Origin of the sequence: Sphingobium sp. MI1205 (assembly GCF_001563285.1) — a bacterium.
Classification (GTDB): Bacteria; Pseudomonadota; Alphaproteobacteria; order Sphingomonadales; family Sphingomonadaceae; genus Sphingobium.
This window is the reverse complement of sequence record NZ_CP005188.1, coordinates 2,856,242-2,912,540: the sequence shown is the minus strand read 5'-3', so window position 1 is coordinate 2,912,540 and position 56,299 is coordinate 2,856,242. Positions and strand designations below refer to the sequence as shown.

Sequence of the window (56,299 nt, the reverse complement as noted above, 5' to 3'; positions counted from 1 at the left end):
ACGCTGACATAAACTCCCGTCATGCCAGCGAAGGCTGGCATCTCAGGCGATGGCATGCACCGGTAAGGCTTGGCACGTATTTCCAGCCTATCTAGCCATGGCATGAGACCCCAGCCTTCGCTGGGGTGACAGTAGTGGGGATGGCCGTTTCCTAGCGATACACTGTGTCCGGCCCGATCGGTCGCTAGTGGTCGCTTCGCGCCATTCTGTGGCCCATGCACGAGAAAAACGGGCGGAGCCTGTCGCCAGACCCCGCCCGATTGCGTAGCCCTCGAGGGCTACGATTATTTTGGCGCCAGCACCATCAGCATCTGCCGGCCTTCCATGCGGGGGTAGGCTTCGACTTTCGCGATCTCGCCGACATTTTCGGCCACGCGCTGGAGAAGTTGCATGCCCAGCTGCTGGTGGGACAATTCGCGACCGCGGAAGCGCAGGGTGATCTTCACCTTGTCGCCATCGCCGATGAAGTCATGGACCTTCTTCATCTTCGTATCATAATCATGATCGTCGATGTTCGGACGCATCTTGATCTCTTTGAGTTCCTGCGTCTTCTGGGTCTTGCGGGCGATATTCGCCTTTTTCTGGGCTTCGTACTTGAACTTGCCGATGTCCAGGAATTTGCAAACCGGCGGATCAGCCGTTGGCGACACTTCGACCAGGTCCAGCCCGATCTCGTAAGCGCGCTCCATGGCTTCCTGCGTAAACATCACGCCCAGATTTTCGCCTTCGTCGTCGATCACGCGCACCTTGGGCACGGTGATGAACTCATTATAACGGGGACCGGACTTAGGCGGCGGCGCCATCGGGCGGCGCATCATTGGGGGACGTATAGCGGCTTCTCCTATGGTAATTACGAAAACGGCTCTGGCGGCCTTTAGCGCAAAGCCGAAAGGGGCGGCAAGTCCGCATCTGCGGAATTACCGGCCCCATGTGGCATCACTGCCTCATGGCATATCGGGCGCGCGGGCCTCTTTTGCAAGTCGCTCGATCACCTCATCAATCGAAAGGATGTTCTGCCCCTCCTTGCCCAATTCGCGCAGCGCGACCGTGCCCTCGTCAGCCTCGCGGCGTCCAACGACCAGCAAATTGGGCACTTTGGCAAGGCTATGCTCGCGCACCTTATAGTTGATCTTCTCGTTGCGCAGGTCGGTTTCCGCCCGGATTCCCGCTGCCCGCAACTTGTCGGCAACCGCCTGCGCATAGTCGTCCGCATCGGACACGATGGTCGCCACCACTGCCTGAACCGGGGCGAGCCACAGCGGGAACTTGCCTGCATAATGTTCGATCAGGATGCCGATGAAGCGCTCGTAGGAGCCGAAAATCGCTCTGTGAAGCATCACGGGCCGGTGGCGTTCGCCATCTTCGGCCACATAGGATGCGTCGAGTCGTTCCGGCAGAACGCGGTCGGACTGGATTGTGCCCACCTGCCATGTCCGCCCGATCGCGTCGGTCAGATGCCACTCCAGCTTGGGCGCGTAGAAGGCGCCTTCACCCGGCAGTTCTTCCCAACCATATTCGGGCGTATTGAGCCCAGCCGCCGCGACTGCGTTGCGCAGTTCTTCCTCGGCCATGTCCCACATTTCTTCCGTGCCGAACCGTTTTTCGGGACGCAGGGCCAGCTTGATCGAATAGGTGAAGCCGAAATCCTTGTAGATGCGGTCGGCCAGCGCACAGAAAGCGCGCACTTCCTCGACAATCTGGTCTTCGCGGCAGAAGATATGCGCGTCGTCCTGGGTGAACTGGCGCACACGCATCAGCCCGTGCAGCGCGCCATGCGGCTCGTTGCGATGGCAGCATCCATTTTCGTAGAAGCGCAGGGGCAGGTCGCGATAGCTCTTGATCCCCTGGCGGAAGATCAAGACATGCGCGGGGCAGTTCATGGGCTTGAGCGCCATCCAGTCGGCGTCATTCGACACCAGCGGCCCTTCATCCGCGACGTTCGGCACCTCATCGGGGATGACGAACATATTTTCGCGATATTTGCCCCAATGGCCGGACTGCTCCCACTGGCGCGCGTCCATCACCTGCGGGGTTTTGACCTCGCGATAGCCTGCTGCGTCGATCGCGCGACGCATATAGGCTTCCAGCTCGCGCCAGATCAGATAGCCCTTGGGATGCCAGAAGACCGACCCATGCGCTTCCTGCTGAAGGTGGAACAGGTCCATCTCCGCGCCCAGCTTGCGATGGTCGCGCTTGCCCGCTTCCTCCAGCTTGTGGAGATGCGCCTCAAGCTGCTTCTTGTTCAGCCAGCCGGTGCCATAAACGCGGCTGAGCATCGCATTCTTCTGATCGCCGCGCCAATAGGCGCCCGACACGCGGGTGAGCTTGAACGCGGCGGGATCCAGCCTGCCAGTCGAAGCAAGGTGCGGACCCCGGCACATGTCCAGCCACTCATCGCCCGACCAGTAAACTGTCAGTTCCTCGCCTTCGGGAAGCTCGGCCGCCCATTCGGCCTTGAACGTCTCGCCCTCGGCTTTCCAGCGCGCGATCAGGTCTTCGCGCTTCCACACCTCGCGGCGCAGCGGCTTGTTGGCGGCGATGATCTCGCGCATCTTCGCCTCGATCGCGGGCAGATCCTCCTCGGTGAAAGGCCGGTCCTTCGGCGCGAAATCATAGTAGAAGCCGTCGTCCGTCGAGGGGCCAAAAGTGATCTGCGTGCCGGGAAACAGCGCCTGCACCGCTTCGGCCAGCACATGGGCAAAATCATGCCGCGCCAGTTCCAGTGCGTCCGTCTCGTCCCGTGATGTCACCAGCGCCAGATGCGAATCCTGCTCCAGCGGACGCATGATGTCGCGCAGTTCGCCGTCCACCCGTGCGGCGATGGCCGCCTTCGCCAGGCCCGGCCCGATCGCTGCCGCAATATCCGCCGGGGTAGTGCCGGGCGCGACTTCACGCACGGAACCATCGGGCAGGGTGATCTTGAGCATGACGGACAAGGGTGGGATCTTTCTGTGAGTTTGGAGCGAGGGCAGCGCAAAAAGTCGCGCTTTCCCCATAAATGGGCCGCCCGGCCTGTCAATAGAAGGGCTGATGCCGAGCAGGCCAGCGATGACATGCAAAGCTGCGTCTCCCTTCGCCTTGTCAGGCGAAGATCAGCCGCGCCTCGTCGTTGGTGTCCTGGAGGAATGAGATAGGGCCGCTTACCGTAACGCCCTGAGGAAGGTCCTGCTCGGCAAGCCCGTGCAACGCCATTCCGCTCTGGCAGGCGAGGATGGCCACGTCCAACGCCTGCGCTTCCGCGATAAGCTGGCCGAGCGTCGGCAAACCCGCCGAGCGATGTGTTGCATCTCTGGGGGCTCCGGCGGAAGGGGCGAGTAACGCCACACCATCCAGTTGCAGAAAAAGGCTCGCGGTCCCGCCCAGCGCCGCCTGTGCACTCGCCAGCACCAGCGCGCCGCGCAGCCGCTCCGCATCGGCCGTCGCGACGATGATCCTCAGTTCGCGCATAGCTCAGCGGCGCAGGCCTTGCAGCCGGGGTCCTTGGCGACGCTCACCGTGCGGAAGCGCATGGAAAGCAGGTCGGCGAGTAGCAGCTTGCCCGCCATATCAGCGCCGAAGGGAACGAGCGCGCGGATGACTTCCAGCGCCGCCAGGCTACCCATCGCCCCGGTCAGGGCCCCGATCACACCTGTCTCCGCGCAGTTGCGCTCCGGCGCGTCCTGCGGGTCGCCTACCAGGCAACGATAGCAGGGCTGGTCGCTTTCCCAGCCGCGATAGGTGGCCAGTTGTCCTTCGAAGGATCCCACCGCCGCCGACACCAGTGGGATGCGCAGCCTTTGCGCGCAGTCGGCCACTGCGAGCCGCGTGGCGAAACTGTCGCACCCGTCCAACACGACATCGGCGTCGCGCAGCATCAGCGCAGCATTGTCTGAACCGATACGCGCGTTGATCGGGATCAGCTTCACATCGGGATTGAGCCGTGCCACCGCGGTCATGGCGCGTTCGGCTTTGGCTGCGCCGATGTCACTCGTGCCGAACATAATTTGCCGCTGCAAATTGGTTAGGGCGACATGATCGTCATCGATAACGCGGATCGTGCCCACGCCCGCCGCCGCGAGATAAAGGATCGCCGGGCTGCCGATCCCGCCCGCGCCGATTACCGCGACGTCCGCTGACAGCAGCCGCGCCTGACCGGCGCCGCCTATCTCCTTGAGGACGATGTGCCGCGCATAGCGCTCAAGCTGCTCGTCGGAGAGTGTCAGCGGCGCAGGGTTCATGAGGATGCCACTCCGGTCGAACCGAAACCTCCTGAACCCCGTAACGTCTCATCCAGTTCCTCGACCTCGGCAAAGCGGGCCATCTGGACGGGAGCCGCCACCAGCTGCGCGATCCGGTCCCCCCGCGCGATGACGAAGGGTTCGTTGCCCAGATTGATGAGGATGACCTTCAATTCCCCCCGGTAATCCGCATCGATCGTGCCGGGCGTGTTGGGCAGGCTGATCCCATGCTTCAGCGCGAGGCCCGATCGCGGTCGTACCTGCACCTCATAGCCGTCTGGAATGGCCATGGCGAAGCCGGTCGCTACCGCATGGCGGCCGCCCGGAACGATGATCACATCTTCCGCCGAAACCACATCCATCCCCGCAGCATGCGCGGTCGCATAGGCGGGCAAGGGCAGCCCCTCGCCATGGGGAAGGCGTTTCAGGCGGATTTCAATCGGATGCAGGGGAGAGGGCATGAGCGACCTTTTCGATGATGCGGTGGGCGACGCCGTCCTTGGGCAGATGCTCCCAGCTTTCGACGCCATTCGCCGTGACGATGTGCACGCTGTTGCTGTCGCCGCCCATTACGTCACCCGATACGTCATTGGCGATGATCCAGTCAGCGCCCTTGCGCGCCAGCTTTGCCTGCGCATGTTCGGCGACCTTTTCGGTCTCGGCGGCGAAACCGATCAGCAGGGCAGGGCGCTGGCCATGTTTTCCAAGCGTCGCCAGAATGTCGGGATTTTCCACCAGCGGCAAAGGCGCAGGCTTGCCTGACCCATCCTTTTTCAGCTTTTGTCCCGAAGCATCTGCGGTTCGCCAGTCCGCGACCGCCGCGACCATGATGGCGGCATCGGCAGGCAGCGCCGCTTCTACCGCCGCCATCATCTCCCGCGCAGTTTCCACATCCACGCGGTCGACTGCCGCCGGGGTCGGCAGGTGCACCGGCCCGGCGACCAGAGTCACGCGCGCGCCCGCCCGCGCCGCCGCCGCTGCAATGGCGAAGCCTTGCTTGCCGGAAGATCGGTTGGCGATGTAGCGGACCGGATCGATCGGCTCATGCGTGGGACCGGCGGTGACGAGGATGTGACGGCCCTTCAGGGGCAGTTCCGCTGTCTCGAAATCGGGCTGTCCGGCCAGTGGGTCCTGTGCGCCCGGACGCGCCAGCATCCGCTCCACTTCCGCGGCGATCGCCTCGGGCTCGGGCAGGCGGCCTTGGCCATATTCGCCGCAGGCCATCTCGCCGCTGTCCGGCTCCATGACATGAATGCCGTCGGCACGCAGGCGCTCCAGGTTCCGCTGCGTCGCCCGATGGTGCCACATGCGCACGTTCATGGCTGGCACGGCCAGCACCGGCTTGTCGGTCGCCAGCAGCAGCGTTGTCGCCAGATCATCGGCGATGCCGTTCGCCATCTTCGCCAGGATGTTCGCCGTAGCAGGCGCGACCACCACAAGATCCGCCTGGCGGCTCAGCTGGATATGCCCGATCTCCCGCTCTTCCTTGAGGTCGAACATGTCGCCGTAGACATGATCTTCGGTCAGCACGCCAAGGGACAAGGGCGTTACGAAATTGGCTGCGCTTTCAGTGAGCACGGCGCGCACCGCAATGCCGCGCTTCTTGAGCAGCCGCACCAGTTCGAGCGATTTATAGGCAGCGATGCCGCCGGAGACGATCAGGAGGATGCGGCGCTCAGTCATAGCTGTAGATGTAGCAGGGCCGTAACGATCGCTCCAGCCACCGCAGCAAAGCCTGCAACAGCGGCGTAGCGCCAGCCACCGCCAACGCGGATCAGCTTCACCTCGGTCAACGGCGGCGGCGGCGGTGCGCCGCCCTTCTCGGGGAACGCTTCTTCGATCCGCCGGATCAGCCCCGGCAATCGCTGGAGTGTGCGCCAGTTTTCGATCAGCGCATCAGCCGCCTTGGCCTCCGGGCCGAGTTCCGAGCGCAGCCATTCCTTTACATAGGGGCCGCTCGTTTCCCACAGGTTGATGTCAGGGTCGAGCGCGGTCGCGACCCCCTCCACCATGACCATCGTCTTTTGCAGCAGCAGCAAATGCGGCTGGGTCTGCATGTCGAAATCGCGGGTGATGGCGAACAGTCCGTCCAGCATGCCGCCGACCGACAGCTCGCGCACCGGCTTGCCCCGCATGGGCTCGCCCACGGCGCGTAGCGCGGTCGCGAACTCCTCTACATTATGATGGCCGGGCACATATTGAGCCTCGAAATGGATTTCGGCCACGCGCCTGTAGTTGCCGGTGATAAGGCCATAGAGGATTTCCGCCAGCCACATCCGCGCGCGCCGGTCGATCCGGCCCATGATGCCGAAATCGATCGCGACGATATCGCCATTGGCGGTGACGAACAGGTTACCCTGATGCATGTCGGCATGGAAGAAGCCCTCGGCAATCGCCTGGCGCAGGAAGGCGTTGACCAGCCGGGCTGCGATATCCTTGATGTCATGGCCTGCGGCGATGAGCGCGTCGCGATCGGAAATCTTGATCCCGTCGATCCACTCCATCGTCATGACCTTGCCGGTCGTGCGATCCCAATCGATCTCGGGCACGCGGTAGCCCGGCAGAGCCTCCATCGCTTCCGCCAGTTCAGAGGCGGATGCGGCTTCGCGCCGCAGGTCCAGCTCGCGCGCCGTCCAGCGCTTCAAATTGGCGATTACCAGCCGCGGCCGCAACCGCGCGGCCTCACTCCCCAGCATCTCGATATGCGCGGCCGCCCATTCATAGGTCTGGATGTCGCGGTTGAACTGATCGGTCACGCCGGGACGAATCACTTTAACCGCGACGTCGCGGCCTTCCCTGGTGATGGCTCGATGCACCTGCGCAATGGAGGCAGCGCCGACGGGGATTTCATCGAAACGGCTGTACATGCTTTCCAGCGGCCGCCCGAAACTCTGCTCGATCTGTGCCCGCACCGTCGCGAAGGGGACTGGTGGCAGGGCATCTTGCAAACGCAGCAGATCGTTCGCCGCCTGATCCCCCACCAGATCCGGCCGCGTCGCCAGCGTTTGCCCCAGCTTGATCGCTGCTGGACCAATCGCCTGAAACGCATCGGCATAGCGGGGCTGGCTGGGCACGCGCGCGCCCACCCGCGCCACCCGCACCAGCCGCCGGACCGGCGCCGGCGTCAACGGGTCGCGCTCGATACCCGTCAGCGCGCCATGCCGCGCGAGCGTCCGGCCCCATTTCAGCAGCCGCCAGATATGCGTCAGATGGGAAGCCATCCTAGTTCAGCCCCTCCCGTCCGGGGGAGTGATCGGGATCGGCGCGGTTGCCTGTGCGCGCCACGCTCACACTTTCCAGCCAGAGTGAATCGCGACCAATCCGCCCAGGATGGGTTCGACCTTGGTCTGTGCAAATCCGGCTTCGCGGATCATCTGTTCGAACTCCGGCATTGGCGGGAACCGCCTGATCGATTCGATCAGGTAACGATAGCTTTCTTCATCATTGGCCAGCAGCTTGCCGAGCTTTGGCACCAGCCGATGCGAATAGACGTCATAGATGTCCGAAAAACCCGGCCAGGTGGTCGTGGAAAATTCCAGGCAGAAAAACCGCCCACCAAATTTCAGTACGCGATGCGCCTCGCGTAGCGCTTCGTCGATCCGCGTCACATTGCGAATGCCGAAGGCGATGGTGTAGGCGTCGAAGCTGCGGTCCTTGAAACTCAGCTCCTCGGCATTCTGTTCGGACCAGATCAGTCCTTCCAGCCCTTTTTTCTTTGCCCGTTCGACGCCAACGGCCAGCATTTCGGGATTGATGTCCGCAACGGTGATCGCCGCGCCATGCTTTGCCAGACGGAAGGCGATGTCACCGGTGCCGCCCGCCATGTCCAGGATCGCTTCATCCTTGCGTGGTTTGACACGGCTGACAAACTGGTCCTTCCACAGCCGGTGCGCGCCTACCGACATGGCGTCGTTCATCAGGTCGTATTTGGACGCGACATTGGAAAAGACGGCGCGAACCATCCCCTGCTTTTCAGAAGCATCCACATCGCGATAGCCGAAAGAAGCAGTGTCGTTCATGGCCGAGCCTCCTAGAGCATTTGCATGTCCCGAGGAAACACCCCAGATCGGCGAAAATGTTCAGCCAGGCTTTCCAATTATCCATTCCTTCGTTTCGAGTCTGGCCAGGAGCCAATATGGCGAGCCCAATCCATGCCCCAGGATGATCTGAATGCCTGAATTGCCGGAAGTCGAAACCACGGTCGCGGGGCTGCGTTCAGTCCTGGAAGGCGCGGTTCTCACGCGCGTGGAAGCCCGCCGCGCCGACCTGCGCTTTCCCATACCGGTCGATCTGCGCCAGCGGTTGACGGGTGCGACTGTCACCTCCCTTTCCCGCCGGGCCAAATATGGGCTTATCGACACCGATCGCGGTGACACGCTGATCTTTCATCTTGGCATGTCCGGCCGCTGGCGGATCGATCCGGCGGAGATTGGCGCGCACGATCACCTGCTGATCGAAACGGACGGCGGGCGTCTGCTCTCGCTCAACGATCCGCGTCGTTTCGGCTCGCTTGATCTGGTGCGCAGCGACGCATGGCAGGATCATGGCCCCTTCACGCGCATGGGCCCTGAACCACTGGGCCAGGATTTTTCCGCCGCCTATCTGGCAGCCGCACTCCACGGCAAGGCAAGCTCGATCAAGGCGGCGCTGCTCGATCAGCGCGTGGTCGCGGGCCTTGGCAATATCTATGTCTGCGAAGCGTTGAACATGGCCGGAATTTCGCCGGTGCGGGAAGCCGGGCGGATCGGCCGCAGCCGTCTTGCGCTACTGGTTGAATCGATTCGGGAAGTTTTGACGGCGGCTATCGCGGCGGGAGGGTCAACCCTGCGCGACTATGCGCGGCCCGATGGAGAGCTTGGCTATTTTTCCAAGCAGTGGCGGGTCTATGGCAGGGAAGGGGAAAGCTGCGCATGCGGCGCGCTGATCCGGCGTCGCGTGGATGGAGGCAGGTCCACCTTCTACTGCCCCAAATGCCAGAAATAGCGCGCGCGCGACCGTTGACGCTCGGGCTTATCCCCTGTAAGGGCCGCACCTTCACGAGGACTGGAAGGCGATTCCTACCGGTCCTTTTCACGAGATTTGACGAGACCGAGGACTTTAAATGGCCAATACGCCGCAAGCCAAGAAGCGCATCCGCCGCAACGAACGCCGTGCCGAAATCAACGGCGCCCGCATCAGCCGGATCCGCACCCTGGTGAAGAAGGTCGAAAGCGCTCTCGCCGCTGGCGACAAGGCGGCTGCGGCTGCGGCTCTCCAGACGGTCCAGCCGGAACTGGCGCGTGGCGTTGCGCGCGGCGTCGTGCACAAGAATACTGCGGCTCGCAAGTTTGGCCGTCTGACGAAGCGGGTCAGCGCGCTCGCCTGAGCCGCTCCACTCGATCGTCAATAAAGGTTTGAAGGCCCGTCCCGCTCTGCGGGGCGGGTTTTTTCATATTTCCGTCACGCAGCCGTAACGGCCATTGGCGGTTTTCCGCGATTCTCCGGCGATTCGGGGTAAGGAGAGCGGATCGGCAATTGTTACAACTATCTGAATTTAAAAGATAATATTGCCGTATCCCCATTTCCCCCGGTTTTCCGCGTCAACGTCTTTATTTCACATTTTTGACCGGGCATGCCCTTGATCCGGCGAAGATTGCCTGTCTATTTTCAACTCTCTGATCGCCACTCGAATCGAGTCTCGGTGATCGTCATTGGGTTGTTCGGCACAGTTACACTGGGAAAGCTTTCGCTTTTCCAAGCGGTTATCTGCGTCTGATAGCTCCTGTCCGTCAGGGGCACAGTTGATGGGGGTCGACTGTTTATGAAGGGTTTAACCGCAGTGTCAGGCAGTTCGAGCGTTCAGGCGTCGCATGACCATGCGCGCCTCGACACCGCGTGGGATGCTATTCGTACCGGACTTCGCCGCGACATCGGGCCGCGCATGTTCGACCAATGGCTCAAGGCTGGGCAACTGGGCGACTATTGTGCCGAATCGCAGACGCTCGATCTTTTGTTTGCGTCTGATTTCACGGCCAATTTCGTGTCCGGGCATTTCGGCGATCGTCTGCGCATGGCGTGGCGCTGTGCCGGTGTCGGTGTCCGCGAAGTGCGGCTGCGTCGTGCCCCCAATGCCGTGGGCCCGCGTCTACTCGAAGTCGCCCCGGCCTTGGAAGCCGTGTCTGCCGACCCCATCCTTCCCGAAGGCGTCACCGCCTGCAATTTCCAGCCGCGCCACAGCTTCGCCGATTTCGTCACCGGCGACTCCAACCATCTCGCCTTTTCCGCGGCGGAAGCGATGGCCGGCGAAGCCCAGCCGCGTTACAGCCCGCTGTTCATTCATGGCAGCACCGGGCAGGGCAAGACGCACCTGCTTCATGCCATTGCTCAGCACTTTTCCGCCCATTCCCCCAACGCGCCCGTGCTATACATGTCGGCCGAACGGTTCATGATGGAATTTGTGAACGCGATGCGCGCGAACGAAACCATGATGTTCAAGGCGCGCCTGCGCGCGGCGCGGCTACTGCTGATCGATGATATCCAGTTCATCGCCGGCAAGGGTTCGACGCAGGAGGAATTTCTCCACACGATCAACGATCTCATCGATTCAGGCGCGCGCATCGTCGTCACCGCCGACCGTGCACCGCAACAGCTTGATTCGATCGACGCCAGGATTCTCTCGCGTCTTGCGGGCGGTCTGGTGGCGGACATCCGCCCGGCGGACCTTGACCTGCGCCTCGCCATATTGGAGGCCAAGCGCGCCATTGCCGGTGATCCGCCCGTTCCTGACGCCGTCATCGATTTCCTCGCCCGTTCCATCCGCTCGAACATTCGGGAACTGGAGGGCGCTTTCAATAAGTTGATCGCTTACGGTCAGTTGACCGGGCGCTCAGTCGATCTGGAATTTGCCCAAACCATGCTTGCCGATGCCGTGCGCGCAAATGCGCGCCGCATCACCGTGGATGAGATCCAGAAGGTCTGCGCTGCCCATTACAAGATCGACGCGTCCGAAATGCGATCCAAGCGCCGGGCCCGCGCAGTAGCCCGGCCGCGTCAGGTCGCCATGTACCTCGCCAAGAAGATGACGCCGCGTTCCTTGCCGGAAATCGGGCGCATCTTCGGCGGCCGCGATCACAGCACGGTGATCCACGCGGTCCGCACGATCGAGGAACTGCGCCAGACCAATGCGGACATTGACGCCGACATCCGCGCCTTGCTGCGCCAGCTGGAAAACTGACGCTGACAAAAGGGCCGTCGGGGGTTTAGGGTGAAAGCCATGATCCGGCATGTCGCCCTGCTGCTCGCCGCTCTCCTTACTCTCGCCCCTGCGGCTGCGCAGCCGCCTTCCGCGCCGCCTTCAGAGGATGTGCGTGTCGCACTGGATACGGGCGCGGGACGGATCGTGGTGGCGGTTCATGCGGCGAAGGCGCCCGTCACGGCACGCAACTTCCTGCGCTATGTCGATCAAAAGAGGCTGGACGGCGCCGGCTTCTATCGCGGCGTCGGTTCGGCCGATTACGGCTTCGTCCAGGGTGGCACGCAAAATGCTCCGGCGCGTGTCCTGCCCCCGATCGTTCATGAACCGACCACGCAGACCGGCCTCACGCATGACGATGGCGCGCTCTCCATGGCCCGCTACGCGCCGGGAAGCGCGACCGGTGACTTCTTCATCGTGCTTGGCAAGATGCCCGGCATGGACGCGCACCCCGAGGCTGCGGGTGATAATCAGGGTTTTGCCGTGTTCGCCCATGTGGTGGAGGGCATGGATGTCCTGCGCGCCATTTTGGCCGCGCCCAAGTCTCCCACTGCCGGGGAGGGCGTGATGAAGGGACAAATGCTGGAAAAGCCCGTGCCTATTCTGACAGCCCGCCGCCTTCCCTGATCCAGGCCAAATAAAAGCCCGGCGATAAAGACCGCCGGGCCAATGGGGCATGACTGCTGCCCCGTCCTGTCAGCGATGGATCAGCCCTTCTTTTCGGGTGGCAGGGTGATCTTCACATCTTCGCCATTCTGTCCGGGAAAGCCAGTGAACATGGCGTCGATCAGGTTTGGCACCAGATAAGTCAGCCGGTTCGACAATGACTGGGCGCTGGCCTTGCCTTCGAACAGCCGCCGGTTGTCGGCAGCCCGATCGATCTTCATGCTGAGATCGCTGGTGTACACGGTATAGCTGCTGACGTCGCTATAGCCCGGACCGAACAGCCAGGGATCATAGAAGCCATAGCCCCACGGACGGCCCCAGCGACCGTGCCAGCCCCAGCCGCCATAGAAATAAGGATTGGCGGCTCCAAACCCTGTGGAGCGAACCTTCTCCCGCCCATTATCCACATTGTAGGCGACGCGCACGATAAGGTCTGCCCCGGCCGGGTCCGCCGCAGGGACATAGCCGGTCTGCGCCAGCCGCTGCCCCACCATCTGCGCATATTGGGAGAATTCCAGACCACCGGCCAGACGCGGATCGTCAGCGACGATGGTGAAGCTTTGCCCGGCAGGTGCGGGCAATTGCTGGAAGCGGGCGACGTCCGCCTTGAATGGCGTCGCGCAGCCAGACAGGGCCACAAGAGCCAGAGCTGGCGCCGCGATCAGGCCGATCTTCTTGAAAGAGTTCATTGTTCTGCGTCCTGTAGGTGGTAAGCCTGTCGCAACCTTGCGCTCCGCCGTAGCAGAACGCAACTGAACATCATTTGAACGCTCAATCGGGGCAGGCGAGCGCAAATCACGTCCGGCTATCCCTAGGACGGCGCGGCCATCACCTTTCCGTCAGGCGATTGCCCGACCGTGCAGCTTCAACGCATCAGGCCCATGGCATCATAGGCCGCCCGCAACGTCGGTTCGGCCGCTGCGGAAGCCTTTGCCGCACCCTTTTCCAAAATGGCGTCGAGCGCGGCATCATCGGTGCGCAGTTCCATGAAGCGGGTGCGCATCGGCCGCATCACTTCCACCAGCAATTCGCCCAGCGCAGGCTTGAACGCGCCAAAGCCCTTGCCCGCAAACTCCGCGCATACTGCGTCGGGGGTGGTCCCCGCCAGCGTTGCGTAGATGCCGACCAGATTGTTCGCCTCCGGGCGTCCGGCCAGGCCGACGGCCGTTTCCGGCAGCGGTTCGGGATCGGTTTTGGCCTTACGGACCTTCTGCATGATCGCGTCATCATCGTCGGTAAGGTTGATGCGGCTCATGTCGGAAGGGTCGGACTTCGACATTTTCGCCGTGCCATCGCGGAGCGACATGATGCGAGCGGATTCCTTTGGGATGGTCGGATCTGGCACGGTGAACAGATCGACCCCGAAATCGGTATTGAACTTGGTGGCGATGTCGCGCGCCAGTTCCAGATGCTGTTTCTGATCCTCACCCACCGGCACATGGGTGGCATTGTAGACGAGGATGTCGGCGGCTTGCAGCACCGGGTAGACGAACAGGCCAACCGATGCGCCTTCACGGTCCTTGCCGGCCTTGTCCTTGAACTGCGTCATGCGGTTCAGCCAGCCGATGCGGGCGGTGCCGCTGAGCAACCAGCATAGCTCCGCATGGGCGGGGACGCGCGCCTGGTTGAACAGGACGGACCGGTCCGGGTCGATCCCTGCGGCGACCAATGCGGCGGCCATGTCGCGCACGTTGCGGATGCGCTGCTCGCGGTTTTCATGCACGGTGATCGAATGCATGTCCGCCAGGAAGAAGAAGCACTGGCTATCTGCATCCATCTCGTCCTGCATCCGCACCCAGTTGCGGATCGCGCCCAGATAATTGCCCAGGTGCAGATTGCCGGTCGGCTGGATGCCGGAAAGGACGCGCATTTTTCTATCCGTTCTCTTGGGTTGTGGTCGAACCCCGTCGGCGCATCAGCGCCTTCAGGTCGGACAGCCGGTAGGCGCCCGTGATGAAGCAGGCCACCCCGTAAAGGGCGATCCCCGCGCCGACAAGCATGGCGAGCGCGATATAACGCTGGATCATCGCACCGCCCAGCCATGGCTCAAGCAGGCCTTCCCCGGCAATAAGGGCGCCGCCCATCGCCAGCGCCGCCAGCGCAAGGCGGGGCAGCCGCCTGCGCAGCTGCGCATCGGCGGCGAAATGGCCCCGCTTGACCAGCGTGGAATAGAGCATCGCCACATTGATGGTGGCGGCAAGTGCGGTCGCTAGCGGCGGGGCGACATGTCCCAGTCCCTCACGAGCGAGCAGGGGGATCAACGTCACATTGCCGATGATGTTGATGAGGACCGACAGCATCGCGTAGCGCACCGGCGTTTTCGTGTCGCCACGGGCATAATAGCCCGGCGTCAGCACCTTCACGAGGACATAGGCCGGCAGCCCGATGGAAAAGGCCGACAAGGCCCAGCCGCATCGGCGCGCATCCTCCACCGTGAAGAGGCCATATTGGAACAGGCCGCGCACGATCGGTTCGGCCACCGTGATGAAGGCGATGGTTGCGGGAAGGGTGAGGAACAGCGCCAGTTCGATGCCCCGGTTCTGCGTTTCCATCGCCACCTGCTCCTGCCCCGTCGATAGCAAGCGCGAGATGGTGGGCAACAGGATCGTGCCGAGGCCGATGCCGATCAGCCCCAGGGGCAGCTGGTTCAGCCGGTCGGCATAATAGATATAGGTGATTGAGCCTGACGCGAGCAGCCAGCCGGAGAGCGCAGTCGAGACCAGCAGGTTGATCTGCGCCGCGCCAGCGCCCGCCGCTGCGGGCACGATCAGCCGCAGCAACTCGCGCACATCGGTGTCGAACCGCGGCCGCTTGAGCTTCATGGATACCCCCGCGCGGCGGCATGCCCATATCAGCCAGAGCAGTTGCAGCGCGCCGCCGACCGTGACCGAAATCGCCTGCACGCGCGCGGTTTCATATTCATCCGCGCCGTGGAACAGCCACAGCCCGGCGATCATCGCCAGGTTGAGCAGGATCGGCGCTGCCGCATTCACCCAGAATTTGTCGAGCGAATTCAGTATGCCGCCCAGCAGCGACGCCAGGCTGATCAGCGCCAGATAGGGCAGGGTGATGCGGGACAGCAGCACGGCGAAGGCGAATTGGTCAGGCGTCGGGTTCTGGCGTGAAAAGCCGCCCGACAGCAGCCATGTGATCGGCCATGCGGCAGCGATCAGGACGATGGTGAAAAGAATGAGGACCGGCAGAAGGACCGCCAGCGCACGCTCGGCGAAATGATAGCCTTCGGCGATGCCGCCCGGACCCGCCGCCTTGCGGTTGAACATCGGGATGAAGGCGGCGGAAAACGCCCCCTCGGCAAAAAGGGCGCGGAACATGTTGGGCAGCCGGAACGCCACGCCGTTGAAAGCGTCGGACGCAAAGCCCGCGCCGACATAACGGGCAGCCAGCGAATCCCGCACCAGCGCTAGGATGCGGCTGGCAAGCGTCAGTCCGCCGACCGAGCCAAGCGCCTTGACGAGTTTCATCGCCTTACTGTCTCCCCCATTCGTCCAGGCGCGGCCCGGGGCGCGCGGCCCGGATGTTCACACGAACCGGGCGGCTCATGCGAACAGTCCGAACGGAGAACGGGTCCATCAGGCTCAGGCGTGACCGGCCGGTTCGCCCGCGGTCTGCGCGATCGCCTGCGCCTGCTGTTCGTAGAGGCCGCCGAAATCGATGGGGTCGAGTAGCAGCGGCGGGAAGCCGCCGTCGCGGATCGCGTCAGCCAGCACGCGGCGCGCGAAGGGGAAGATGAGGCGGGGCGCTTCAGCCAGCATGAACGGCTGGAGCTGTTCATCGGGCACGTTGCGCATGCCGAAGATCGCGGCATAGAGCAGTTCGACCGCAAAGGCCGTGCCCTGCGGCGCCGTCGCCTTCACTTCGATCTTCAGCGAAACCTCGACAACCTCGTCGCCAACCTTGTCCGCGCCGATGTTGAACTGGACATCGATCTGCGGCTGATCGGGCCACTGGTACACGGCCGGCGCGTTCGGGTTTTCGAAGGACAGATCCTTCACATACTGGCTGATAAGCGCGATCTGCGGAGCGGTGTCCGCGCCGTTGCCCGAATTGGATGTCTGCATGGTGTCGGCTTCGTCGGCCATTTGTGCTTCCTGATTTCCCTTTGGATCCGTCGGCGACGCGCCCCCGGACAATGGCCCGTGCGCTTAGCAGGGGCCGCAGGGCAGGGCAATGGCGGCAGCTGAAAGCGGCCATTTGAATTTGGGGGAAACATGCCTATGTTGGCTGCGTTGTTCTCTTCGATCTAGACCAAAGGGTGCCTGGCCCCGTGTATGTAATTGTCATCCTCGCCCTGATAGCCGGTTTTCTGGCGCTGCGGCTCTATTCCGTTCTTGGCAAGCGGACGGGGCATGAGCAGGAGCCTGCCCTGCGCCCGGCGGAGGATCGGGCCAAGGTAACGGTGCTTCAGCCTCGCCCTGTGACCGACATGCCCGGTGATTCGGTTCGTTTGGCCGATGGCCTTATCGCGTCCGGCGGCGAGGCGGGTGTTCGCGCGCTGATTGCGGCCGATCGCAGCTTCGATGTGCCGCAGTTCGTCGAAGGCGCGAAGGCGGCCTATAAAATGGTGCTTGAAGCCTTCTGGCGTGGCGATCGGGCGGAACTTGAATGGCTGTGCGACGCCGATGTGCTGGCTTCCTTCGAGGAATCGATCGCTCAGCGCGAAGCGGCTGGCCATGTCCTGGACAATCGCCTTGTGCGTATTGAAAAGGCGCAGATCGTCGATGCCAGCGTCAATGGCCGGATCGCTGAGGTATCCCTGCGGTTTGAAGCAGATATCGCCGCCGTAACGCGCGATCACGACGGCAATGTGGTCGCCGGCTCGTTGACCGATGCGGTTGGCACCAACGATATCTGGACCTTTACCCGCGATCTGCGCAGTACCGATCCCAACTGGAAGCTGAGCGAAACCGACGAGGCTGCATGAGCCTGCGTCAGTCGGGTGGCGCGCTTCTCGCCGCGCTGCTGCTGTCGGCATGTGCGGGCGGCGTGATTCCACCCGGAGCGCCCGGCGCTCCGCCGCAGCGTCCCTCGCGCGGTGACGAAACGGCAGTTCGCCCGCTTCCGGCGACCCCACGACCGGCACTCCCGGTAGCGCCACCTCCGGCAGTCAGCGAAACTGGAACGGCGCTTGCCGCGGGCGTCACCCGTGGTCCCGACATCGCCAGCCTCATCCCGGCCGGAGAGCGTGCGCGCAAGGCACTGGAAGCCTTCCGCATTTCCTGCCCGTCATTGATGCGGCGCACCGACCAGAGCGGCCTGACGCGCGGATCGGACTGGAACAGCGCCTGCGCCGCAGCGTCGAGTTGGCCCGACGCCAACGCCAGCGAATTCTTCTCACGCCATTTCGAAGCGGTGCAGGTAGGGCCGGGGACAGCTTTCGTTACTGGCTATTATGAACCGGAAATCGCCGGATCCCGAACGCGTCGGGCTGGATATGAGGTGCCGATTTATCGCCGTCCGCCCGACCTGATCGATGTCAATCTTGGCCTGTTCAGCGACAGCCTTGAAGGCAGGACGATACGCGGCAAGGTGCAGGGCAGCAACTTCGTGCCCTATGAGGAACGGGCGCAGATTGGGGCGGGCTCCCTGGCTGGCCGGGGTCTGGAGATCGCCTGGGCTGCGGACCCGGTGGAATTCTTCTTTCTTCAGGTGCAGGGCAGCGGACGCCTGCTCCTGCCCGATGGCGGCGTCATGCGGATCGGCTATGACGGGCAGAATGGCCGCGACTATACCGGCATCGGCAAGCTGATGAAGGATCGCGGACTGATCCAGGCCGGATCGATGCAGGACATCATGGCGTGGCTGCGCGCGAACCCTGTCGAGGGCGCGCAGATCATGGATGAAAACAAGAGTTTCGTGTTTTTTCGGGAGCTGACCGGCGCGGGGCCGCTGGGCGCGCTGGGGGTGCCGGTGACGCCGGAGGCGACGGTGGCCGCCGACCCCAAATATGTGCCGCTGGGCGCGCCCGTGCTGCTCTCGCTCGACCGGGCAGAGCCCAATGGCGTCTGGATCGCGCAGGATACGGGCGGCGCCATCAAGGGGGCGAATCGGTTTGACAGCTTCTGGGGCGCAGGCAGCCGCGCCCGGACGATCGCCGGGGGCATGTCGGCCCGGGGCAGCGCCCTCATCCTGCTGCCCGTCGGATCGGCGGCGCGGCTTGTGGGTCAGTGAGCGCGCCAGTCGATGGCGCGACGTCATCTTTCGCCTGAGGAGAAGGCGCTTTGGGGCGCGCTTACCCGATCGGTCCGGCCGCTGCGGCCCGGATCGCGTTCCATCGACATGCCGGTCGTGCCCGCCGTTGCGGTGACTGACCCAGGGTTAACGCCCGTTCCGCCTCAGCGCGCCATGCCAGCGCCCGCGCGCGCGCCATCCGCGACGCTCGATTCCAGTTGGGAACGCCGAGTCCGTAGCGGCACGCTGACGCCGGATATGTCGATCGACCTGCATGGACACAGCCTTGCAGCCGCACATGCGCGGTTGAACCAGGCGCTTTCGGGAGCGCTTGCCCGTGACCTGCGCGTCCTGCTGATCGTTACCGGGAAGCCGCCGAAATCCGGCGGTCTGGGGCGGGATTCACGCCGTGGCGCGATCCGTGGAGAGATCGGCCACTGGCTGGAAACCAGCCCCTATGCCGACCGCATCGCGAGCGTCCGGCTGGCCCATCCGCGCCATGGCGGCGAAGGCGCTATCTACGTCATATTGCGGCGCAAAAAATAGCCGCTGGACGGCCGCACACTGACCTTTTCTTAACCAGCGCCCTTCATATCCTCCAGATCGGCGGTTCATATCGAGCTGCTCTCGGGGCGGGAGTCACATGCAGGGCGTGACATTGAAAAGCCGCGCCACTGCCTTCGCCTGCGCCGCGGGGGCGCTGGTGTTCACCCTGTCCCTCGTGCTGGGACAGGGGCAGGCGACCGACATTGTCGGCATCGGCCGTTCGCTGATCATCGCCATCCTGTGCGGCACGATGAGCTGGGCGTCCGCGCGCCGGACCGTCGCCACCACCGCCGACGCCATCGACACCGCGACGGAGCGGTTGATCGCGGCGGCGCATGGCGACCTGCAATCGCCTGTCTCCACTCAGATCGCCGCCGAACTTCCCGACCTGTCCGTGGCGATGACCAGCCTGTTCAGCCAGGTGCGCACCAATCTGGATCATGTGCAGGCGCTGGCGCTGTTCGACCAGGTGACCGGCCTTGCCAACCGAACCAGCTTTTGTCGTCAGGTCGAAAGGCTGCTGGCCGAGCGGACGGACGAGCGCGCCGCCGCGCTGTTCTTTATTGATCTCGATGGCTTCAAGGGCGTCAACGACACGCTGGGCCATGCCGCAGGCGATCAGTTGTTGGCGCGCGTCGCGGGCCGTCTGCGCGAAGTGGTGATGGCGCAGGTCAGCGCGGGCCTGAGCGATGCCGTGCTGGGCCGTCTGGCGGGTGATGAATTCACGATGTTCTTCCCCGACCTGCCCGGACGGGAAGCGGCGAGTCGTATCGCCCGCGCAATCCAGTTCGCCCTCAGCGAACGTTTCGACCTTGGCAGCCAGCATGTCGAATTGGGCGCTTCGGTCGGCATCGCCTGTTATCCCGACCATGGCGACACGCTGTCCGCCCTGCTGCGATCTGCCGACATCGCCATGTATCATGCCAAGCATCAGGGCCGTAACCGTGCGGAGATGTTCACCGCCGAGTTGGCGTTGGAGGCCGCCGACCGCGCAGAGCTGGAGCGCGACCTGTTGCTCGCCCTGCAACGCGATGAATTCATCCTGGAGTTCCAGCCACAGGTAGAGGCGATCAGTGGCCGGGTGGTCACCGCCGAAGCCCTGATCCGCTGGGCGCATCCTGAGCGTGATCTGGTCATGCCCGGTTTCTTCGTGCCTGTAGCGGAGGAAAGCGGCGCGATCGTCGCGCTTGGCGACTGGGTGATGAGCCGCGTGTGCGAAACCGCCGCGCGCTGGGCGAAGGCGGACATCGGGCAGCGCATTGCCGTCAACATCTCGTCACGCGAATTGTCGCAGGCGGATTTCTTCCTGCGGCTGCGGCACGCCATGGCATCGTATCAGACGCCCCCGCACATGCTGGAGCTGGAAATTTCCGAATCGCTGGCGATGGAAATGGACGTTCGCGTCCTGGGGCAACTCCGTGCGCTGCGTAAGGAAGGGGTGCGGATCGCCATCGACGATTTCGGGACCGGCTATTCCAATCTCTCGCGCCTGAAGGAGTTGCCGATCGATCGGGTCAAGATCGACCGCAGCCTGGTGCGCGACATCGCCATTTCAGCCGAAGCGCGGACCATCTGCAGCGCCGTTGTGGGCCTGATCCAGGGGCTGGGCATGGAAGTGGTGGTGGAAGGCGTCGAATCGGAAGCGCAGATGGACATGCTGCGCGTCATCGGCTGCACGCTGTTCCAGGGCTATCACTTCGCCCGGCCGACCGGCGAAGAGGATTATCTGGCGCGGTTCGCTACGCCCCGGCAGGACCAGCGGCGTACCGTCTGATCTTCAGCCGCCCAGCGCGCGGCGAACCACGAGCGCATATATGCGCGTCAGTTCCTGAAGATCCTGGACGGCAACCGCTTCATCCAGCTTGTGCATCGTCGCATTATTGAGGCCGAATTCCACCACGGCGCAAAGGCGTGAAAGGAAACGGGCATCGGATGTTCCGCCAGTGGTGGACAGTTCAGCTTCCACCCCGGTTACTTCGCGGATCGCCCCGGCGACCAGATCGGACAGGGCGCCCGGCTCGGTCAGGAAAGGCTCGCCGCTGATCTTCGCCGTCACAATGCCGCCTTCCGCCGCTGCGATCGCGCTGATCCGCTCGATCAGCTCCGCTCCGCTATGCAGGTCGTTGAAACGTATGGAGATGCGCGCATTCGCTGCCGCCGGGATCACGTTGGTCGCGGGGTTGCCGACGTCGAGGTCGGTGATTTCGATATTGCTCGGCTGGAACCAGTCGTTGCCCTGGTCGAGCACAAGCGCGTCGATGGCGGCAAGGATGCGGACGAGGCGGGGGATCGGATTGTCGGCCAGATGCGGATAGGCGACATGGCCTTGCGCGCCGTCAACCCTGATCCACATGTTGACCGACCCGCGTCGGCCGATCTTGATGACGTCGCCCAACCTTTGCGACGATGTCGGCTCACCCACCAGGCAAAGGTCCGGGCGCAGGCCATGGGCCGCCATCCGATCCATCAGCGCCAGCGTGCCATAGACCGCCGGGCCTTCTTCATCGCCGGTGATGATGAGGCTGATCGTGCCCGGTAAATCTTCCGAAATGCCACCAAGCGCCGCGACGAAGGCGGCGATCGAACCCTTCATGTCGACCGCGCCCCGGCCATAGAGCAGGTCGCCCCGCAGTTCCGGCGTGAAAGGGTCGCTTGTCCAGCCATTGCCCGGTGGCACCACGTCCAGATGCCCGGCAAAGGCGAAATGCGGGCCCGCGCCCGTCGTCCGCCAGGCCAGCAGATTTTCGACCGGCCCGTCGGGTGCTTCCCCCACGACAAAGCGATCGACGGTGAATCCAAGCGGAGCCAGCATCGCCTCCAGAACGGCGAAGACCTCGCCCCGCGCCGGCGTGACCGAAGGGCAGGCGATCAGCCTGCTTGCGATGTCCACTACGTCGGCATTGGTGCTGGTCATGCTCATGGCGCTGCGTTAGCGAAAGCCGAGCGCCTTTGCCAGACGGAGGACAAGGATCCATGCCCAAGATCGACCTTGAAGCCATCGAGCAGAGTAACAGCACCGGCTACCCGCCCCCATTCGCCGCAGCCGTGGGCGGGCGCTGGGTGCGAAGGCTGGGCCGTCACAGCGGGCTTGCGGATTTTGGCGTCAGCCATGTCGTGCTGAAACCGGGCGCTGCATCCTCGCAGCGGCACTGGCATGAGGATGAGGATGAATTTGTCGTCCTGTTGAGCGGCGAGGCCGTGCTGGTGGAGGATGAAGGCCGCATTTCCATGCGCGCAGGCGACATGGCCGCCTTTCCCAAGGGCGAGCCCAATGGCCATCATCTGGTCAATGAAAGCGAAAATGATTGCGCGTTCCTGGCTTTCGGACGCGTGCCGACCGGCGACGCGCATTACCCGGACATCGACCTTCGATGGTCCGGGGGTGCCTATCATCGCAAGGACGGGAGCGCCTTTTGAGCGGGTCCGCAGGATTGGACAGGCGCATGATGCTGGCGGGCATGGGCGGCGCGCTGCTCGCGGCCAAGGCCCCGCCGCCGCTCGTGACCAAGCCGCCCCGGCTGCGTCCGGGAGACACGGTAGGGCTGATCGAACCGGCGGGCTTTACTGACGACGCGTTCGACCTTGCGTTGGTCATGGAGACCGTCGCCGCCATGGGGCTTAAGCCAAAGCCCGCAAGGCATCTGATGGAGCGATATGGTTATCTGGCGGGCAAGGACGCTGATCGCGGGGCGGACGTCAATGCCATGTTCGCCGACCCGGATGTGCGGGCGGTGTTCGCCGTGCGCGGCGGATGGGGAAGCGCGCGCATCCTGCCCTATCTGGATTTCGCCACCATCCGCGCCCATCCCAAGCTGCTGGTCGGGTTCAGCGACGTCACCGCCCTGCATCTGGCCTTTGCCGCGCGGGCGGGCTTTGCCACCATCCACGGTCCCAATGCGGCGAGCAGCTGGACCCAGTTCAGCTGGGACGCCTTTCGCGCTGTCGCCTTCGACGGCGCAATGCCCACGCTGGTCAATCCGCAAGCACAGGAAGATCGGCTCGTGCCTCTGGGCGGCCGCATCCGCACCTTTCGCGGCGGGCAGGCGAGCGGGCGCTTGCTGGGCGGTAACCTGACGGTGCTGGCGGCGCTGATGGGCACGCCCTGGCTGCCGGATTTCAGCGGCGCGATCCTGTTCCTTGAGGATGTGGGCGAAGCGCCCTACCGCATCGACCGGATGCTGACGCAGCTGTCGCTGGCGGGTGTGCTGGGCAAGGTGGCTGGCGTGGTGTTTGGCCAGTGCGCCAGATGCAACGCGGTCGATGCTTCCTATGGTGGCTTCACCCTGTCGGAGGTGTTGCAGCAGCATCTTGCACCCCTGGGCGTCCCCGCATTCCAGGGCGCGGCCATCGGTCATGTGGCGAACCAGTTCAGCCTGCCTTTGGGCGTGCGTGCGGAAATCAATGCCGATGCGGGCAGCATCCGCCTGCTGGAGGCGGCGGTGCGCTGATGGCGCGCTTTTTCAGTCTTTCTTGCCGGATGGCTGAACATAGGCCCCTCGGCCATCGGGCGGGATCAGCGTGTCATCCTTGACGGTCAGCGTCAGCGTTTCAAATCCCGGTTCCGGCACATCCTTCGTCTTTTCAGAGGTCAACAGCACCACTCCGTCCTTCTCCTGCCAGCGCCCCTCGGCGAACAGGTCCAGCGCCCCATAGACGAGATACCATTGGAAGCGTCCGTCCGGGTGGAGCAGCAGTTCCGACCCCGTCTCCATGACGCCGCGCAGATAATAATGGCCGGGGCGCTCCGCCGGTTGGACGTCAGCCAGCGCGGGCGTGGTGAGGAACGCGACCAGCGGCAGGATGGGGGCAAGGATGCGCATCGCCGCACATTAGCGTAAATTCGCAGAGAAATCTTCGGGCATGGCCGCCGGACATTCAGCAGCCAGCGGCGAACGGCAGCAGCGCTTCATAAACGTCCAGTGGCGGCTTGCCTTCGACCGCGGCGCCCCTGCGCATCAGAAAGGCGTGGCGAACGATCTCTGCCTGCTGTTCCAGCCCGTAACGGTGGAAAGGACGCCCCGGCACGATCTCATAACCATAGCGGCAGAAAGGGTGCCGCATCAGCGGCAGATACCATTTGCCGCCCCTTTGCGCCTGCCACACATGGGTCATCTCATGGATGAAATGACCCTGAAGGTGCAGCGGCTGTTCGCAAAAGTCGGCGCAGAACATGCCGCTTGCCGGATGGAACCACAGGTCGCCGTCGGGCGCCATGGTCACACGGCTCGGCTGGAGCGGCCACCATTTGCGGTTGTGCGCCCGCACGCGACCATAGGCGATGGCATCGCCGAAAATCGACCGGGCGAGTGCAATCTCCGCAGAGGTTAGCGCGCGGCTCGTCAATGCGGCTTCGGCTCTTCCTTGGGCGCGGGCGCGGGCGCGCCGGGTTTCTGGATGGCGGCGTCCACCAGCAACCGGTCGCCATTGGCAAGCAGGAAGGTGAAGGTCATCTTGCCCCGGCTGATCGCCGTGTCATTGACGCCCCAGATCATCAGATGCTTGCCGCCCGGCGCGAAGGCGACCTTGCCCTTGGCGGGGATGTCCACCGAATCGATCTTCTGCATCATCATCATGCCGTCATGGTTCATGCTCTCATGCATCTCGACCCTGAGCGCATAGTCGGTCAGCACGCCGCGCAACTGAGTCGCGGCATCCCCGCCATGCGCTACGAAATAGCCAGCCGAGGGCGTGTCCTTGTTGGGGCTGAGGCGTACCCACGCCTGATCGATATAGGTCGGGGCAGGATCGCCGCAGGCGGCCAGCGCGAGCGGGGCGGCCAGTGCGATTAAGGATAGGGATGCGCGCATGATCAAGCTTTCGTGACTGTCTCGTTTCCGGTCGGTCGCCACGCTAATCGCAGCCACTTCTTGTGCCAAGAAAGATCGCGCCTATATCCCATGCGCAAACCGGCCTTGCCTTGGCGCTTTCGTGAGGTATTGGGCCGTCAACCGCTGAATGAATTGGGGTTCAAAGAGGACGAGATGGGAAAAGTAATCGGCATTGACCTTGGCACCACCAACAGCTGCGTTGCTGTAATGGATGGCGGCAAGCCCAAGGTGATCGAGAATGCGGAAGGCGCGCGCACGACGCCGTCGATCGTCGCCTTCACCAAGGATGGCGAACGCCTGATCGGCCAGCCTGCCAAGCGTCAGGCCGTCACCAATCCGGACAACACCGTTTTTGCGGTAAAGCGCCTGATCGGTCGCCGTTTCGACGACCCGACGACGAAGAAGGACATGGAACTGGTCCCTTATTCGATCGTGAAGGGTGGCAATGGCGACGCGTGGGTCAATGCGGGCGGCAAGGATTATTCGCCTTCGCAGATTTCCGCCTTCATCCTGCAAAAGATGAAGGAAACCGCCGAGAGCTATCTGGGCGAAACGGTCACGCAGGCGGTCATCACCGTCCCCGCCTACTTCAACGACGCCCAGCGTCAGGCGACCAAGGACGCGGGACAGATTGCGGGCCTGGAAGTGCTGCGCATCATCAACGAGCCGACGGCTGCCGCGCTCGCCTATGGCCTCGACAAGCAGGATGGCAAGACCATCGCGGTCTATGACCTTGGCGGCGGCACCTTCGACATTTCCATCCTGGAGATCGGCGACGGCGTGTTCGAAGTGAAGTCGACCAACGGCGACACCTTCCTTGGCGGCGAGGATTTCGACGCCAAGCTGGTCGAATATCTCGCCGAGGGCTTCAAGAAGGATGAGGGCATCGACCTCACCAAGGACAAGCTGGCGCTCCAGCGTCTGAAGGAAGCGGCCGAAAAGGCGAAGATCGAACTGTCGTCGGCACAGTCGACCGAAGTCAATCTGCCCTTCATCACCGCTGACCAGAATGGTCCCAAGCATCTGGTGAAGAACATCACCCGCGCCGATCTGGAGCGGCTGGTGACCGACCTGATCAAGCGCACTATGGATCCGTGCAAGAAGGCGCTGGCCGACGCTGGCATCTCCGCCAGCGAGATCAGCGAAGTCGTCCTGGTCGGCGGCATGACCCGCATGCCCAAGGTGCGCGAGGCCGTGAAGGAATTTTTCGGCAAGGAACCGCACACTGGGGTCAACCCCGACGAAGTCGTCGCCATGGGTGCGGCGATCCAGGCGGGCGTGTTGCAAGGCGACGTCAAGGATGTGCTGCTGCTCGACGTGACCCCGCTGAGCCTCGGCATCGAGACGCTGGGCGGCGTGTTCACGCGCATGATCGATCGCAACACGACCATTCCCGCCAAGAAGAGCCAGGTCTATTCGACCGCTGACGACAATCAGCAGGCGGTGACGATCCGCGTCTTCCAGGGCGAGCGTGAAATGGCGGCGGACAACAAGCTGCTCGGCCAGTTCGATCTGGTCGGTATCCCGCCCGCACCGCGCGGCGTGCCGCAGATCGAAGTCACTTTCGACATCGACGCCAACGGCCTGGTCAACGTCCATGCCAAGGACAAGGGCACCGGCAAGGAACAGCAGATTCGCATCCAGGCGTCGGGCGGCCTTTCGGACTCCGACATCGAACAGATGGTGAAGGACGCCGAGCGTTTTGCCGAGGAGGACAAGAAGAAGCGCGAATCGGCCGAGGCAAAGAACAACGCCGAAAGCCTGGTCCACACCACCGAGAAGCAGCTTGAAGAGCATGGCGACAAGGTGGACGCGGGCCTCAAGTCCGAGATCGAAACCGCGATCGCAGCGACAAAGTCGGCTGTTGAAGGTGGCGACGTCGAAGCGATGAAGGCCAAGGCGCAGGAGCTTGCCCAGGTGGCGATGAAGCTGGGCCAGGCCATCTATGAAAAGGAACAGGCCGGTGCCGCGTCGCCCGGGGCCGAAGCACCCAAGGCGGATGATGATGTCGTCGATGCCGAATTTTCGGAAGTGGACGACAACAAGGCTTGAACCTGATGCTGAATACCCGTCATTCCGGTGTAGGCTGGAATCTCTCTCCTTCTCGTGATCTGATGCCTGTGGACGAGAGAGGTCCCGGTCTTTGCTGGGGTGACGGGCAGAGCGGGCGGGGGCCCCAATGAGTACTGAACTGGATTATTACGCACTGCTCGAGGTAGAGCGCACGGCTGACGCCACGACGATCAAGAGCGCCTATCGCAAGCTGGCGATGAAATATCACCCGGACAAGACCGGGGGATGCAGCGACGGCGAGGCCAGGTTCAAGGCGGTGTCCGAAGCCTATGAGTGTCTGAAAGACCCGCAGAAGCGCGCGGCCTATGACCGTTTTGGCCATGCCGCCTACACCAACGCGCAAAATGGCGGCGGCGGTGGCGGATTCAACGGACGCGGCGCGGGCGGCTTTTCCGACCTGGGCGATATTTTCGAGACGATCTTCGGCCAGAGCGGCTTTGGCGGTGGTGGCCGTCAGGCGCAGCGGCGCGGCGCTGACCTGCGCTACGACATGGAGATCACGCTCGACGAAGCCTATCATGGCAAGCAGACCGAGATAGAGATCGAAGTATCCGCCGCCTGCGAAAGCTGTGACGGATCGGGCGCGCAGCCGGGCACCGGGGTCAAGAATTGCGGCACCTGCGGCGGCCATGGCCAGGTGCGGGCGCAGCAGGGATTTTTCGTGGTCGAGCGCACCTGCCCCAGCTGTCATGGCGCGGGCCGAGTGATCGAAGCCCCTTGCCGCACCTGTCGCGGCGAAGGGCGGGTGGACAAGCCCAAGACGCTGTCAGTCAATATTCCCGCCGGCGTCGATGACGGCACGCGCATCCGCCTGTCGGGCGAAGGCGAGGCAGGCGCGCGTGGCGCGCCAGCGGGCGACCTCTACATCTTCCTGCATGTGAAGCGGCATTCGCTGTTCGAACGCGATGGCACGACGCTTTTCTGCCGTGCGCCGGTCAGCTTCACCACGGCGGCGCTCGGCGGCTGCATCGAAGTGCCGGGCCTTGATGGCCAGCGGCACGAGATCAGGATCCCCAGCGGCATCCAGTCAGGCAAGCAGATCCGCCAGCGCGGCGCAGGCATGCCGGTGCTGAACGGCCGGGGTCAGGGTGATCTGGTCATCCAGGTCGAAGTGGAAACGCCGACCCGGCTCAGCGCAAAGCAGCGCGAATTGCTCGAAGCATTCCGTGACACGGAAACCGGCGAAGAATGCCCGCAATCGAACGGCTTTTTCAGCAAGCTGAAGGAATTGTGGGGCGAATGACGCTCCCGTTTTGTGGATCATGTGAAGGCCGGGGGCGAGGGCGCTTCCCGGCCTTTTGCATTGGGCGGCGTGCCGTGGGTAATCAGTTGGTCTATCCACGCGCTGGCTGCGCCGACCTTATTCCCCCTCCCGCCAGCGGGAGGGGGTTAGGGGGTGGGCCTGCACAAGGTTGCGACGGCCCACCCCGCTGCGACTAAATTCGCTCCGCTCATCAAGTCTCGCTGCCCCTCCCGCCAGCGGGCGGGGAATGAGTAAACTGCCGATCCGTCCGCCACCCCTTCTGCCATGCCAACGGCGCCCAATCGCAAAGTGGCCCTAGCGCCCCGGCGCGCTGCCCGCTAAGCCTTCACCTGATGACGATCGACCCTCTGGTCCTGTTGCAGGCCTATGCCATCGGCGTGTTTCCCATGTCCGACGATCGGGATGCCGACGAGGTCTACTGGATCGAGCCGAAGCGGCGGGCGATCATGCCGCTGCATGGTTTTCACCTGTCCCATTCGCTGGCCCGGACGATCCGGCGGGAGCGGTTCCGGGTGACGGCCAATCGCGACTTTGGCGGCATCGTCTCGCTGTGCGCGCAGGCGGCGGAAGACCGGCCATCGACATGGATCAATCGAGAGATCGAGCAGACCTATCGTCACCTGCACGAGATCGGCTTTGCCCATTCGGTTGAGGTCTGGGACGGCGAGGAACTGGTGGGCGGGCTTTACGGCGTGGCGCTGGGCCAGGCCTTTTTCGGCGAGAGCATGGTGTCGCGGCGGACCGACGCGTCAAAGGTCGCCATCGCCTGGCTGACGGCCCGGATGCTCTTTGCCGGTTTCACCCTGCTCGATTGCCAGTTCATGACCGAACATCTGCGGTCATTGGGCGCGATCGAGATCAGCCAGCGCGATTATCTGGGATTGTTGGAAGGAGCGCTGGGCGGCGTGTCGCTGGGCGCGGGAAGGTCCGTGCTCGCGGACGGCTCCGGTTCCTGGGCGGAATTGGCATTCGCGCCGCTGGCCGGTGATGCGCCGACGGGACGTTCGCCCTTGCCGCCCAGTTTCACCGTGTCGGGTCCGCTTTCGGGCCAAGCCATCGTGCAACTCTTGACCCAGACGTCATAGATCGGGTGCTGCACCACATTGCGATCGGGCCGTTCCTTGAACAGCCAGCCGGAAAAGTTGCGCCGCCATTTATTGTCGGCGGTGCTGCGGACATCCAGCTGCACGAAGGCCCCGGTTTCCTGGACATTTTCCCAAGGCGCGCTGGTCTCACACGCTTGCAGGCGAACGATCGCATCACCCGCGCGCAGGGCGTCGCCCGGCTTCATGGTGAGGTCGGTGGTGATGCCGTTGCGCTTGTTGAGGAGGCCGATGACGGCCACACGCTCCTCCATGGGCGTGCCGGGCAGCCCGGATGACCCGCCGTTGCGGATCTTCTCGCCCTGTATCTTCACCGGGCCAGTCTGATTGGCGGTCGGGATATCGTCGCTGCACCCAGCCAGCATCGACAGGGAACCAAGTATCGACCCAAGGCGCAGGATCGGCAGGACCGTCCCCGCCCGACGCCGAATCATGATGCGTCGGGACTCCACGCTTCATAGTCCCCGGTCGCGCGCTGGCGCTGGCCGCCCTTTTCCAGCGCACCCGAAGGGCGGTAGGCATTGGCCGTGCCCGTCGCATTCGGGGTATAGTCGCGTTCCCATATGCGCGCAGGAGGCAGGAAGCTTTCCGGCGTCCCATCAATTGTGTGATGCAGCCAGCCATGCCATTCGGACGGCACGCGGCTGGCGTCGTTCCCGCCGTTGTAGATCACCCAGCGGCGGGCGTGGCCGTGGACGTCCGTGCCGCCTTCATAATAGATATTGCCCTGATGGTCTTCGCCCACCTTCTTGCCTTTGCGAGAGGTGTAGAGTGCGGTGCCGATGGTCGCGCCATTCCACCAGGTGAAGATATTGGCCAGGATTCCCATGGGGCTTGCGCTTAAGCCCGAGGCAAGGGATTGGCAAGGCGGATATGGCGTCAGCGCGCCTGCGCCGGGCAGAAATCGACGCCCGGATGGCTCTTTTCCGCCGGGTCGGCGCACCGGCCCCAGGAGACGCGATCCCCCTCCGCTATGCCAAGCTCCGCCGCCCGCCCGCCGCGCAGTTCAAGGACGGCGGCAACGGGAACGCCTGCCGACACAGGTTCGCGGGAATAGGGTTCGGTGTTGGCGGCGATAAAGGCGATGCTGCCATCGGTGCGGATGAACAGCATGTCCAGCGGGATGACCGTATTCTTCATCCAGAAACTGGCGATGCGCGGCGGATTCATCGGGAACAGCATGCCCCCGTCGGCATCCAGCGACTTGCGGAACATGAGGCCTTGTGCCTGCTCCTTTGCGGTGAGGGCTGTTTCAACAGCGAAGCGATGAGTGCCCTTCGCGCCCTGTATCATGAGCGGGAGAAGGGCACTCTGCTGCGTCGCGGCCGCGGGGGCCTTTTCGGATGTGGGCGCTGTCTGGGAGCAGGCGGCGAGAAGGGCGAGGAGCAGGGTGGGGATGATCCGCATGCCGATGGGTTAGCCTATCGGCAGGGGCGGACGCCACAGTTTCTGTTCGCGCAGCTTCGCGTTAACCCCCTTATTCCTGCGGCTCCGGCGGCTCGCCGGGGACAGCGTCGGTCCAGCGGCGCGCCATGGCATAGCTGTGGCCAGCGCGCAGGAAGGCTGCGATCCATTTTTCGCGCTGCCTGGGATCAGGCCTCGCCTGCGCATAAGGGCCGAGGCGCTTGCGGCGGGCGAAGCGTTCTGCGGCTGCCCAGGCCTCGCCCTGCGTATTGGCGTCCGCTTCTTCGCGATCAGCTTCGGCGATGCCGTCTGCGCGCAGGGTGTCGGTCACGCGGCGGGCGCCATAGCCCCGCCGGGTCAAGGAAGCGCTCTTCATCACGGCGAAGCTGCGGTCATCGACATAGCGCAGTTCGGCCAGCCGCTCGACGAGGACGTCCGGCTGCGGCGCGCCTTCGCCCGCCCATCCGCGTTCCTGCAACTTGCGGTTGAGATAGGTCAGCAGCTTCGCCCTGCTGGTCGCAAAGCGGCTGACATAGCGCAAGGCCATATCGCGCATACTGTCGCTATCAAGCGGAGGACGGGGCCGTTTGCCGGTCATATGAGCGCCTTCATGGCTACCGTTTATGCAACTGCCGCCTTGATTATGCCACAGTGGGGCCGGAATTTTACCGCGCCTTGTGATGTAGAAGGCGACACTGGAATGCAACTATCCGGTGCATCCGTGCTGCAAAGATGATAGCGGGCCGCCCGGATGACAAGATTGACATTGGGTGACACCAATATGACGGGTTCGCAAAGCATGATCGCACCTACGCCGACCAATGACGTCCTTCCGCGGCGATTTTCCGATTTCGGAACGCTGGGCGAAGCGCTCGACTATGCGGCGCAGGGGCAGCGCGGCCTGAATTTCCACGACGCGCGTGGCAATCTGGCGCGGCCCTATCCTTTTTCCGAATTGCGGGACGACGCGGTCGCCTGCGCTCATCGGCTGATCGCTCATGGGGTGAAGCCGGAAGATCGCGTTGCGCTAGTGGCCGAGACCGGTCCCGACTTCGCGCAGCTTTTCTTCGGTATCATTTATGCTGGCGCATGGCCCGTGCCGCTGCCGCTGCCGACCAGCTTCGGCGGCAAGGAAAGCTATATCGACCAGCTGAATGTCCAGCTGTCGAGTTGCGACCCGATGCTGTTCCTGTTCCCCAAGGAACTGGAGGAGATGGCCGGAGAGTCTGGCCGTCAGAAGAATGTCGAAAGCATCGCGTTCGAGGATTTCATCGCGCGCGATGTCATCCCTGCGGACTTGCCACAGGCGCAGCCGCATGAAATCGCCTATCTGCAATATAGCAGCGGTTCGACCCGTTTTCCGCATGGCGTGGCCGTCACGCACCATGCGCTGCTGAGCAATCTCGCCGCGCACAGCCATGGCATGGAATTGCAGGACAGCGATCGCTGCATCAGCTGGCTGCCCTGGTATCATGACATGGGTCTGGTCGGCTGCTTCCTGTCGGTCGTCGCCAACCAGGTATCGACCGATTACATGAAGACCGAGGATTTTGCGCGTCGCCCGCTGGCGTGGCTTGACCTCATCAGCCGCAATGAAGGCACGTCGATCAGCTATTCGCCGACCTTTGGCTATGACATTTGCGCCCGCCGCATGTCGAGCCAGACCAAGGCGCAGGACCGGTTCGACCTGTCGCGCTGGCGGCTGGCCGGCAATGGCGCGGACATGATCCGGCCGGATGTGATGCAGAGCTTCGTCGATGCCTTTGCCGACGCGGGTTTCAGCCCCAGGGCGTTCCTGCCCAGCTATGGCCTGGCGGAAGCGACGCTGGCCGTCACGATCATGCCGCCGGGCGAAGGCATCATCGTCGAGTTGGTCGAGGAAACCGACCTGTCCGGCGGCGACGCGACCGAGGGGCGTCCGCAGCGCTTCCGCTCCATCGTCAACTGCGGCAAACCCGCGCGCGACATGATCGTCGAAATTCGCGACGAGGATGGAGCGAAGCTGAACGAGCGGCAGATCGGCAAGGTGTGGACCACTGGTCCCAGCCTCATGGTCGGTTATTTCCGTGACCAGGAAGCGACCGACGCCTGCATGGCCGACGGCTGGCTGGACACGGGGGACATGGGTTATCTGAGCGACGGCTATCTCTATATTGTCGGCCGCGCCAAGGACATGATCATCATCAACGGCAAGAATCACTGGCCGCAGGATATCGAATGGGCGGTGGAGCAGCTGCCCGGCTTCAAGCAGGGTGACATCGCCGCCTTCGCGATCACCACGCCCGGTGGCGAGGAAGCCCCCGCCGTGCTGGTGCATTGCCGGACCTCCGACAATGATGAGCGCACGCGCCTGCGCGACCAGATCCGTGAACGGGTCCGGGCGATCACGGGCATGAACTGCGTCGTGGAACTGGTGCCCCCGCGCACCCTGCCGCGCACCAGCTCCGGCAAGTTGAGCCGGTCGAAGGCGCGCAATCTCTACCTGACCGGCGAAATCCGGCCCTACGACATCGCCGCCTGACGCGGCGCCATCGCTGGATTGTTACGGATTGCTAACCGCTCGTTGATAGAACGGGCGCGTGGAAAGCCAAAAAGCCAGTCCCGCCAATGAATCAGCGCAACAGGTGCGCGTGCCGCTACGTGCGATGATGGGCTTTCCCGCGTCGCACGTAAGCGCGGGCCTGATCGTGATGAGCGCGCAGCTGCGTTCCGCCGATAACGTCGCGCCGTTGCGGCTGGCGATGAACCTGTTCGGGATTGCTTTCCTGTGGCGGGTTTTCGGCAGCCAGCTGTCCGCCATGATATTGGCGCCATGGAGCGCCGCTTTCGTCATCCTGACCAGCGTCAATTTCCTTTCGGCGGCGCGGCGCAAGGGCCGGGCGCGGCACCAGGCTGCTGCACGGGACCTGCACAGGCATGGCGTGCTGGCTTTGTGCGAAGGGCTCTTGTGGGCGGGGTGCATCCAGCTGCTGTCGTTGCATGGCGATCCGTCGCAGGTCGTGGCGATCTGGACGCTTTTCAGCTGTGTCATGGTGTGTGGCGCGATCAGCTATATCGCGACGCCACTGTCCACCACATGTTTCCTGTTGCCATGCATGTTGGCGCTGCCTGCATTGTTCGACGAAACGGGCCAGTTTCCTTTGCTGCTGCTCGCGACCGGATATGCGCTGCTGCTGCTGGTCGGCTGCTTCTTCTACGCGCGGATCTTCGCCCGCGAACATAGCGCCAGCGTGCAGCTGGAGGAAAAGAGCGAGGTGGTGAGCCTGTTGCTGCGCGAGTATGAGGATGGCGGTTCCGACTGGCTGTGGCAGACGGACGCCACCCGGCGTCTGAACGGCGTGTCGGTGCGCCTTGCCGAGAGCCTGGGGCGGGAGCCTGCGCATCTTGAAGGCATGCTGCTGGTGCAGGCACTGGCGGGCGAGGCTTGGGAAACCGGCGATTTCCATGCGGGGTTGCATAGCCTGGCGGACCAGTTGAAACGCCGCGAAAGTTTCAGCAACCTGGCCGTCTCGGTCGAGGTGAAGGGAGAAATGCGTTGGTGGGAACTGTCCGCTTCGCCGCGTCATGGCGATGATGGACGCTTCCTCGGCTTCCGCGGCGTCGGGTCCGATATCACGTCCCAGCGCGAGTCCGCCGACAGGATCGCGCAGCTGGCCAGCTTCGATTCCCTGACTGGCTTGCCCAATCGCACGCATTTACGCGATGTGCTGGATCGTGCGATGGCGGAGACTCGCCAGCGCTCGCCCGGTTGCGCGTTCCTGATGATCGACCTCGACAGGTTCAAGGCAGTCAACGACACGCTTGGCCACCAGATTGGCGACAAACTTTTGAGCCAGGTCGCGCGGCGGCTGCGGCACATCTGCACGGGACCGGAATTTTGCGGGCGGATCGGCGGTGACGAATTTGCCGTGGTGATCCCCCGGCTGTTCGACGAGCATGCCGTATCGCGGCTCGCGGGCGCCATTATCGGCGGACTGTCCGTGCCTTACCAGGTCGATGCGCACATGCTCTATATCGGCGCATCGGTGGGATCGGCGGTCTCGTCCACCGACGGCGGCGATTCCGAAGCGCTGATCCGCAGCGCCGACCTGGCGCTCTACCGCGCCAAGGGGGAGGGCGGCGGCATTCACTGTGCCTATGAACCGCAGCTTCACGCCCAGGCGGAGGAAAGGCGGCGGCTGGAACTGGCGCTGCGTGAAGCACTGGACGGGAACCAGTTGCATGTCGTCTACCAGCCGGTAGTCGACGCCGCGTCCAGCGAGATCCTTGGATTTGAGGCGTTGTTGCGCTGGACGCACCCCGAACTCGGCCCGGTTTCGCCTGCGAAATTCGTCCCGGTGGCGGAGGACGCCCGCTTGATCGGGCCAATCGGCGAGTGGGTGTTGCGCACGGCCTGCGCGGAAGCGGTGCGCTGGCCCGCCCATGTGCGCGTCGCCGTCAATGTGTCGGCCGAACAGCTGGCGCATCCCAGTTTCGTCGCGGCGGTAGTGTCCGCCCTCGCGCAGAGCGGACTGGAGGCGCAGCGGCTGGAGCTGGAAGTGACGGAAAGCGTGTTCGTCAATGCGGACACGGGCGCCATCAAGATATTGGATCAGCTTCTGACGCTTGGCATCCATCTCTCGCTCGACGATTTCGGCACCGGCTATTCGTCGCTGGGCTATCTCAGCCGCACGCGCTTCAACACGATCAAGATCGACCGCAGCTTCGTGGTCGGCGCGTCCCAGAAAAAGGCGGAGAGCCTGGCCATCATCCGCGCCGTGGTGACGCTGGCCGACAGCCTGGGGATGGCGACGACAGCCGAAGGCGTCGAAACGGAGGCCGAACTGGCCATGGTTCGGGAATTGGGCTGCCGAAAGATTCAGGGCTATTATTTCGGCCGCCCGATGCCTGCGGCGGAGGCGGCTGCGCTATTTCCGGCGGATCAACTGCGCGCTCGGGCCTAGCGCGTCTGTAATTGCCGTTCGATGCCTGTCCACATGCTGGCGAAGGCCTGGGCGGACGGCGAATTGGCGGCGAAGGCGCCCAATGGCTTGCGGCGTACGGCCATCTGTTCAACGGCACTCGCCATGGGGATGGCGGGCCAGCCGGGCTGGGCCTCGATCGCGGCGCGATGGAGCGCACGGCGGCGATCGACCATGGAATATACGGGCATGATCGGCGGATGCGTGCCGCCGCGCTGCACCAGATAGCGGGCGACTTCCCCCATGGCGCGCTGGGCGAGGGGCGAGGGGATGACCGGGATCACGATCATGTCCGCGGCGCGCAGCACCTGCTCGCTGGTTTCAGTCAAACCGGGGGGACAGTCCAGGATGATGCGGTCATATTCTTTGCCAAGGCTTTCGATCAGCTTGGCCAGCCGCTTCTTCTTGTCCATCTCGCGGAACAGGTGGTCGAGGCTGCGCAGCGATGTGTCGGCGGCGATCAGATCGAGACCCGCCACCGTCGAAGGCTGGATCAGCTTGCGGACATCGACATCCTTGCTGAAGATTGCCTGCGCGGCGTCGCGGCTTTCAGCATCGGTCGACAGCAGCCAGCTGGACGCCGCCTGTGGATCAAGATCCCACAGCAGCGTGCGCCTTTTCGAAATGTTGGCCGACGCCCAGGCGAGATTGATCGCGAAGGTGGTTTTGCCAACACCCCCCTTGAGGCTGTAGACGGCGATGGTCGCCAACTGCGGTTCCTTTGCCATGAGCGGAGGCTATATTGCTGCACCGCGAAAGCAAGCGCCCAATCATGACATTGTTACGCCCATGTGACGGGCCGCGCGGCGGAAGGGGGAGGCAGGGCCGCGCAGCCCTGTCAAATGGGGCGATAGATGGCGTAGACCTTTTTCACATGTTCCCGGCTTTCCCAGCTGCAATGTGCGCCCTGCTCGACCAGGAAGATGTCGCCCCTGGCAAAGCTGCCCTCACGGCCAGCACCATCGACGAAGGTGACGCTGCCTTCCAGCAGGTGCATCAGTTCATAGTGGCGGTACGGCATGGGCAGGCGGTGATAGGGTGTCGAATCCCACGTGCCGCAGACAAATTCCCCATCGCCCGACCGATAGTCGGTAAAATTGCGGCAATTGGGGGTGGGGCCGACCAGCAATTCGGCAAGCGGCGCGCCTGAAGGTTCTAGAGGCGCGCTCTCATCGATGGGGATGATGGCCGGCTCAGCATCGGGGCTGCCGTTGCGGCGCATCGCGATCAGGCGCGCGCCCTCGCGTGAGGACCATGCGAAGCCGGTGCCTTTGGTCACGACAACGCTCTGGTGTGGCGCAATCTGGGTCGTGCTGTCGCTGGTCTCCAGTGTCAGCGCTCCGTCGATCAAGATGAGGAATTCATCGTCCGGCAGGTTCTGGACCCGGCCGCGCCCCTGGGGCAGGGCGATCAGATAGACCGAAACTGGCCCCTGGGGCAGGTCAAGGGCGGCGCGGCTGGCAAGAAACGGGTCGCCATGGCCATCTGCCGCTATCGTGGCGGCGCGCGCAAAGGCGCGCAAATCCCGAAAACTATGCGTTTCGATCGCCACTGCTTCGGTCATGATGGTCCCTTCAACGCCAGTAATTATGTGCTGGATGGAACCGGATGATAACGTGTGGAGAGCGACATATTCCGCTCAACGCGCGGGATTGTGCGCATGGTCATGCCGTAAAAAAATCCCGCCGCGAACAATCGTCGCGGCGGGACTGTTTTTCTCGACTGCAAAGGGATCAGGCCGCGGCCCGGCGTTCCTTCAGTTCCTCGTTCAGCATTTCCGCCAGCAGGAACGCCAGTTCCAGGCTCTGTGCGGCGTTGAGGCGCGGGTCACAATGCGTGTGGTAGCGGTCGGCCAGCCCCTCGTCGGTGATGGCGATCGCGCCACCGGTGCATTCGGTCACATTCTGGCCGGTCATTTCGGCATGGATGCCGCCGCCGAAGCTGCCTTCCGCGCGATGAACGGCGAAGAAGCCGCGGACCTCGGCCAGGATGCGGTCGAACGGCCGCGTCTTGTAGCCGTTGGCCGCCTTGATGACGTTGCCGTGCATCGGGTCGCAGGACCAGACCACCGGATGGCCTTCGCGCATCACGGCACGGACCAGCTTGGGCAGGCCCGCCTCGATCTTGTCATGGCCATAGCGGGTGATGAGCGTGATGCGCCCGGCCTCACGGGTCGGGTTCAGCACGTCAAGCAGGCGGAGGAGGGCGTCCGGCTCAAGGCTGGGACCGCACTTCATGCCGATCGGGTTGCCGATGCCGCGCAGATATTCGACATGCGCCGATCCTTCGAACCGCGTGCGATCACCGATCCAGAGCATGTGCGCGGATGTATCGTACCAGTCGCCGGTCAGCGAATCCTGCCGTGTCAGCGCCTGCTCATAGGGGAGCAGCAGCGCTTCATGGCTGGTGTAGAAGCTGGTTCCACCCAGTTGCGGCACCGTTTCAGGCGACAGGCCGCAGGCGCGCATGAAGTCGAGCGCCTGCCCGATCTGATCGGCGACGGCATCGAACTTCGCGGCCAAGGGGCTGCGGCCCATGAAATCGAGCATCCAGCCATGCACGCGGTCAAGGCTCGCATAGCCGCCGGTCGAAAAAGCGCGCAGCAGGTTGAGCGTCGCAGCCGACTGATTATAGGCGCGCACCATCCGCTCAGGGTCAGGCTCGCGCGATTCCGGGGTGAAACCGATGTCGTTGACATTGTCGCCGCGATAGCTGGGCAATTCCACCCCGCCGATCGTTTCGGTATCGGCCGAGCGCGGCTTGGCGAACTGGCCCGCCATGCGGCCGACCTTCACGACCGGCAGCTTGGACGCGAAAGTCAGCACCACAGCCATCTGCAAAAGCACGCGGAACGTGTCGCGGATGTTGTTCGGGTGGAACTCGGCGAAGCTTTCGGCGCAATCGCCGCCCTGCAGCAGAAACGCCTCGCCATTGGTTACCTTGGCAAGTTCCGCTTTCAGGTTGCGCGCTTCGCCCGCAAAGACGAGCGGGGGAAACTGGCTGAGCTGGCCCTCCACGGCGGCAAGCGCCTCCGCGTCACGATAAAAGGGCATCTGAATGCCCTTATGCTCCCGCCAGCTTTCCGGCGTCCACTTCGCCGTCACAGTGAGTCTCCCAAAAATGCAAAAATAGGGGGCGCACCTACGATGATGAAGGGGCTAACGCAAGTTTATAGCTGTGGAAGGCGTTTTCGCGCCAGGGCGCGGAGGGTTAGCAGGGGCCGCGCAAGTCTACACTTCGGCCCGTGTTACTTCTCGCAAGGGTAACGCGCGTTGAGCGCGACGCTGACCAGCACCGACGCCGGGGCGCTACGCTGGTCGCGATAGCGTTCCAGATAGGTGATGACGATCCGCCGCACTTCGTCTGCTTGCAACTGGTTGGGCCAGCAATTGGGCTGGGCGCGGCCGATGAATACGTCCTTCTTTATGCCATCCACGGCCCCGACAATGTAAGCGGTGCAGGCCAGCGCATATTCCGGCGCCTTGTTGCGGCATTTGGCGAGCAGGGTGGTCCCGGTTTCGAACATGAATACCTGCGCGGTTTCAGCCGGGGCAGGGGCTGCCGCGGCGAACGCGGTCATGATCGCCAGAATGTGCAATTTCATGGTCGGAAGGTGCGCCGTTCTCGGCCTTCTGTCCAGCCCGGCTGGCGCAACATCAGCACCACCGGGCTGATTATGCCATCACCGTAACAGTTTGGTAAATGGCGATTTTACCCTAGATTAAGGCGCCATTCCCAGCGAAGGGGATCGCCATCCATCACTTCGATTCCGCGCGCGATCAGGCCGTCCCTGATTTCGTCGGACAGGGCGAAGTCCTTTTCGGCCCGCGCGGCCTGGCGGCGGTCGAGCGCGGCTTCGACCTCCTGGGTCGAAATCTGCACATCCTTGGGCTGAAGCCGCAGGTCGGCGCGGCTGAGCGTCAGCAGGTTAAGTCCGAGCGCCTGGTCGAAGGCTGCGAGCAGGCACAGCTTTTCATCGACTGGCACCTTCTTGAGCGCGATCGCCTCCTCAAGCAGCGGAAGCGCGCGAGGGGTCATGAGATCGTCGCTCAGCGCGGCGTCGAACTGTTCGAGCAGCGGCGCGAGCTTGGGGTGGAGATTGGCACGCAGATAATCGAGGCGCGGCGACTGCCAGGTGACGCCCTCCGCGCGGCTCTTGAGATTTTCGATGCCCATGACGAGGCGCTTCAACCGGGTAAGCGCGGCAGCGACGCCGTCGGCGCTGAACTCCAATTCGCTGCGGTAATGGGCGCCCAGGCACAGCAGCCGGTAGGCAAGCGGATGCACCCCCGCGTCGATCAGCGAGAAAAGCGTGGTGAAGCCGCCCTTCGACTTGCTCATCTTGCCCTGGCGATCGACCAGGAAGTTGTTGTGCATCCACCATTTCGCGCCCGTAAAGCCGGGCTGCGCGTCATTGCAGCCGCAATAAGCCTGATTCTGCGCGATTTCGTTGGGGTGGTGGATTTCGCGATGGTCGATGCCGCCGGTATGGATGTCAAACGGGTGGCCGAGCCGCGCCTCGCTCATCACCGAGCATTCAAGGTGCCAGCCGGGCGCGCCCTTGCCCCAGGGCGAGTCCCATTCCATCTGCCGCTGCTCACCCGGCGGGGATTTGCGCCAGATGGCAAAGTCGGAAGGGTTGCGCTTACCCGCGACCGGATCGATACGGGCATGGGCTGCGTCGTCCCGCCCACCGGCCAGCGCGCCATAATCAGGAACCGTGCTGCTGTCGAAATAGAGGCCGGTATCGAGTTCATAGCAATGAGCAGGCGCGATCTTCTTTGCGAACTCAATCATCTGCGGGACATAGTCGGTGGCGACGGTCCATTCGCTGGGCGCCATGATGTTGAGATCGGCGATATTGCGCTTGAAGGCGTCGGTATAGTGCGCCGCTATGTCCCATATGCTCTTCGCCTGCGCGCGGGCGGCGGCCTCCATCTTGTCGTCGCCAGCGTCGGCGTCGCTGGTCAGGTGGCCGACATCGGTGATGTTGATGATGTGGGTGACGTCCAGCCCCTTCCACAGCAGCGTGCGGCGCAGCGTGTCGGTGAAGACATAGGCGCGCAGGTTGCCAAGATGGGCGTAGTTATAGACGGTGGGACCGCAGCTGTAGACGCGGGCATGGTTCGCTTCGATCGGGGCGAAGGGTTCGACCATGCGGGTCAGGCTGTTGAAAAGCCGAAGGGGCGCGTCGGCATGCTGTTCGGCGGGGGTGAACTGGTCGCTCATGGGGCAAGCCATGCGGCGGTTCGCTGCGGGCGTCAACTGGTGGGGGCGTGGTTGGAGGAGCAAGCGGAAAAGACTTTATCGTCGCCCCAGCGGACGCTGGGGTCTCGCCGAGGTCACACGTTATCGCCTGCGATCCCAGCTTTCGCTGGGATGACGGCAAGGACCAACAAGACACCCTTTCGCCACTTTTGTAAAAAATTGTTGCCGATTGGCCGATCCCTTGCGCTTGGGCGTATCACTACCGATATTGCTCGTGCGGGCCGGGCCCCTCTGGCGGATGGCTTCCTTTGGGAAGCTGGACGTGATGTCGGACCGCATCGAGTGCGCTCGGTGCAGGTTCGTGGGCTATGCGCCCCCTCTCATAGCCTCACGAAGACCGCGCCGGGCCACTCGATCCACGTAATTATTTTGAAGGATGGAGTTTCAACGCCGTGAACAATCCCGTTCGTACACCGAATTATGGGACGACGCAGGCGGCGCAATATGACGCCGGCCTGCGCAGTCACATGCTGGGCGTCTTCCGTAACATGGGTATCGGTCTGGTCATCACTGGCCTGGTCGCCGCCTTCATCGGCAATACGCCCGTACTGGCCGCCGCGATCTTCGGTACGCCGCTGAAGTGGGTCGCGATCTTCGCGCCACTGGCTTTCGTGTTCTTCTTCAGCTTTCGCATCGAAAAGATGACGACGGCTGGCGCCCGCATGGCCTTCTACGCCTTTTCGGCGGTGATGGGCGTGTCGTTGGCCAGCATCTTCCTGGTCTTCACCGGGGGCAGCATCGCGCAGGCCTTCTTCTCGGCGTCGATCATGTTCCTGGCGATGGCGCTGTGGGGCTACACGACCGGGCGTGACCTGTCGAAGATGGGTTCGTTCCTGATCATGGGCCTGATCGGCATATTGGTCGCGAGCCTCATCAACATCTTCATCGGCTCGTCGGCCATGCAGATGGTGATCTCGATCATCGGCATCGTCGTCTTCACCGGCCTGACCGCCTGGGACACGCAGCGCATCAAGTCGGAATATTTCCACTATGCGGGGCACGAGGTCGCGGCGAAGATGCAGGTGATGGGGGCGCTGTCGCTGTACCTGAACTTCGTGAACCTCTTCCAGATGCTGCTCAGCCTGACGGGCGAAAGGGAATAATGATGCGGACTGCCGAGGCCGTGTCGGCCATGCTCTGCCCGGTCTGTCATGTCGGACTTGCCATGACGGACCGGCAAGGGGTGGAGATTGATTATTGCCCGCAATGCCGGGGCGTGTGGCTCGATCGCGGTGAACTGGACAAGATCATCGAACGATCCGGGCAGGGCGCGGCGCCCAGCGTAGCGCCACAGCAAAATTATCGGCCGGACCGTGATTACCGCGATGATGGCCGATATTATCAGAAGAAACGGAAGAAGAGCTTCCTGGAGGAGCTGTTCGACTAACGCAGAGGACGGCCATCGCGCCGTCCTTTTTTGGTTGGAGGCGCGCGCAATCGGGGGCTAGAGGTTCATCAGCTTCTTTTGCGTGAACAGGACCATGACGATTTCCAGCGCCGACACATTCCACATCACCCCGGTCATTCTGGCGGGAGGATCGGGCACGCGGCTGTGGCCGCTGTCGCGCAAATCCTATCCCAAGCAGTTCGTGCCGCTGCTGGGCGAAACGACGCTGTTCCGTTCCGCCGCGCGCAGGTTGTCCGGGGAGAATGAACAGTTCGCCTTCTCTCGCCCCCTGGTGCTGACCAACTCTCTGTTCCGCTTCATCATCGCAGAACAACTGGCGCTGGAGAATATCGACCCAGCGGCCATCCTGATCGAGCCGGAGGGCCGCAATACCGCGCCCGCCATATTGGCGGCGGCGCTGCATCTGATCGCGAAGGAGCCGGACGCGGTCATGCTGGTCGCCCCGTCCGACCATGTCGTGCCGGATGTGGATGCGTTTCATGCAGCGGTGGGCAAGGGGCTGGCGGCGGCCCAGCGGGGCGATCTGGTGACGTTCGGCATTCGCCCGACCCGGCCGGAAACGGGCTATGGCTATTTGGAGGCGGCGTCGAAGCCCGATGGCTCGGGTCAGCCGATGAAGCTGGCGAGCTTTGTCGAAAAGCCCAATATCGCGCGCGCCGAAGAGATGCTGGCGACGGGCAATTTTCTGTGGAATGCCGGTATTTTCCTGTTCGCTGCTAAGGATCTGGTCGCCGCATTTGAAAAGCATGCGCCCGGCATATTGGCGTCGGTGCGGTCGGCGGTGGAGCAGGCGGAGAGCGATCTGGGGTTCCTGAGGCTGGCGGCGGAGCCGTGGAGCCAGGCCGAGAATGTCGCGATCGACTATGCGATCATGGAGCGGGCAGACAATCTGTCGGTCGTCCCCTATGATTCGGACTGGTCGGACCTGGGCGGCTGGGACGCGGTATGGAGCCATTCGCAGCCGGACGAGCAGGGGGTGGCTCTGGCCGGGGCGGCGACGGCGATTGACTGTCGCGACACGCTGCTGCGGTCCGAAAGCGACGGGCTGGAGATTGTCGGGCTGGGCCTGAACAACATCGTGGCGGTCGCCATGAACGACGCGGTGCTGATCGCGGACAAATCACGCACGCAGGATGTGAAGCTGGTCGTGGAAGCCTTGCAGCGCAAGGGCGCGCCGCAGGCCGAGGCTTTCCCAAAGGATCACCGGCCATGGGGCTGGTATGAAAGCCTGGTCGTGGGTCCGCGTTTTCAGGTGAAGCGCATCACGGTGCTTCCGGGCGCGTCGCTCAGCCTGCAAAGCCATTTCCACCGGTCGGAACATTGGATCGTCGTCGAAGGCACCGCGAAGGTGACGGTGGGTGAAGAGGTTCAACTGCTGTCCGAGAACCAGTCCGTTTATGTCCCCGTGGGCGCGGTGCACCGGATGGAAAATCCCGGACGCATCCCGATGGTGTTCATCGAGGTGCAGACCGGCTCCTATGTGGGCGAGGATGACATTGTCCGCTATGAGGACCGCTACGCGAGGAACTAAGAGTCTCGTCATCCCAGCGAAAGCTGGGATCTCCCGAGGCTATGCCGTGTCCTGTTGCCTGGGATCCCAGCTTTCGCTGGGATGACGGAACAGGCGCTAATGCGCTGCCCCCCAGCTTGGGCCATGCCCGATTTCAACGCCCAGCGGCACGCTCAGCTTCACGATCGGTTCGGCCGCCGTTTCCATGACCCGGCGGATGACGGCGCTTGCCTGTTCGACATGGCCCTCGGGCAGCTCGAAAACCAATTCGTCATGGACCTGCAGCAGCATCTTCACATCGTTCAGCCCTTCGGCAGCAAGGGCAGGCCCCATGCGAACCATCGCTCGCTTGATGATGTCGGCGCTCGTGCCCTGAATCGGCGCGTTGATGGCGGCCCGTTCGGCGCCCTGCCGCTCATGCTGGATGGGCGCCTTGATGCGCGGGAACCATGTTTTTCGGCCGAACAGCGTCTCGGTATAGCCCCGCGCCCGCGCCTTTTCGAGCGTCTCGGTGATATAGAGGCTGATGCCGGGGAAGCGTTCATAATAGCGGCTGATCATGTCCTGCGCTTCGTCGGCGCTGATCTCCAGCCGCCCGGCAAGGCCCCAGCGGGATATGCCGTAGAGGATCGCGAAGTTGATGGTCTTGGCCCGCCCGCGCGTGTCGCGATTGACCTCTCCGAACAATTGCTGGGCGGTGGCGGCGTGAATGTCCTCGCCAGCAAGAAATGCGTCCCGAAGCGCGGGCACATCGGCGATGTGGGCGGCAAGGCGCAGTTCGATCTGGCTATAGTCCGCGGCCAATATCACGTTGCCCGGCTCGGCGACGAAGGCGTGGCGGATCTGGCGGCCGACTTCGGTGCGGATCGGGATGTTCTGGAGATTGGGATCGGTCGAGGACAGGCGGCCGGTCTGCGCGCCGGACAGCGAATAGCTGGTATGCACGCGGCTGCTGTCCCGGTTGATCTGCGCCTGAAGCGCGTCGGTATAGGTGGATTTGAGCTTCGATAGCTGCCGCCAGTCAAGGATCTTGCCCGCTATCTCCGCACCCTGCGCCTTCAATTGCTCAAGGATGGTGACGTCGGTGGAATAAGCGCCGGATTTGCCCTTCTTGCCCCCCTTGTACCCCATCTTGTCGAACAGGATCGCGCCCAGCTGCTGCGTCGATCCGATGGCGAAGGGCTGGCCCGCGATCTCGTGGATCTCGCCTTCCAGCTTGGCGATTTCGGTGGTGAACTCCCCGGAGAGGCGGGATAGCTGCTCGCGATCGACCTTGATCCCTTCATGCTCCATCCGCGCGATCACTGAAACGAGCGGGCGATCGACCAGTTCATAGACGCGGCTGGCCCCTTCATTGGCGATCCGGTTCTTGAAAATCTTCCACAGCCGCAGCGTGACGTCCGCATCTTCGGCGGCATATTCGGTCGCCTTGTCCAGCGGGACTTCGGCAAAGCTGATCTGGTTCTTGCCGCTGCCGCAGACATCCTTGAAGCTGATGCAGACATGGTTGAGGTGGGTGCGGGCCGCTTCGTCCATGCCGTGGCCCGCAAGGCTTTGTCCTGCGTCCAGATCGAAGCTCATGACGATGGTATCGTCATAGGGTGCGATCTCGATGCCGTGGCGGCGCATGACCGTCAGGTCATATTTCAGATTCTGGCCGATCTTGAGGACGCTGTCGTCCTCCAGCAGCGGCTTCAACTTCGCGAGGACCAGGTCTTTGGGCAGTTGGTCGGGCTTTTCCGCGAACATGTCCTTTCCGCCATGACCGACCGGGATGTAGCAGGCCGCGTTGGGGCCGACGGCCATGCTGATGCCGACCAGCGCGCAGGACACGCAATCGAGCATGTCGGTTTCGGTATCGACGGCGACGAAGCCCTCGGCATGCGCGGCGGCGATCCAGCGGTCGAGCGCTTCTTCGCTCACCACTGTCTCGTAAAGGCTGCGGTCGATTGGCGGTTCTTCTTCGAGAACCGGCGCGCCGGGCGGTGTCGATTCCGTAACGGCGAGCGCGGCGGTCGCTACCGCAACCGCAGCGGCGGGCGCGCCAAGGCGGGTAAGGAGCGACTTGAAGCCATGATGTTCCAGGAAGTTCTGGAGCGGCTCGGGCGGGATGCCCTTGAGCGTCAAATCCTCCAGCGGCTCTGGCAGGTCCATGCCGTCGTGCAGCGCCACCAGCCTGCGCGACAGGCGGGCCATGTCGGCATGGGCGATCAGGTTTTCCTGCATCTTCGACTTCTTCATCGAAGGGGCAGCTTCCAGCGCCGCTTCCAGGCTGCCATATTCGCTGATCAGCTTGGCGGCGGTCTTGGGGCCGATGCCAGGGATGCCGGGGACATTATCGACGCTGTCGCCCATCAGCGCCAGGACGTCGCCCAACTGCTCCGGCTGAACGCCGAACTTGGTCATCACATAGTCCGCGCCGCGCCGCTCATTCTTCATCGTGTCGTACATGTCGACGCCGGGCTGGATCAGCTGCATCAGGTCCTTGTCGGAACTGACGATGGTCACGTGCCATCCCGCCGCGACGGCGGCCTTGGTATAGCTGGCGATGATGTCGTCGGCTTCGAAACCCGCTTCCTCGATGCAGGGCAGCGAAAAAGCGCGGGTCGCGTCGCGGATCATCGGGAATTGCGGGACCAGGTCTTCGGGCGCGGGCGGACGGTTCGCCTTATACTGGTCGTACATGTCGTTGCGGAAGGTGTGGCTGCCCTTGTCCAGTACCACGGCGAGGTGGGTGGGCCCTTCCGCCTTGCCCAGTTCCTCGGCCAGCTTCCACAGCATGGTGGTATAGCCATAAACCGCGCCGACCGGCTGGCCATGCTTGTTGGTGAGCGGTGGAAGCTGGTGATAGGCGCGGAAGATATAGCCGCTGCCATCGACAAGATAGAGGTGATTCTGGGACATGGCGCAGGGGATAGCGGGTTATCCCGGGGCGCTCCAGTGCGGTTGTTGGCCCGTCCGCCTTGCCTCGACAGGCGAGGGACGCATCGAAAAGCGCTGGGCGCGCAACGATGTAATCGAACTTATCGCCGTCTCCCTCGTTCTTAGCTCACCAATATGGAGACGAGCCATGAAGAAAATGATTTTGCTGGTTACAGGTTTGGCGGCCGCGGCCAGCGTCGGCGGCTGCGCGCGCGAAACGACGCGTGACGGCCTGCGCGGTGCCGGGATCGGCGCGGTGGGTGGCGCTGTAGCAGGCGCATTGGTTCCTGGCCTTGGCGTTGCCGAAGGCGCAGCGATCGGCGCTGCAGGCGGTGCGGCCGTGGGCGTCGCGACTTCGGACGGCGACCGCCGGTGGCAGCGCGACCGTCGCGGCCGCGAATATTATATCGATCGCAACGGCCGCCGCGTTTACCGTTAATCGGCATCGCGCCGTGCAGGATGCACGGACATCAACAAAATGAAGAATATCTGGGCGCAGCGGTGGCCGGGGTCTGGCAAGGTCGCTCCGGCGATCGCTGCGCTCGTCGTCAATTTTCTGATCGGCTATGCCCTGATTTCGGGGCTGCGCGTTGGCCCATTATGGCGGGCGATAACGGATGATGCGCCACTGACTCTGCTGAATCTCGCGCCGCCGGTCGATTCTGAGCCAGAACCCCCGAAAATCGAAAAGCCACGGGAAATCAAACCCGCTGGCGGCTCCACGCCTGCACCGCAGGTGCGGCCAAAGCCGATAATTGAGGAGAGCGCAATTGTCGCGCCTCCGCCTGTCGTCTCCCTCCCTGCGCCAACATTGCCTGCTCCTGCGGCGTCCACGGAGGCGGCCAACGGGATCGGCGCAGGCGACGAGGGACGCGGCAGCGGATCAGGGCGAGGCGATGGCGCCGGTGAGGGAAGCGGAACCGGTGATGGCGGCGAATTTTCGCGCGCCAGGCAGACCGACGGGCGTTTTCGAAATTCCGATTTCCCCGACTGGCTGCGCGGGGTCGGCCGCCTGAAAATTGGCGTCCGATATGCCATAGGTCCGTCAGGCCGTGTCGACAAATGCGAGATTATTGAAGGCAGCGGCTATGCGGAGGTTGATGCCATGACCTGCCGCATCATCAGGGAGCGTTATCGGTTTCGTCCTGCTCGCGATCCCGAAGGATATGCTGTTACCGAGGTGAGGGAGGAAGATTATCGCTGGCGAGTGCGGTAGAGAAGGCGACCAAGACTTGCCCTGCCGAGCCTTGGCTTATCCTTAAAGCACTTCGCTTGCCCGTTCGGGCGGCCGGGCGATGACCGCGCCTTTTTCGGTAATGACGATGGCCCGCTCGATCAGGATCGGGTGCAGCGCCATGGCGTCAAGGATCGCCTCGTCATCCGTGACGTCTAGGCCGATTTCCTTCACCACCGCTTCGCCCTTGCGGAGCGCTTGCGAGGGGCGGACGCCCGCCTTCTTCAGCACCGCTGCGATTTCGGCGCGAGCGGGCGGGGTCTTGAGATATTCGACGACCTCGACAACAACCTCCGGCGTTTCCTGCAGAATCGCCAGCGCGGCCCGTGACTTGGAACAGCGGGGGTTGTGCCAGATGGTCGCCTTCATGCCCTGTTACCTGCTGTGCTCGATCGGATTGCCGGACTGATACAGCTCGACTTCCATGTTCGAGAAGAAATATTTGAAATTCCAGTAGGCGTAATAGGGGAGCGCCAGCCCAAGCGTCACCACGCACAGCAGGAGCAGGCCGAGCGACATGATGAAATATTCAAGGAAGTGGCCCGTGAAAACAATCTTTCCCTTTTGCATTCCCGTTCCCCCCATTGAACAAATCTGAAAATTCCGGCCCGCTTATTCGTCGCGGGCCAGCCATTCCTCCAGCCACTTGATCGTGTAGTCGCCATTCAGGAACTCCGGGTCTCGGAGCAGCTTCTGGTGCAGGGGGATCGTGGTCTTCATGCCTTCGATCACATATTCCTCCAGCGCGCGGCGCAATCGCATGATCGCCCCTTCGCGCGTTCGGCCATAGACGATCAGCTTGCCGATCATGCTGTCGTAATAGGGTGGCACCTTATAGCCCTGATACAGGCCACTATCGACGCGGACATGCATGCCGCCGGGGACATGATAGCTGGTGACGGTGCCGGGCGACGGCGCGAAGGTCCGGGGATCTTCGGCGTTGATGCGGCATTCGATGGCGTGGCCCTGAAACTCGATATCCTGCTGCTCGACCGACAGCGGCTTGCCCTCGGCAATGCGGATCTGTTCACGGACCAGGTCGATGCCGGTGATCATTTCGGTTACCGGATGCTCCACCTGCAGGCGGGTGTTCATCTCGATGAAGTAGAATTCGCCATTTTCCCACAGGAACTCGATCGTGCCCGCGCCGCGATAGGCCATGTCGGCCATCGCCTTGCGCACCACTTCGCCCATCTGGTTCCGCTCGGCGGTGGAAAGGACGGGTGAGGGCGCTTCCTCCAGCACCTTCTGGTGGCGGCGCTGGAGCGAACAGTCGCGCTCGCCCAGATGGATGGCGTTGCCCTTGCCGTCGCCGAACACCTGGAATTCAATATGCCGGGGGTTGCCCAGATATTTTTCCATATAGACGGTATCGTCGCCAAAGGCGGCCTTTGCTTCCGAACCCGCCTGCTTCATCAGCGTTTCAAGCTGGTCTTCGGAAGGCACGACCTTCATGCCGCGCCCGCCGCCGCCCGAAGCTGCCTTGATCAGGACGGGATAGCCGATCTTCGTCGCGACCTCCCTCGCCTCATCGAAGCTGGAAAGCGCGCCATCCGATCCGGGGACCAGCGGCAGGCCCAGTGCGCCTGCGGTCCGCTTTGCCTCGACCTTGTCGCCCATGATGCGGATATGTTCGGGCTTGGGACCGACGAAGGCGATGTTATGCGCCTCCACGATTTCCGCGAACTGCGCATTTTCCGACAGGAAGCCATAGCCCGGATGGATCGCATCCGCGCCGGAGATTTCCGCGGCCGAAATGATCGCCGCGACGTTCAGATAGCTGTCCTTGGCCGCGGGCGGGCCGATGCAGATCGCCTCGTCGGCGAGCCGCACATGCATGGCGTCGGCGTCGGCGGTGGAATGGACCGCGACCGTCTTGATGCCCATTTCGTGGCAGGCGCGATGGATGCGGAGCGCGATTTCGCCCCGGTTGGCGATCAGCAGCTTTTCGATGGCCATGGAGTTACGCGGCCTTATTCGATGACGATCAGCGGCTGGTCATATTCGACCGGCTGGCCATTTTCGACCAGCACCGCCTTGACCGTGCCCGATGCGGGAGCCGGAATGGCGTTCATTACCTTCATCGCTTCGACGATGACCAGCGTTTCGCCCTGCTTCACGGTCGAACCGACGCTGACGAAGGGCGCCGCGCCCGGCTCGGCAGCCAGATAGGCGGTGCCGACGATCGGCGAACGCACGGCATTGCCCGAAGGCAGCGCCGGTTCAGCCGAGGCGGCGGCAGGCGCGGGCGCTGCGGGCGCGGCCATCGGGGCCGGGGCATGCATATAGGCGGGAGCGCCGCCACCGCCGCCGGCCTTGCGCGCGACGCGGATCTTGCGATCGCCGTCCTCCACCTCGATTTCCGTCAGGTTGGTGTCGTCGAGCAACGCGGCGAGATCCCGCACCAACTGCACATCCACCTGCATTGCGCCCTTTTCCTGCTTGTCGTTCATTTGAAGTCCCTGGACGGTGAATATCGTTACTGCTGCCCGCGCCTATGCGTATTTGGGGCCAAGCGCAACTTTTGAGCGCCAAAATGACCGGGCGCCTACAATTCCAGCGCCGCTTCGAGCGCCAGCATGTAGGACATTGCGCCAAAGCCCGCCACGGTTCCCTTCGCCGCCATGCCGACATAGCTTTTATGACGGAATGGCTCGCGCATGTGCGGGTTGGACAGATGGACTTCGATGACGGGCACGCTGATGCCCTTGATCGCGTCATGCAGCGCGACCGATGTGTGCGTCAGGCCGCCCGGATTGATGATGACGGCATGGGCGCCCTCTGCATGCGCCTCCTGCAGCCAGTCGATCAGATGGCCTTCATGGTTGGACTGGCGGAAATCGACCTCGACATGGGCGCGGGTCGCCGCATCCTCCATCCGTTCGGCAATATCGTCCAGCGTATCATAGCCGTAGATTTCCGGCTCCCGCGTGCCCAGCATGTTGAGGTTCGGGCCGTTCAACACATAGATTTTGCGCGCGTCGGCCATGGCAGTCCCCCTTATGGTTGCGAGTGGGGCACTGCCGCCCCTATATGCGCCCTGACCTTTAGCCTTTCGTGTCGCGCCAAGTCGAGACACCTTCTTTGCCGGGAACAAAGCATTGCACGTCGACGGAACCCTATCCATCCACATCAACGGCGAGCATCGCCGGGTGCGCGCGGGCCTCACGCTGGCCGAACTGGCGAGCGAACTGGGGTTCGTGCCTGAAAAGGTGGCGGTCGAGCGGAACCTTGAAGTCGTGCCCCGTTCCACCCTGACGCAGGTGCTGGTGGAGGATGGCGACGAACTGGAAATCGTGCATTTCGTCGGCGGTGGCGATGTGTCGGCTGTCGAGGGCGACAACTGGACCGTGGCGGGCAAGACCTTCCGGTCGCGCCTGATTGTCGGCACGGGGAAATACAAGAATTTTGAACAGAATGCGGCGGCGGTCGCGGCTTCGGGGGCGGAAATCGTCACCGTCGCGGTGCGGCGCGTCAATGTGTCGGACCCCAATGCGCCGATGCTGACCGACTTCATCGACCCGAAGAAGATCACCTACCTGCCCAACACCGCGGGCTGCTACACCGGCGAGGAGGCGATCCGCACGCTACGCCTGGCGCGCGAGGCGGGCGGTTGGGATCTGGTCAAGCTGGAGGTGTTGGGCGAGGCGCGGACGCTCTATCCCGACATGGTGGAAACGCTGCGCGCGACAGATATTCTCGCCAAGGAAGGCTTCAAGCCGATGGTCTATTGCGTCGATGATCCGATCGCCGCGAAACGGCTGGAGGATGCGGGCGCGGTGGCGATCATGCCGCTGGGCGCGCCCATTGGATCGGGCCTGGGCATCCAGAACCGCGTGACCATCCGGCTGATCGTTGAAGGCACCAAGCTGCCGGTTCTGGTCGATGCGGGCGTCGGCACCGCGTCGGAAGCGGCCGAGGCGATGGAGCTTGGCTGTACCGGCGTGCTGATGAACACGGCGATAGCCGAAGCGAAAGACCCGGTGCTGATGGCGGCCGCCATGAAGGCGGGGGTGGAGGCAGGGCGCATGGCCTACCGCGCGGGCCGGATGGGCAAGCGGCTCTATGCCGATCCGTCCAGTCCGCTCGCCGGACTGATCTGATCACAGGCCGGGCGCAAATTTCGCCATCGCAGCAAATTGACCGTCCGGCCACTACCTCTTATGGCGCTCGATAAAGTTCAGGAGGAGGCTGGCGATGGTGAAGAAACTATACCCCGATGCTGCGAGTGCGTTGGAGGGCCTTCTCTTCGAGGGCATGCATCTGTGCGCAGGCGGTTTTGGCCTGTGCGGCATCCCGGAGCGTTTGATCGACGCGATCCGCGACAGCGGTGTCAAGGATCTGACGATCGCCTCCAACAATGCCGGCATCGACGGCGAGGGGCTGGGCAAGCTGCTGCGCACGCGACAGGTGAAGAAGATGATCTCTTCCTATGTCGGCGAGAACAAGGAATTCGAGCGGCAATATCTTTCAGGCGAGCTGGAAGTCGAATTTTGCCCCCAGGGCACGTTGGCGGAGCGTTGCCGTGCAGGCGGCGCGGGTATTCCGGGCTTCTACACCAAGACCGGTGTCGGCACGGCGGTGGCCGAGGGCAAGGAAGTGAAGAATTTCGACGGGCAGGATTATATCCTGGAACGCGGCATCTTCGCCGACGTCGCCATCATCAAGGGCTGGAAGGCCGACGAAAGCGGCAACCTCATCTTCCGCAAGACCGCGCGCAATTTCAATGCGCCGATGGCAACCGCCGCCAGAATCTGCGTCGCCGAGGTTGAGGAAGTGGTGCCGGTCGGGAGCCTTGACCCCGACAGCATCCATTTGCCCGGCATCTATGTGAAGCGCATGATTATCGGCGCGCCCTATGACAAGAAAATCGAATTCCGCACCGTGCGCCAGAGGGAGACCGCGTGATGGCTCAGGAAACCAAAGGCTGGACCCGTGACGAGATGGCCGCGCGGGCGGCGAAGGAGCTGAAGGACGGCTTCTACGTGAATTTGGGCATCGGCATTCCGACACTTGTCGCAAACCATATCCCGGCGGGCGTGGAAGTGACGCTGCAATCGGAAAACGGCATGCTCGGCATCGGTCCCTTCCCCTATGAGGGTGAGGAGGATGCCGACCTCATCAATGCGGGCAAGCAGACGATCAGCGAGCTGCCCAGCACGGTCTATTTCTCCAGCGCAGACAGTTTCGCCATGATTCGCGGCGGGCATATCGACCTCACCGTGCTGGGCGCGATGGAAGTCGGGGAAAATGGCGACATCGCCAACTGGATGATTCCCGGCAAGATGATCAAGGGCATGGGCGGCGCGATGGATCTGGTCGCGGGCGTCAAGAAGATCATCGTCGTCATGGAACATACCTCCAAGAACGGCGATCCCAAGTTCATCCCGGCCTGCACCCTGCCGCTGACGGGCAAGAATGTGGTCGATATGATCGTCACCGACCTTTGCGTGTTCCAGCGTCCCGATCATGACAGCCCGTTCAAGCTGGTCGAACTCGCACCGGGCGTGACGGCGGAGGAAGTCGCCGCTAAGACCACGGCTCATTATCTGAGCTGAGGAATGGTGGCATGAGCCTGGACGGCACCTATGACGAAGCCAATGTCTTCGCCCTGATCCTGCAAGGGAAAATTCCTTCGACCAAATTATATGAGGATGAGCATACATATGCCTTCCTCGACATCCAGCCGCAGTCGAAGGGGCATAGCCTGGTCATTTCCAAATGGTCCAAGGCGCGCAACATCCTGGAGATAGAGGATGAGGCGCTGGCGCAGGTCATGGCCACGGTGAAGAAGGTTGCCGTCGCGACGCGCAAGGCGCTTAATCCTGACGGCATCCATGTCGCGCAGTTCAACGGCGCACCGGCCGGGCAGACCGTCTATCACCTGCACTTCCATATCGTGCCGCGATGGGTGGGCGGGCCGACCGGCTTTTCCGCTCATGCACAGGGCAATTTCGCCGATGCAGCCGATCTGGAAGCGCTGGCGGAAGAGATTCGTGCCCAGTTCTAAGCTGCGGCCCTGTTCCATGACCGGTCTTTTGCGGGTGAGAGGGCGCTGACATGGCGCTGAAGCCGTTTAAGGCGCCGGGCGCCCGGCTGGCGCTACGGTCCAAGCCCGCGCGCCAATATTTCTCCGCCGCAGGGGGAGAGGCGGAGGTGATCCTCGACATCTCGCGCCTGCTGTCGCGCAGTTTCCACGCTGCGCCAACCGGCATCGACCGGGTCGAATATGTCTATGCGCGCGAATTGCTGGAGCGCATGCCGGACAGGCTCGCCTTTGCCGCCGTGCATCCGGCGGGGGGCTATTATGGCCGGCTGAACGAGGCTGCCGTGCGTCAGTTCCTGGCCTTCACCGCCGCGCGGTGGCGTAACAGCACTGCCAGTGATGAGGCGGCGAGCAGGGCGGTCGTCATCAAGCACCTGATCGCGCTGCGCCCGCGCCCCGTGCCGCCTGCCACCCGGCCGCGCGTCTATTTACAGGTGTCGCCCCATCATCTTGACGATCCCGATCAGGTCGGCGCGATCCTGCGGGCGGAAGGCGCGCGTTTCGTGACGCTGGTGCATGATGTCATACCGCTCACCCACCCGGAATTCGCCCGGCCGCAGGGCGCGCAGGAACATCTCCGCCGGGTGCGGACGATCGATCGCTTCGCGCACGGCATCATCGGCAACAGCCAGGCGACCATCGACGCGCTCGCCCCGCACATGACGAGCGGGCTGGAGGGCAGGCAGCTTTGTGTCGCCCATTTCGGCGCCGATCCCCCAGACCTTTTTGGTGGCGAAAGCCATGCCGTGCCGACGCGGCCCTATTTCGTCTATATCTCGACCATCGAGCCGCGTAAAAATCACCTGCTGTTGCTGAACGTCTGGCGGCGGCTGGTGGAGCGGCTGGGGGATGACGCGCCAGTGCTGGTGCTGATCGGGCGGCGCGGCTGGGAAAATGAGAATGTCGTCGACATGCTGGAACGCGCGGAAATATTGCGCGGCCATGTGATCGAAGCGGGCAGCGTGCCGGACACCGAAATGCATGCGCTGATTGCCGGGGCGCGGGCGATGTTGATGCCGTCTTTCGAGGAAGGCTTCGGCATCCCGGTGATCGAAGCGCTGTCGGTCGGCGTCCCCGTGATCTGCAGTGATATCATCGCGCATCGGGAAGTGGGCGGAGAGGCGCCGGACTATCTCGATCCTCTCGATGGCCTTGGATGGATGCGGATGATCGACGCCTATCGCCAGCCGGATTCACCGGAGCGTGCCGCCCAGATGGCGCGCATCGGCGCCTGGCGCGCGCCGCGCTGGTCGGACTATTTCGACGTCATCGCGCGGCTGCTGGACGAGGTGACGGCTTCGGCCTTCGCTTGACGTCGTTCCGGGGGGCGATCATGAAATCCCTGTGCATACTTGCTTTTCCGCTGCGCGCGATGCGGCCTTCATAGAATGAAGGCGCGACCTTTCCTGCGTTCGCCGCCCTTCCCTGGGATCGCGCGGACCGTTGCGGCGGTCAGCGCCGTCGGCGATGCCGTTCATGATGCGTCGGCGGTGCCCGACAGCCTGCTCGATCAGATCGCGCAGGCTCGCGTTGGCGGAACATTCTGGGGCTATCGGCGGGAGGGCGTGAAGCTCGTCGCACGTGCGGGCTGCCCGTTCGATGGTCAGGGGCTGGGCCCTGCGGAAATCGCGATCCTTCCCGTGCGCGAGCGTTCCAGACCCGTAGATCCGTGGAGCCTGGTGGCGCAGGCGCAATCGGTCCACGCCCCTGCCGAGGACGAGCTGGCGATTATTGCCGGCCTGCTGGGCGTGCCGGTGCATGGCCCTGACGGCACCGTGATTGCGCCCGAACGGCTACGCCATTCGGCAAAGCAGGCGATCGCGGCGGCAGCCTATCGCGACTGTTTCAGCGGTGCGGTCGCCACCGCCGAGGATGCGGTGCGGCAGCTTGCCGACTGGCGCAGGCATCTGGACGGCAATCGCGACATCGCCGCCGCCAGCGGCATGGCCCTCTGGAAGCGGGAGGCGATGCGGCGGTTCCTGTGGGATGGGGTGCGTTCGCCCCCCTTCCTGTCTCCTCCGGCGGGATTGCGACGGGCAAGGCGGGCAGGGGGATCGCTGGCGGTCTGGCCCTCGCGCGTTCCTGCCAGTCTGCTGGAAGAAGCCCGCGCGAAGGCCGTGCCGATCGCCCACGTCGAAGACGGCTTCCTGCGTTCCAAGGGGCTGGGCGCTGCACTGACGCCGCCGGGGTCCGTGGTGATCGACCGGCAGGGCATCTATTATGATGCGTCACGGCCAAGCGATCTGGAAAGCCTGCTCGCGACCCATGATTTTCGGCCCGCGCTGGTCGAGCGCGCCCGCCGCCTGCGCTTGGCGATCCGGGCTTCGGGCGTCACCAAATATGGTCAGGAAGCGGGCCGGATGCTCGACCTTCCGACCACGCGGCGGACGGTACTGGTCGTCGGGCAGGTGGAGGACGACCTGTCGGTC

56 protein-coding genes and 1 pseudogene (1 of these 57 only partly in view) are annotated in these 56,299 nt (G+C 63.4%); 26 read left to right on the top strand and 31 right to left on the bottom strand.

The features are described 5' to 3' along the window. Positions 1–284 precede the first annotated feature (284 nt). The 8 genes from infC to ubiE form a co-directional block, all read right to left on the bottom strand. On the bottom strand, positions 285–818 hold the full coding sequence (gene infC / locus K663_RS14400; RefSeq protein WP_037464624.1) for a translation initiation factor IF-3: 534 nt from the start codon (positions 816–818) through the stop codon (positions 285–287). Between the two features lie 126 nt (positions 819–944). Next, positions 945–2,927 carry a threonine--tRNA ligase gene (gene thrS / locus K663_RS14395; protein ID WP_062118967.1) on the bottom strand — a complete coding sequence of 661 codons (1,983 nt, stop codon included), beginning with the start codon at positions 2,925–2,927 and terminating at the stop codon, positions 945–947. Positions 2,928–3,081: 154 nt separating this feature from the next. Further along, positions 3,082–3,447: a DsrE/DsrF/DrsH-like family protein gene (locus K663_RS14390; protein ID WP_062118964.1), complete on the bottom strand. Its 366-nt coding sequence runs from the start codon at positions 3,445–3,447 to the stop codon at positions 3,082–3,084. Beyond that, complete coding sequence (locus K663_RS14385; protein ID WP_235589453.1) at positions 3,435–4,217, bottom strand: HesA/MoeB/ThiF family protein; 783 nt, start codon at positions 4,215–4,217, stop codon at positions 3,435–3,437. Before K663_RS14385 ends, K663_RS14390 begins: the two co-directional genes overlap by 13 nt. Further along, positions 4,214–4,678: a dUTP diphosphatase gene (dut, locus tag K663_RS14380; RefSeq protein ID WP_062118961.1), complete on the bottom strand. Its 465-nt coding sequence runs from the start codon at positions 4,676–4,678 to the stop codon at positions 4,214–4,216. The genes K663_RS14385 and dut overlap by 4 nt, the downstream gene beginning before the upstream one ends. Next, positions 4,653–5,900 carry a bifunctional phosphopantothenoylcysteine decarboxylase/phosphopantothenate--cysteine ligase CoaBC gene (gene coaBC, locus K663_RS14375; protein WP_062118958.1) on the bottom strand — a complete coding sequence of 416 codons (1,248 nt, stop codon included), beginning with the start codon at positions 5,898–5,900 and terminating at the stop codon, positions 4,653–4,655. The genes dut and coaBC overlap by 26 nt, the downstream gene beginning before the upstream one ends. Next, positions 5,897–7,438: a 2-polyprenylphenol 6-hydroxylase gene (gene ubiB, locus K663_RS14370; protein ID WP_062118955.1), complete on the bottom strand. Its 1,542-nt coding sequence runs from the start codon at positions 7,436–7,438 to the stop codon at positions 5,897–5,899. Before ubiB ends, coaBC begins: the two co-directional genes overlap by 4 nt. A gap of 66 nt (positions 7,439–7,504) precedes the next feature. Continuing rightward, positions 7,505–8,236, bottom strand: a complete 732-nt coding sequence (gene ubiE, locus K663_RS14365) for a bifunctional demethylmenaquinone methyltransferase/2-methoxy-6-polyprenyl-1,4-benzoquinol methylase UbiE (protein ID WP_062118952.1) — start codon at positions 8,234–8,236, stop codon at positions 7,505–7,507. A gap of 151 nt (positions 8,237–8,387) precedes the next feature. On the opposite strand from ubiE, the gene mutM reads away from it, so the two are divergent. The 4 genes from mutM (at position 8,388) to K663_RS14345 (ending at position 12,075) form a co-directional block, all read left to right on the top strand. Then, positions 8,388–9,200 (top strand): bifunctional DNA-formamidopyrimidine glycosylase/DNA-(apurinic or apyrimidinic site) lyase, encoded by an 813-nt coding sequence (gene mutM, locus K663_RS14360; RefSeq protein WP_062118949.1) that lies wholly within the window; start codon positions 8,388–8,390, stop codon positions 9,198–9,200. A 118-nt stretch (positions 9,201–9,318) separates the two neighbouring features. Beyond that, complete coding sequence (gene rpsT, locus K663_RS14355) at positions 9,319–9,582, top strand: 30S ribosomal protein S20 (RefSeq protein WP_037464636.1); 264 nt, start codon at positions 9,319–9,321, stop codon at positions 9,580–9,582. A 435-nt stretch (positions 9,583–10,017) separates the two neighbouring features. Continuing rightward, positions 10,018–11,430: a chromosomal replication initiator protein DnaA gene (gene dnaA / locus K663_RS14350; protein ID WP_062118946.1), complete on the top strand. Its 1,413-nt coding sequence runs from the start codon at positions 10,018–10,020 to the stop codon at positions 11,428–11,430. A 39-nt stretch (positions 11,431–11,469) separates the two neighbouring features. Then, a complete protein-coding gene (locus K663_RS14345; RefSeq protein WP_062118943.1) occupies positions 11,470–12,075 on the top strand; it encodes a peptidylprolyl isomerase in 606 nt (201 codons plus the stop codon). A gap of 80 nt (positions 12,076–12,155) precedes the next feature. On the opposite strand, the gene K663_RS14340 is transcribed toward K663_RS14345, so the two are convergent. From K663_RS14340 to secB, 4 genes are all read right to left on the bottom strand, one after another. Next, entirely contained in the window at positions 12,156–12,803 is a 648-nt protein-coding gene (locus tag K663_RS14340) for a DUF4136 domain-containing protein (RefSeq protein WP_062118940.1), read from the bottom strand. A 176-nt stretch (positions 12,804–12,979) separates the two neighbouring features. Further along, complete coding sequence (gene trpS, locus K663_RS14335) at positions 12,980–13,984, bottom strand: tryptophan--tRNA ligase (RefSeq protein ID WP_062118936.1); 1,005 nt, start codon at positions 13,982–13,984, stop codon at positions 12,980–12,982. A gap of 4 nt (positions 13,985–13,988) precedes the next feature. After that, a complete protein-coding gene (gene murJ / locus K663_RS14330; protein ID WP_062118933.1) occupies positions 13,989–15,596 on the bottom strand; it encodes a murein biosynthesis integral membrane protein MurJ in 1,608 nt (535 codons plus the stop codon). Positions 15,597–15,710: 114 nt separating this feature from the next. After that, positions 15,711–16,214: a protein-export chaperone SecB gene (gene secB, locus K663_RS14325; protein ID WP_062118931.1), complete on the bottom strand. Its 504-nt coding sequence runs from the start codon at positions 16,212–16,214 to the stop codon at positions 15,711–15,713. A gap of 185 nt (positions 16,215–16,399) precedes the next feature. On the opposite strand from secB, the gene K663_RS14320 reads away from it, so the two are divergent. From K663_RS14320 to K663_RS14305, 4 genes are all read left to right on the top strand, one after another. Continuing rightward, a complete protein-coding gene (locus tag K663_RS14320; protein WP_062118928.1) occupies positions 16,400–17,056 on the top strand; it encodes a Tim44/TimA family putative adaptor protein in 657 nt (218 codons plus the stop codon). After that, complete coding sequence (mltA, locus tag K663_RS14315) at positions 17,053–18,303, top strand: murein transglycosylase A (RefSeq protein ID WP_062118925.1); 1,251 nt, start codon at positions 17,053–17,055, stop codon at positions 18,301–18,303. The genes K663_RS14320 and mltA overlap by 4 nt, the downstream gene beginning before the upstream one ends. A gap of 12 nt (positions 18,304–18,315) precedes the next feature. Continuing rightward, entirely contained in the window at positions 18,316–18,849 is a 534-nt protein-coding gene (locus K663_RS14310) for a Smr/MutS family protein (protein ID WP_062118921.1), read from the top strand. 97 nt (positions 18,850–18,946) lie between these two features. Beyond that, positions 18,947–20,623: a putative bifunctional diguanylate cyclase/phosphodiesterase gene (locus K663_RS14305; RefSeq protein ID WP_062118918.1), complete on the top strand. Its 1,677-nt coding sequence runs from the start codon at positions 18,947–18,949 to the stop codon at positions 20,621–20,623. 3 nt (positions 20,624–20,626) lie between these two features. Here K663_RS14305 and dapE read toward each other — a convergent pair whose 3' ends face one another. Then, the gene (gene dapE, locus K663_RS14300; protein ID WP_062118915.1) at positions 20,627–21,769 is read right to left on the bottom strand and encodes a succinyl-diaminopimelate desuccinylase; all 1,143 of its coding nucleotides are present in this window, start codon (positions 21,767–21,769) and stop codon (positions 20,627–20,629) included. Between the two features lie 53 nt (positions 21,770–21,822). On the opposite strand from dapE, the gene K663_RS14295 reads away from it, so the two are divergent. Together K663_RS14295 and K663_RS14290 are read left to right on the top strand one after the other, a co-directional pair. Next, a complete protein-coding gene (locus K663_RS14295) occupies positions 21,823–22,266 on the top strand; it encodes a cupin domain-containing protein (RefSeq protein ID WP_062118913.1) in 444 nt (147 codons plus the stop codon). A 26-nt stretch (positions 22,267–22,292) separates the two neighbouring features. Beyond that, entirely contained in the window at positions 22,293–23,297 is a 1,005-nt protein-coding gene (locus tag K663_RS14290; protein ID WP_062118910.1) for a S66 peptidase family protein, read from the top strand. A 12-nt stretch (positions 23,298–23,309) separates the two neighbouring features. On the opposite strand, the gene K663_RS14285 is transcribed toward K663_RS14290, so the two are convergent. From K663_RS14285 to K663_RS14275, 3 genes are read right to left on the bottom strand one after another with little or no spacing between them, the layout of a single operon-like run. Next, the gene (locus K663_RS14285; protein WP_062118907.1) at positions 23,310–23,669 is read right to left on the bottom strand and encodes a hypothetical protein; all 360 of its coding nucleotides are present in this window, start codon (positions 23,667–23,669) and stop codon (positions 23,310–23,312) included. 55 nt (positions 23,670–23,724) lie between these two features. Beyond that, positions 23,725–24,192, bottom strand: a complete 468-nt coding sequence (locus tag K663_RS14280) for a hypothetical protein (protein WP_062118905.1) — start codon at positions 24,190–24,192, stop codon at positions 23,725–23,727. Further along, positions 24,189–24,656, bottom strand: coding sequence for a copper chaperone PCu(A)C (locus K663_RS14275; protein WP_062121003.1), 468 nt, complete (start codon positions 24,654–24,656; stop codon positions 24,189–24,191). Before K663_RS14275 ends, K663_RS14280 begins: the two co-directional genes overlap by 4 nt. A gap of 174 nt (positions 24,657–24,830) precedes the next feature. On the opposite strand from K663_RS14275, the gene dnaK reads away from it, so the two are divergent. The 3 genes from dnaK (at position 24,831) to aat (ending at position 29,099) form a co-directional block, all read left to right on the top strand. Next, a complete protein-coding gene (gene dnaK / locus K663_RS14270; protein WP_062121000.1) occupies positions 24,831–26,729 on the top strand; it encodes a molecular chaperone DnaK in 1,899 nt (632 codons plus the stop codon). A 127-nt stretch (positions 26,730–26,856) separates the two neighbouring features. Next, positions 26,857–27,993 carry a molecular chaperone DnaJ gene (dnaJ, locus tag K663_RS14265; protein WP_062118903.1) on the top strand — a complete coding sequence of 379 codons (1,137 nt, stop codon included), beginning with the start codon at positions 26,857–26,859 and terminating at the stop codon, positions 27,991–27,993. Positions 27,994–28,346: 353 nt separating this feature from the next. Then, on the top strand, positions 28,347–29,099 hold the full coding sequence (gene aat / locus K663_RS14260) for a leucyl/phenylalanyl-tRNA--protein transferase (protein WP_062118901.1): 753 nt from the start codon (positions 28,347–28,349) through the stop codon (positions 29,097–29,099). 35 nt (positions 29,100–29,134) lie between these two features. On the opposite strand, the pseudogene K663_RS24905 reads toward aat, so the two are convergent. From K663_RS24905 to K663_RS14240, 4 genes and pseudogenes are all read right to left on the bottom strand, one after another. Further along, positions 29,135–29,305, bottom strand: a pseudogene (locus K663_RS24905) (DUF2155 domain-containing protein); the annotation flags it as partial. A gap of 242 nt (positions 29,306–29,547) precedes the next feature. Continuing rightward, positions 29,548–29,946, bottom strand: a complete 399-nt coding sequence (locus tag K663_RS14250; RefSeq protein ID WP_062118898.1) for an NADH:ubiquinone oxidoreductase subunit NDUFA12 — start codon at positions 29,944–29,946, stop codon at positions 29,548–29,550. 50 nt (positions 29,947–29,996) lie between these two features. Beyond that, on the bottom strand, positions 29,997–30,524 hold the full coding sequence (locus tag K663_RS14245) for a DUF192 domain-containing protein (protein ID WP_062118894.1): 528 nt from the start codon (positions 30,522–30,524) through the stop codon (positions 29,997–29,999). Between the two features lie 70 nt (positions 30,525–30,594). Then, positions 30,595–31,119: a regulatory protein RecX gene (locus K663_RS14240; RefSeq protein ID WP_062118891.1), complete on the bottom strand. Its 525-nt coding sequence runs from the start codon at positions 31,117–31,119 to the stop codon at positions 30,595–30,597. A 201-nt stretch (positions 31,120–31,320) separates the two neighbouring features. On the opposite strand from K663_RS14240, the gene K663_RS14235 reads away from it, so the two are divergent. After that, positions 31,321–33,042 carry a fatty acyl-AMP ligase gene (locus K663_RS14235; protein WP_443019009.1) on the top strand — a complete coding sequence of 574 codons (1,722 nt, stop codon included), beginning with the start codon at positions 31,321–31,323 and terminating at the stop codon, positions 33,040–33,042. Positions 33,043–33,166: 124 nt separating this feature from the next. Continuing rightward, positions 33,167–35,464 (top strand): putative bifunctional diguanylate cyclase/phosphodiesterase, encoded by a 2,298-nt coding sequence (locus tag K663_RS14230; protein WP_062120996.1) that lies wholly within the window; start codon positions 33,167–33,169, stop codon positions 35,462–35,464. Here K663_RS14230 and K663_RS14225 read toward each other — a convergent pair. The 5 genes from K663_RS14225 to cysS all read right to left on the bottom strand — a co-directional run bounded on the left by K663_RS14225 (position 35,461) and on the right by cysS (position 40,711). After that, positions 35,461–36,210, bottom strand: coding sequence for a ParA family protein (locus K663_RS14225; RefSeq protein ID WP_062118888.1), 750 nt, complete (start codon positions 36,208–36,210; stop codon positions 35,461–35,463). The genes K663_RS14230 and K663_RS14225 overlap by 4 nt on opposite strands. 110 nt (positions 36,211–36,320) lie before the next feature. Then, positions 36,321–37,046 (bottom strand): cupin domain-containing protein, encoded by a 726-nt coding sequence (locus K663_RS14220; protein ID WP_062118885.1) that lies wholly within the window; start codon positions 37,044–37,046, stop codon positions 36,321–36,323. A gap of 169 nt (positions 37,047–37,215) precedes the next feature. Then, a complete protein-coding gene (locus K663_RS14215; RefSeq protein ID WP_062118882.1) occupies positions 37,216–38,586 on the bottom strand; it encodes a class II 3-deoxy-7-phosphoheptulonate synthase in 1,371 nt (456 codons plus the stop codon). A 143-nt stretch (positions 38,587–38,729) separates the two neighbouring features. Continuing rightward, entirely contained in the window at positions 38,730–39,086 is a 357-nt protein-coding gene (locus K663_RS14210; protein WP_201026640.1) for a Rap1a/Tai family immunity protein, read from the bottom strand. 107 nt (positions 39,087–39,193) lie between these two features. After that, positions 39,194–40,711 (bottom strand): cysteine--tRNA ligase, encoded by a 1,518-nt coding sequence (gene cysS / locus K663_RS14205; protein ID WP_145902280.1) that lies wholly within the window; start codon positions 40,709–40,711, stop codon positions 39,194–39,196. A 431-nt stretch (positions 40,712–41,142) separates the two neighbouring features. On the opposite strand from cysS, the gene K663_RS14200 reads away from it, so the two are divergent. From K663_RS14200 to K663_RS14190, 3 genes are all read left to right on the top strand, one after another. Beyond that, positions 41,143–41,853: a Bax inhibitor-1/YccA family protein gene (locus K663_RS14200; RefSeq protein ID WP_062118879.1), complete on the top strand. Its 711-nt coding sequence runs from the start codon at positions 41,143–41,145 to the stop codon at positions 41,851–41,853. A 2-nt stretch (positions 41,854–41,855) separates the two neighbouring features. Continuing rightward, on the top strand, positions 41,856–42,137 hold the full coding sequence (locus tag K663_RS14195; RefSeq protein ID WP_037465203.1) for a TFIIB-type zinc ribbon-containing protein: 282 nt from the start codon (positions 41,856–41,858) through the stop codon (positions 42,135–42,137). A 94-nt stretch (positions 42,138–42,231) separates the two neighbouring features. Then, complete coding sequence (locus K663_RS14190; RefSeq protein ID WP_062118877.1) at positions 42,232–43,689, top strand: mannose-1-phosphate guanylyltransferase/mannose-6-phosphate isomerase; 1,458 nt, start codon at positions 42,232–42,234, stop codon at positions 43,687–43,689. Positions 43,690–43,785: 96 nt separating this feature from the next. Here the strand turns inward: K663_RS14190 and polA are convergent, their stop codons facing one another. Further along, positions 43,786–46,572, bottom strand: coding sequence for a DNA polymerase I (polA, locus tag K663_RS14185; protein ID WP_062118874.1), 2,787 nt, complete (start codon positions 46,570–46,572; stop codon positions 43,786–43,788). 166 nt (positions 46,573–46,738) lie between these two features. Between polA and K663_RS14180 the strand changes: the two genes are divergently transcribed. Continuing rightward, entirely contained in the window at positions 46,739–47,029 is a 291-nt protein-coding gene (locus tag K663_RS14180) for a hypothetical protein (protein ID WP_062118871.1), read from the top strand. A 39-nt stretch (positions 47,030–47,068) separates the two neighbouring features. Further along, positions 47,069–47,806, top strand: a complete 738-nt coding sequence (locus K663_RS14175; protein ID WP_062118868.1) for an energy transducer TonB — start codon at positions 47,069–47,071, stop codon at positions 47,804–47,806. 42 nt (positions 47,807–47,848) lie between these two features. Here K663_RS14175 and arsC read toward each other — a convergent pair whose 3' ends face one another. The 5 genes from arsC to aroQ form a co-directional block, all read right to left on the bottom strand. Continuing rightward, positions 47,849–48,193 carry an arsenate reductase (glutaredoxin) gene (gene arsC / locus K663_RS14170; protein WP_062118864.1) on the bottom strand — a complete coding sequence of 115 codons (345 nt, stop codon included), beginning with the start codon at positions 48,191–48,193 and terminating at the stop codon, positions 47,849–47,851. 6 nt (positions 48,194–48,199) lie between these two features. Then, positions 48,200–48,394 (bottom strand): hypothetical protein, encoded by a 195-nt coding sequence (locus tag K663_RS14165; RefSeq protein ID WP_062118860.1) that lies wholly within the window; start codon positions 48,392–48,394, stop codon positions 48,200–48,202. A 42-nt stretch (positions 48,395–48,436) separates the two neighbouring features. Further along, positions 48,437–49,783, bottom strand: coding sequence for an acetyl-CoA carboxylase biotin carboxylase subunit (gene accC / locus K663_RS14160; RefSeq protein ID WP_062118858.1), 1,347 nt, complete (start codon positions 49,781–49,783; stop codon positions 48,437–48,439). Between the two features lie 14 nt (positions 49,784–49,797). Further along, the gene (accB, locus tag K663_RS14155) at positions 49,798–50,277 is read right to left on the bottom strand and encodes an acetyl-CoA carboxylase biotin carboxyl carrier protein (protein ID WP_062118853.1); all 480 of its coding nucleotides are present in this window, start codon (positions 50,275–50,277) and stop codon (positions 49,798–49,800) included. Between the two features lie 95 nt (positions 50,278–50,372). Further along, positions 50,373–50,813 (bottom strand): type II 3-dehydroquinate dehydratase, encoded by a 441-nt coding sequence (gene aroQ, locus K663_RS14150; RefSeq protein ID WP_062118850.1) that lies wholly within the window; start codon positions 50,811–50,813, stop codon positions 50,373–50,375. 112 nt (positions 50,814–50,925) lie between these two features. On the opposite strand from aroQ, the gene thiS reads away from it, so the two are divergent. The 6 genes from thiS to K663_RS14120 all read left to right on the top strand — a co-directional run. Beyond that, positions 50,926–51,927, top strand: coding sequence for a sulfur carrier protein ThiS (thiS, locus tag K663_RS14145; protein ID WP_083535915.1), 1,002 nt, complete (start codon positions 50,926–50,928; stop codon positions 51,925–51,927). A 94-nt stretch (positions 51,928–52,021) separates the two neighbouring features. Then, on the top strand, positions 52,022–52,732 hold the full coding sequence (locus tag K663_RS14140) for a CoA transferase subunit A (RefSeq protein ID WP_062118847.1): 711 nt from the start codon (positions 52,022–52,024) through the stop codon (positions 52,730–52,732). Beyond that, a complete protein-coding gene (locus tag K663_RS14135; RefSeq protein ID WP_201026639.1) occupies positions 52,732–53,382 on the top strand; it encodes a CoA transferase subunit B in 651 nt (216 codons plus the stop codon). Before K663_RS14140 ends, K663_RS14135 begins: the two co-directional genes overlap by 1 nt. An 11-nt stretch (positions 53,383–53,393) precedes the next feature. Further along, the gene (locus tag K663_RS14130) at positions 53,394–53,834 is read left to right on the top strand and encodes an HIT family protein (RefSeq protein WP_062118844.1); all 441 of its coding nucleotides are present in this window, start codon (positions 53,394–53,396) and stop codon (positions 53,832–53,834) included. 50 nt (positions 53,835–53,884) lie between these two features. Next, positions 53,885–55,183, top strand: coding sequence for a glycosyltransferase family 4 protein (locus K663_RS14125; RefSeq protein ID WP_062118841.1), 1,299 nt, complete (start codon positions 53,885–53,887; stop codon positions 55,181–55,183). 75 nt (positions 55,184–55,258) lie between these two features. Beyond that, positions 55,259–56,299: the 5' portion of a capsular polysaccharide export protein, LipB/KpsS family gene (locus K663_RS14120; protein WP_062118838.1), read on the top strand. Its footprint extends 558 nt past the window's final position; only the first 1,041 of its 1,599 coding nucleotides appear in the window; the start codon lies at positions 55,259–55,261; its stop codon lies beyond the right edge, outside the window.

Coding starts and splice junctions, on each gene's coding strand:
- infC (WP_037464624.1), bottom strand. CDS start 818: ATGATGCGCCGCCCGATGGCGCCGCCGCCTAAGTCCGGTCCCCGTTAT.
- thrS (WP_062118967.1), bottom strand. CDS start 2,927: ATGCTCAAGATCACCCTGCCCGATGGTTCCGTGCGTGAAGTCGCGCCC.
- K663_RS14390 (WP_062118964.1), bottom strand. CDS start 3,447: ATGCGCGAACTGAGGATCATCGTCGCGACGGCCGATGCGGAGCGGCTG.
- K663_RS14385 (WP_235589453.1), bottom strand. CDS start 4,217: ATGAACCCTGCGCCGCTGACACTCTCCGACGAGCAGCTTGAGCGCTAT.
- dut (WP_062118961.1), bottom strand. CDS start 4,678: ATGCCCTCTCCCCTGCATCCGATTGAAATCCGCCTGAAACGCCTTCCC.
- coaBC (WP_062118958.1), bottom strand. CDS start 5,900: ATGACTGAGCGCCGCATCCTCCTGATCGTCTCCGGCGGCATCGCTGCC.
- ubiB (WP_062118955.1), bottom strand. CDS start 7,438: ATGGCTTCCCATCTGACGCATATCTGGCGGCTGCTGAAATGGGGCCGG.
- ubiE (WP_062118952.1), bottom strand. CDS start 8,236: ATGAACGACACTGCTTCTTTCGGCTATCGCGATGTGGATGCTTCTGAA.
- mutM (WP_062118949.1), top strand. CDS start 8,388: ATGCCTGAATTGCCGGAAGTCGAAACCACGGTCGCGGGGCTGCGTTCA.
- rpsT (WP_037464636.1), top strand. CDS start 9,319: ATGGCCAATACGCCGCAAGCCAAGAAGCGCATCCGCCGCAACGAACGC.
- dnaA (WP_062118946.1), top strand. CDS start 10,018: ATGAAGGGTTTAACCGCAGTGTCAGGCAGTTCGAGCGTTCAGGCGTCG.
- K663_RS14345 (WP_062118943.1), top strand. CDS start 11,470: ATGATCCGGCATGTCGCCCTGCTGCTCGCCGCTCTCCTTACTCTCGCC.
- K663_RS14340 (WP_062118940.1), bottom strand. CDS start 12,803: ATGAACTCTTTCAAGAAGATCGGCCTGATCGCGGCGCCAGCTCTGGCT.
- trpS (WP_062118936.1), bottom strand. CDS start 13,984: ATGCGCGTCCTTTCCGGCATCCAGCCGACCGGCAATCTGCACCTGGGC.
- murJ (WP_062118933.1), bottom strand. CDS start 15,596: ATGAAACTCGTCAAGGCGCTTGGCTCGGTCGGCGGACTGACGCTTGCC.
- secB (WP_062118931.1), bottom strand. CDS start 16,214: ATGGCCGACGAAGCCGACACCATGCAGACATCCAATTCGGGCAACGGC.
- mltA (WP_062118925.1), top strand. CDS start 17,053: ATGAGCCTGCGTCAGTCGGGTGGCGCGCTTCTCGCCGCGCTGCTGCTG.
- K663_RS14310 (WP_062118921.1), top strand. CDS start 18,316: ATGGCGCGACGTCATCTTTCGCCTGAGGAGAAGGCGCTTTGGGGCGCG.
- K663_RS14305 (WP_062118918.1), top strand. CDS start 18,947: ATGCAGGGCGTGACATTGAAAAGCCGCGCCACTGCCTTCGCCTGCGCC.
- dapE (WP_062118915.1), bottom strand. CDS start 21,769: ATGAGCATGACCAGCACCAATGCCGACGTAGTGGACATCGCAAGCAGG.
- K663_RS14295 (WP_062118913.1), top strand. CDS start 21,823: ATGCCCAAGATCGACCTTGAAGCCATCGAGCAGAGTAACAGCACCGGC.
- K663_RS14290 (WP_062118910.1), top strand. CDS start 22,293: ATGATGCTGGCGGGCATGGGCGGCGCGCTGCTCGCGGCCAAGGCCCCG.
- K663_RS14285 (WP_062118907.1), bottom strand. CDS start 23,669: ATGCGCATCCTTGCCCCCATCCTGCCGCTGGTCGCGTTCCTCACCACG.
- K663_RS14275 (WP_062121003.1), bottom strand. CDS start 24,656: ATGCGCGCATCCCTATCCTTAATCGCACTGGCCGCCCCGCTCGCGCTG.
- dnaK (WP_062121000.1), top strand. CDS start 24,831: ATGGGAAAAGTAATCGGCATTGACCTTGGCACCACCAACAGCTGCGTT.
- dnaJ (WP_062118903.1), top strand. CDS start 26,857: ATGAGTACTGAACTGGATTATTACGCACTGCTCGAGGTAGAGCGCACG.
- aat (WP_062118901.1), top strand. CDS start 28,347: ATGACGATCGACCCTCTGGTCCTGTTGCAGGCCTATGCCATCGGCGTG.
- K663_RS14250 (WP_062118898.1), bottom strand. CDS start 29,946: ATGGGAATCCTGGCCAATATCTTCACCTGGTGGAATGGCGCGACCATC.
- K663_RS14245 (WP_062118894.1), bottom strand. CDS start 30,524: ATGCGGATCATCCCCACCCTGCTCCTCGCCCTTCTCGCCGCCTGCTCC.
- K663_RS14240 (WP_062118891.1), bottom strand. CDS start 31,119: ATGACCGGCAAACGGCCCCGTCCTCCGCTTGATAGCGACAGTATGCGC.
- K663_RS14235 (WP_443019009.1), top strand. CDS start 31,321: ATGATCGCACCTACGCCGACCAATGACGTCCTTCCGCGGCGATTTTCC.
- K663_RS14230 (WP_062120996.1), top strand. CDS start 33,167: ATGATGGGCTTTCCCGCGTCGCACGTAAGCGCGGGCCTGATCGTGATG.
- K663_RS14225 (WP_062118888.1), bottom strand. CDS start 36,210: ATGGCAAAGGAACCGCAGTTGGCGACCATCGCCGTCTACAGCCTCAAG.
- K663_RS14220 (WP_062118885.1), bottom strand. CDS start 37,046: ATGACCGAAGCAGTGGCGATCGAAACGCATAGTTTTCGGGATTTGCGC.
- K663_RS14210 (WP_201026640.1), bottom strand. CDS start 39,086: ATGAAATTGCACATTCTGGCGATCATGACCGCGTTCGCCGCGGCAGCC.
- cysS (WP_145902280.1), bottom strand. CDS start 40,711: ATGAGCGACCAGTTCACCCCCGCCGAACAGCATGCCGACGCGCCCCTT.
- K663_RS14195 (WP_037465203.1), top strand. CDS start 41,856: ATGCGGACTGCCGAGGCCGTGTCGGCCATGCTCTGCCCGGTCTGTCAT.
- K663_RS14190 (WP_062118877.1), top strand. CDS start 42,232: ATGACGATTTCCAGCGCCGACACATTCCACATCACCCCGGTCATTCTG.
- polA (WP_062118874.1), bottom strand. CDS start 46,572: ATGTCCCAGAATCACCTCTATCTTGTCGATGGCAGCGGCTATATCTTC.
- K663_RS14180 (WP_062118871.1), top strand. CDS start 46,739: ATGAAGAAAATGATTTTGCTGGTTACAGGTTTGGCGGCCGCGGCCAGC.
- K663_RS14175 (WP_062118868.1), top strand. CDS start 47,069: ATGAAGAATATCTGGGCGCAGCGGTGGCCGGGGTCTGGCAAGGTCGCT.
- arsC (WP_062118864.1), bottom strand. CDS start 48,193: ATGAAGGCGACCATCTGGCACAACCCCCGCTGTTCCAAGTCACGGGCC.
- K663_RS14165 (WP_062118860.1), bottom strand. CDS start 48,394: ATGCAAAAGGGAAAGATTGTTTTCACGGGCCACTTCCTTGAATATTTC.
- accC (WP_062118858.1), bottom strand. CDS start 49,783: ATGGCCATCGAAAAGCTGCTGATCGCCAACCGGGGCGAAATCGCGCTC.
- accB (WP_062118853.1), bottom strand. CDS start 50,277: ATGAACGACAAGCAGGAAAAGGGCGCAATGCAGGTGGATGTGCAGTTG.
- aroQ (WP_062118850.1), bottom strand. CDS start 50,813: ATGGCCGACGCGCGCAAAATCTATGTGTTGAACGGCCCGAACCTCAAC.
- K663_RS14140 (WP_062118847.1), top strand. CDS start 52,022: ATGGTGAAGAAACTATACCCCGATGCTGCGAGTGCGTTGGAGGGCCTT.
- K663_RS14135 (WP_201026639.1), top strand. CDS start 52,732: ATGGCTCAGGAAACCAAAGGCTGGACCCGTGACGAGATGGCCGCGCGG.
- K663_RS14130 (WP_062118844.1), top strand. CDS start 53,394: ATGAGCCTGGACGGCACCTATGACGAAGCCAATGTCTTCGCCCTGATC.
- K663_RS14125 (WP_062118841.1), top strand. CDS start 53,885: ATGGCGCTGAAGCCGTTTAAGGCGCCGGGCGCCCGGCTGGCGCTACGG.